This window comes from Paraburkholderia xenovorans LB400, assembly GCF_000013645.1.
Classification (GTDB): domain Bacteria; phylum Pseudomonadota; class Gammaproteobacteria; order Burkholderiales; family Burkholderiaceae; genus Paraburkholderia; species Paraburkholderia xenovorans.
In genome coordinates this window covers 1035959-1093629 of sequence record NC_007952.1, presented here as the reverse complement: position 1 = coordinate 1093629, position 57671 = coordinate 1035959, and the positions used below count along the sequence as shown (strand labels likewise).

50 protein-coding genes (2 of these 50 running past the window's edge) are annotated in these 57671 nt (G+C 63.0%); 20 read left to right on the top strand and 30 right to left on the bottom strand.

What is annotated here, in order from left to right; all coding sequences use genetic code 11:
- From BXE_RS26850 to dinB, 3 genes are all read left to right on the top strand, one after another.
- A protein-coding gene (locus tag BXE_RS26850; RefSeq protein WP_011491274.1) for a YceI family protein crosses the window boundary here: on the top strand, positions 1-307 show its 3' portion. 269 nt of this gene lie to the left of the window's left edge; 307 of the gene's 576 nt are visible here — the last part of the coding sequence; its start codon lies off the left edge, out of view; the stop codon is at positions 305-307.
- Between the two features lie 45 nt (positions 308-352).
- Positions 353-931, top strand: coding sequence for a YceI family protein (locus tag BXE_RS26845; protein ID WP_011491273.1), 579 nt, complete (start codon positions 353-355; stop codon positions 929-931).
- A gap of 116 nt (positions 932-1047) precedes the next feature.
- Positions 1048-2214 (top strand): DNA polymerase IV, encoded by a 1167-nt coding sequence (gene dinB / locus BXE_RS26840; protein ID WP_011491272.1) that lies wholly within the window; start codon positions 1048-1050, stop codon positions 2212-2214.
- On the opposite strand, the gene BXE_RS26835 is transcribed toward dinB, so the two are convergent.
- The 6 genes from BXE_RS26835 to BXE_RS26810 form a co-directional block, all read right to left on the bottom strand.
- Positions 2181-3635 carry a heavy metal sensor histidine kinase gene (locus BXE_RS26835; protein ID WP_011491271.1) on the bottom strand — a complete coding sequence of 485 codons (1455 nt, stop codon included), beginning with the start codon at positions 3633-3635 and terminating at the stop codon, positions 2181-2183. The genes dinB and BXE_RS26835 overlap by 34 nt on opposite strands.
- The gene (locus BXE_RS26830) at positions 3632-4318 is read right to left on the bottom strand and encodes a heavy metal response regulator transcription factor (protein WP_007176723.1); all 687 of its coding nucleotides are present in this window, start codon (positions 4316-4318) and stop codon (positions 3632-3634) included. The genes BXE_RS26835 and BXE_RS26830 overlap by 4 nt, the downstream gene beginning before the upstream one ends.
- Before the next feature lie 77 nt (positions 4319-4395).
- A complete protein-coding gene (locus BXE_RS26825; RefSeq protein ID WP_011491270.1) occupies positions 4396-5892 on the bottom strand; it encodes an efflux transporter outer membrane subunit in 1497 nt (498 codons plus the stop codon).
- A complete protein-coding gene (locus BXE_RS26820) occupies positions 5889-7112 on the bottom strand; it encodes an efflux RND transporter periplasmic adaptor subunit (protein ID WP_011491269.1) in 1224 nt (407 codons plus the stop codon). Before BXE_RS26820 ends, BXE_RS26825 begins: the two co-directional genes overlap by 4 nt.
- Positions 7113-7147: 35 nt before the next feature.
- The gene (locus tag BXE_RS26815) at positions 7148-10396 is read right to left on the bottom strand and encodes an efflux RND transporter permease subunit (RefSeq protein ID WP_011491268.1); all 3249 of its coding nucleotides are present in this window, start codon (positions 10394-10396) and stop codon (positions 7148-7150) included.
- A gap of 376 nt (positions 10397-10772) precedes the next feature.
- Positions 10773-11207: a VOC family protein gene (locus tag BXE_RS26810; protein WP_011491267.1), complete on the bottom strand. Its 435-nt coding sequence runs from the start codon at positions 11205-11207 to the stop codon at positions 10773-10775.
- A 146-nt stretch (positions 11208-11353) separates the two neighbouring features.
- Here BXE_RS26810 and BXE_RS26805 point away from each other — a divergent pair, with 146 nt between their 5' ends.
- The 3 genes from BXE_RS26805 (at position 11354) to BXE_RS26795 (ending at position 13465) form a co-directional block, all read left to right on the top strand.
- A complete protein-coding gene (locus BXE_RS26805) occupies positions 11354-12238 on the top strand; it encodes a LysR family transcriptional regulator (protein ID WP_040125440.1) in 885 nt (294 codons plus the stop codon).
- 160 nt (positions 12239-12398) lie between these two features.
- Positions 12399-13037 carry a LysE family translocator gene (locus tag BXE_RS26800; protein WP_011491265.1) on the top strand — a complete coding sequence of 213 codons (639 nt, stop codon included), beginning with the start codon at positions 12399-12401 and terminating at the stop codon, positions 13035-13037.
- A gap of 68 nt (positions 13038-13105) precedes the next feature.
- Positions 13106-13465 (top strand): hypothetical protein, encoded by a 360-nt coding sequence (locus tag BXE_RS26795; protein WP_011491264.1) that lies wholly within the window; start codon positions 13106-13108, stop codon positions 13463-13465.
- 54 nt (positions 13466-13519) lie between these two features.
- Here the strand turns inward: BXE_RS26795 and BXE_RS26790 are convergent, their stop codons facing one another.
- A complete protein-coding gene (locus BXE_RS26790; RefSeq protein ID WP_011491263.1) occupies positions 13520-15217 on the bottom strand; it encodes a SulP family inorganic anion transporter in 1698 nt (565 codons plus the stop codon).
- A 709-nt stretch (positions 15218-15926) separates the two neighbouring features.
- On the opposite strand from BXE_RS26790, the gene BXE_RS26785 reads away from it, so the two are divergent.
- Positions 15927-16784: a PA4780 family RIO1-like protein kinase gene (locus BXE_RS26785; protein WP_011491262.1), complete on the top strand. Its 858-nt coding sequence runs from the start codon at positions 15927-15929 to the stop codon at positions 16782-16784.
- A gap of 130 nt (positions 16785-16914) precedes the next feature.
- On the opposite strand, the gene BXE_RS26780 is transcribed toward BXE_RS26785, so the two are convergent.
- The 11 genes from BXE_RS26780 to BXE_RS26730 all read right to left on the bottom strand — a co-directional run bounded on the left by BXE_RS26780 (position 16915) and on the right by BXE_RS26730 (position 30661).
- Positions 16915-17970 (bottom strand): LacI family DNA-binding transcriptional regulator, encoded by a 1056-nt coding sequence (locus BXE_RS26780; RefSeq protein WP_011491261.1) that lies wholly within the window; start codon positions 17968-17970, stop codon positions 16915-16917.
- A gap of 50 nt (positions 17971-18020) precedes the next feature.
- On the bottom strand, positions 18021-19217 hold the full coding sequence (locus BXE_RS26775) for an ABC transporter ATP-binding protein (RefSeq protein ID WP_040124892.1): 1197 nt from the start codon (positions 19215-19217) through the stop codon (positions 18021-18023).
- A 4-nt stretch (positions 19218-19221) separates the two neighbouring features.
- Positions 19222-20139 (bottom strand): carbohydrate ABC transporter permease, encoded by a 918-nt coding sequence (locus BXE_RS26770; protein ID WP_011491259.1) that lies wholly within the window; start codon positions 20137-20139, stop codon positions 19222-19224.
- Entirely contained in the window at positions 20139-21080 is a 942-nt protein-coding gene (locus tag BXE_RS26765; protein ID WP_011491258.1) for a carbohydrate ABC transporter permease, read from the bottom strand. Before BXE_RS26765 ends, BXE_RS26770 begins: the two co-directional genes overlap by 1 nt.
- Positions 21081-21089: 9 nt before the next feature.
- Positions 21090-22328 carry an ABC transporter substrate-binding protein gene (locus tag BXE_RS26760; RefSeq protein ID WP_011491257.1) on the bottom strand — a complete coding sequence of 413 codons (1239 nt, stop codon included), beginning with the start codon at positions 22326-22328 and terminating at the stop codon, positions 21090-21092.
- Between the two features lie 89 nt (positions 22329-22417).
- Positions 22418-23830, bottom strand: a complete 1413-nt coding sequence (locus BXE_RS26755) for a GH1 family beta-glucosidase (RefSeq protein WP_040124894.1) — start codon at positions 23828-23830, stop codon at positions 22418-22420.
- 254 nt (positions 23831-24084) lie between these two features.
- The gene (locus BXE_RS26750) at positions 24085-25308 is read right to left on the bottom strand and encodes a DUF2252 domain-containing protein (RefSeq protein ID WP_011491255.1); all 1224 of its coding nucleotides are present in this window, start codon (positions 25306-25308) and stop codon (positions 24085-24087) included.
- A gap of 43 nt (positions 25309-25351) precedes the next feature.
- Positions 25352-26119 (bottom strand): hypothetical protein, encoded by a 768-nt coding sequence (locus tag BXE_RS26745; protein ID WP_011491254.1) that lies wholly within the window; start codon positions 26117-26119, stop codon positions 25352-25354.
- Positions 26120-26297: 178 nt separating this feature from the next.
- Entirely contained in the window at positions 26298-27263 is a 966-nt protein-coding gene (gene ftrA / locus BXE_RS26740; protein WP_011491253.1) for a transcriptional regulator FtrA, read from the bottom strand.
- Between the two features lie 169 nt (positions 27264-27432).
- Complete coding sequence (locus BXE_RS26735; protein ID WP_040124897.1) at positions 27433-27864, bottom strand: rhodanese-like domain-containing protein; 432 nt, start codon at positions 27862-27864, stop codon at positions 27433-27435.
- A gap of 244 nt (positions 27865-28108) precedes the next feature.
- Positions 28109-30661, bottom strand: coding sequence for a beta-propeller fold lactonase family protein (locus BXE_RS26730; protein ID WP_011491251.1), 2553 nt, complete (start codon positions 30659-30661; stop codon positions 28109-28111).
- Between the two features lie 557 nt (positions 30662-31218).
- Here BXE_RS26730 and BXE_RS26725 point away from each other — a divergent pair.
- The 3 genes from BXE_RS26725 (at position 31219) to BXE_RS26715 (ending at position 32826) form a co-directional block, all read left to right on the top strand.
- Positions 31219-31662, top strand: coding sequence for a thioesterase family protein (locus BXE_RS26725; RefSeq protein ID WP_011491249.1), 444 nt, complete (start codon positions 31219-31221; stop codon positions 31660-31662).
- Positions 31663-31858: 196 nt separating this feature from the next.
- A complete protein-coding gene (locus tag BXE_RS26720; protein ID WP_011491248.1) occupies positions 31859-32242 on the top strand; it encodes a nuclear transport factor 2 family protein in 384 nt (127 codons plus the stop codon).
- Between the two features lie 254 nt (positions 32243-32496).
- Positions 32497-32826: a hypothetical protein gene (locus BXE_RS26715; protein ID WP_040124899.1), complete on the top strand. Its 330-nt coding sequence runs from the start codon at positions 32497-32499 to the stop codon at positions 32824-32826.
- A 184-nt stretch (positions 32827-33010) separates the two neighbouring features.
- On the opposite strand, the gene nhaR is transcribed toward BXE_RS26715, so the two are convergent.
- Positions 33011-33907, bottom strand: coding sequence for a transcriptional activator NhaR (gene nhaR / locus BXE_RS26710; protein WP_011491246.1), 897 nt, complete (start codon positions 33905-33907; stop codon positions 33011-33013).
- Between the two features lie 155 nt (positions 33908-34062).
- Between nhaR and BXE_RS26705 the strand changes: the two genes are divergently transcribed.
- The 4 genes from BXE_RS26705 to BXE_RS26690 all read left to right on the top strand — a co-directional run bounded on the left by BXE_RS26705 (position 34063) and on the right by BXE_RS26690 (position 39777).
- Complete coding sequence (locus tag BXE_RS26705) at positions 34063-34557, top strand: CBS domain-containing protein (RefSeq protein WP_011491245.1); 495 nt, start codon at positions 34063-34065, stop codon at positions 34555-34557.
- An 81-nt stretch (positions 34558-34638) separates the two neighbouring features.
- A complete protein-coding gene (locus BXE_RS26700; RefSeq protein WP_011491244.1) occupies positions 34639-35595 on the top strand; it encodes a Tim44 domain-containing protein in 957 nt (318 codons plus the stop codon).
- A gap of 397 nt (positions 35596-35992) precedes the next feature.
- Complete coding sequence (locus BXE_RS26695; protein ID WP_011491243.1) at positions 35993-38674, top strand: cation-translocating P-type ATPase; 2682 nt, start codon at positions 35993-35995, stop codon at positions 38672-38674.
- A complete protein-coding gene (locus tag BXE_RS26690; RefSeq protein ID WP_011491242.1) occupies positions 38671-39777 on the top strand; it encodes an AI-2E family transporter in 1107 nt (368 codons plus the stop codon). Before BXE_RS26695 ends, BXE_RS26690 begins: the two co-directional genes overlap by 4 nt.
- 13 nt (positions 39778-39790) lie before the next feature.
- On the opposite strand, the gene BXE_RS26685 is transcribed toward BXE_RS26690, so the two are convergent.
- From BXE_RS26685 to BXE_RS26675, 3 genes are all read right to left on the bottom strand, one after another.
- Positions 39791-41257 carry an EAL domain-containing protein gene (locus BXE_RS26685; protein WP_233518971.1) on the bottom strand — a complete coding sequence of 489 codons (1467 nt, stop codon included), beginning with the start codon at positions 41255-41257 and terminating at the stop codon, positions 39791-39793.
- Between the two features lie 497 nt (positions 41258-41754).
- Positions 41755-41988, bottom strand: coding sequence for a hypothetical protein (locus tag BXE_RS26680; protein WP_040124908.1), 234 nt, complete (start codon positions 41986-41988; stop codon positions 41755-41757).
- A 112-nt stretch (positions 41989-42100) separates the two neighbouring features.
- Positions 42101-42418, bottom strand: coding sequence for a hypothetical protein (locus BXE_RS26675; protein ID WP_011491239.1), 318 nt, complete (start codon positions 42416-42418; stop codon positions 42101-42103).
- Positions 42419-42990: 572 nt separating this feature from the next.
- Between BXE_RS26675 and BXE_RS26670 the strand changes: the two genes are divergently transcribed.
- Complete coding sequence (locus tag BXE_RS26670; protein ID WP_407668638.1) at positions 42991-45078, top strand: putative bifunctional diguanylate cyclase/phosphodiesterase; 2088 nt, start codon at positions 42991-42993, stop codon at positions 45076-45078.
- Between the two features lie 122 nt (positions 45079-45200).
- Entirely contained in the window at positions 45201-46007 is an 807-nt protein-coding gene (locus BXE_RS26665; RefSeq protein ID WP_011491236.1) for a hypothetical protein, read from the top strand.
- Positions 46008-46023: 16 nt separating this feature from the next.
- Here the strand turns inward: BXE_RS26665 and BXE_RS26660 are convergent, their stop codons facing one another.
- The 4 genes from BXE_RS26660 to dapA form a co-directional block, all read right to left on the bottom strand.
- On the bottom strand, positions 46024-46470 hold the full coding sequence (locus BXE_RS26660) for a bactofilin family protein (RefSeq protein WP_011491235.1): 447 nt from the start codon (positions 46468-46470) through the stop codon (positions 46024-46026).
- A gap of 127 nt (positions 46471-46597) precedes the next feature.
- Positions 46598-46996 (bottom strand): hypothetical protein, encoded by a 399-nt coding sequence (locus tag BXE_RS26655; RefSeq protein WP_011491234.1) that lies wholly within the window; start codon positions 46994-46996, stop codon positions 46598-46600.
- A complete protein-coding gene (locus BXE_RS26650) occupies positions 46989-47975 on the bottom strand; it encodes a M23 family metallopeptidase (protein WP_011491233.1) in 987 nt (328 codons plus the stop codon). Before BXE_RS26650 ends, BXE_RS26655 begins: the two co-directional genes overlap by 8 nt.
- Before the next feature lie 352 nt (positions 47976-48327).
- Complete coding sequence (gene dapA, locus BXE_RS26645; protein WP_011491232.1) at positions 48328-49251, bottom strand: 4-hydroxy-tetrahydrodipicolinate synthase; 924 nt, start codon at positions 49249-49251, stop codon at positions 48328-48330.
- Positions 49252-49636: 385 nt separating this feature from the next.
- Between dapA and BXE_RS26640 the strand changes: the two genes are divergently transcribed.
- Positions 49637-50929 carry an aspartate carbamoyltransferase gene (locus tag BXE_RS26640; RefSeq protein ID WP_011491231.1) on the top strand — a complete coding sequence of 431 codons (1293 nt, stop codon included), beginning with the start codon at positions 49637-49639 and terminating at the stop codon, positions 50927-50929.
- Positions 50930-51013: 84 nt separating this feature from the next.
- Here the strand turns inward: BXE_RS26640 and BXE_RS26635 are convergent, their stop codons facing one another.
- Together BXE_RS26635 and BXE_RS26630 are read right to left on the bottom strand one after the other, a co-directional pair.
- A complete protein-coding gene (locus tag BXE_RS26635) occupies positions 51014-51856 on the bottom strand; it encodes an alpha/beta hydrolase (protein ID WP_011491230.1) in 843 nt (280 codons plus the stop codon).
- 133 nt (positions 51857-51989) lie between these two features.
- The gene (locus BXE_RS26630) at positions 51990-52868 is read right to left on the bottom strand and encodes an NAD(P)H-dependent oxidoreductase (RefSeq protein ID WP_011491229.1); all 879 of its coding nucleotides are present in this window, start codon (positions 52866-52868) and stop codon (positions 51990-51992) included.
- A gap of 71 nt (positions 52869-52939) precedes the next feature.
- On the opposite strand from BXE_RS26630, the gene BXE_RS26625 reads away from it, so the two are divergent.
- On the top strand, positions 52940-53848 hold the full coding sequence (locus BXE_RS26625; RefSeq protein WP_040124914.1) for a LysR family transcriptional regulator: 909 nt from the start codon (positions 52940-52942) through the stop codon (positions 53846-53848).
- A 115-nt stretch (positions 53849-53963) separates the two neighbouring features.
- On the opposite strand, the gene BXE_RS26620 is transcribed toward BXE_RS26625, so the two are convergent.
- A complete protein-coding gene (locus BXE_RS26620; RefSeq protein WP_011491228.1) occupies positions 53964-54830 on the bottom strand; it encodes an aldo/keto reductase family oxidoreductase in 867 nt (288 codons plus the stop codon).
- 103 nt (positions 54831-54933) lie between these two features.
- Between BXE_RS26620 and BXE_RS26615 the strand changes: the two genes are divergently transcribed.
- Together BXE_RS26615 and BXE_RS26610 are read left to right on the top strand one after the other, a co-directional pair.
- On the top strand, positions 54934-55836 hold the full coding sequence (locus BXE_RS26615) for a LysR family transcriptional regulator (protein ID WP_007176668.1): 903 nt from the start codon (positions 54934-54936) through the stop codon (positions 55834-55836).
- 152 nt (positions 55837-55988) lie between these two features.
- Complete coding sequence (locus BXE_RS26610; RefSeq protein ID WP_011491227.1) at positions 55989-57206, top strand: sensor histidine kinase; 1218 nt, start codon at positions 55989-55991, stop codon at positions 57204-57206.
- A gap of 133 nt (positions 57207-57339) precedes the next feature.
- Here BXE_RS26610 and BXE_RS26605 read toward each other — a convergent pair whose 3' ends face one another.
- Positions 57340-57671, bottom strand: partial view of a hypothetical protein gene (locus BXE_RS26605; RefSeq protein WP_148223005.1) — the 3' portion only. 40 nt of this gene lie beyond the right edge of the window; only the last 332 of its 372 coding nucleotides appear in the window; its start codon lies beyond the right edge, outside the window — the gene reads right to left on this strand; it ends in the stop codon at positions 57340-57342.

Genomic DNA, 57671 nt, shown 5'->3' with positions numbered 1-57671 from the left:
CAAGCAGGCCCAAGGCAAGGAATGGTTCGACAGCGCCGCCTACCCGGCCGCGACCTTCGTTTCCAGCGCGATCGCACCGGCGGGCGGCAACCAGTACAGGATCACCGGCAAGCTCACCATCAAGGGCAAGTCGCAAACCGTCGTGGTGCCCGTCACCATTGCCAGCCAGGGCGCCACGCAAACCTTCGACGGCTCGTTGCCGATCAAACGCTCGCAATTCGACGTCGGCACCGGCGAATGGAAAGACACCTCGGTGGTCGCCGACGAAGTCGTCATCAAATTTCACCTCGTCGCTTCGAAGAAATAATCCGCACCGAAGCGTCGCAGCACTTTCTGAAACCTGGAGAACACCTTGAAGAAAAACATTCTGCTCGCCGCGGGCGCGCTGGCCGCTGTATTGTCGTTCAACGCCTCGGCAGCCGACACGTACCAGCTCGACCCGACGCACACCTACCCGAGCTTCGAAACCGACCACTTCGGCGGCATTTCGATCTGGCGCGGCAAGTTCAAGAAGAGCAGCGGCACCGTGGTGCTGGATCGCGCGGCGAAGACCGGCACGGTCGACGTGACGATCGACATGAGCTCGGTGGATATCGGCAACGACAAGCTCGACGCGGAACTGGTCACGGACAAGTTCTTCGACGCCGCCAAGTACCCGAGCGCGACCTACAAGGGCACGCAGATCCGCTTCGACGGCGACAAGCCGGTGGAAGTGATCGGCACGCTGACGATGCACGGCATCACCAAGCCGGTCAATCTGAAGATCGAGTCGTTCAAGTGCTTTGTGAACCCGATGCTCAAGCGTGAAGTGTGCGGCACGGAATCCACCGCGACGTTCAATCGCGACGACTTCGGCATCGACTTCGGCAAGACTTACGGTTTCAAGATGCAGACCACGTTGCATATTCAGGCGGAAGGCATCAAGCAGTAAGCGCCAGCCTTTTCGGGTTTGCGTGAGGCGGGCTGCCGTTTCCGGGCGGCCCTTGCCGGGGCGGAGCAAGGTACTATGACGGTTTGGCCGTTGCCGTCATCCGTTTTTGCCCTCCCATGAGTTCTGCAAGCCGCCGCATCGCGCACCTCGACATGGACGCGTTCTACGCGTCCGTCGAGCTGCTGCGTTATCCGGAACTGCGCGGCCAGGCGGTGGTGATCGGCGGCGGCCGCAACGGCGTGCCGCAAACACTCGAAGACGGCACCCGCCGCTTCGCGAAGCTGCGCGATTACGCGGGCCGCGGCGTGGTGACCACCTCCACTTACGAAGCCCGCGCGCTCGGCGTGTTCTCGGCCATGGGCATGATGAAGGCCGCCGTGCTCGCGCCGGACGCCATCCTGCTGCCCACCGACTTCGACTCGTATCGCCACTACTCGCGTCTGTTCAAGGCCGCCGTCGCCACGTTCACGGACCGGATCGAAGACCGCGGCATCGACGAAATCTATATCGATCTGACCGAGTTGCCGGGCGAGCCGCGCGAGATCGCCGCGCGCATCAAACAGGCGGTCAATCAGGCCACCGGACTCACCTGCTCCATTTGCGTGGCGCCGAACAAGCTGCTCGCGAAGATCGGCTCCGAACTCGACAAACCCGACGGCCTCACGATCCTCACCCCGGCCGACGTGCCGCTGCGGGTCTGGCCGCTGCCAGTGCGCAAGGTCAACGGCATCGGGCCGAAGGCCGCGGAAAAGCTGACCGCGCTCGGACTCGCCACGGTCGGCGATCTGGCGGCGGCAGACGCCGGGCTGTTGCAGGATCACTTCGGGCGCAGTTATTCCGCGTGGCTCATGCAGATCGCGCAAGGCCACGACGAGCGGCCGGTGGTGGTCGAATCGGAGCCCAAGTCGATGAGCCGCGAGACGACCTTCGAACGCGATCTGCATCCGCGTCACGACCGGCCGGCGCTATCCAGTTCGTTTACCGGCCTGTGCGTGCGGGTCGCGGAAGATCTGGTGCGCAAGGGTTATGTGGGGCGCACCGTGGGTATCAAACTGCGCTACGACGATTTCCGCACCGTCACGCGCGATCTGACGCTGGACGCGCCAACCGCGGACGCCGCCGAGATCCGGCGCGCGGCAACCGAATGCCTGCGCAGAGTGGAATTGAACCGCAAGCTGCGGCTTCTCGGCGTGCGCGTCAGCGCGTTGACGCCGGCCAATGCGCTGACGCCGCCACGGCGGCTGCCGGTTCAGGCCGACTTGCCCTTCGCCAGCGACGAATAATCCACCACCTCAGCCGCGGCGCCTGCGTTCGGACGCGCCGGTCGCAGGCCGGCTTCCATCGGCAACGCCGCGACCGAGAACGCGAAGGTGTTGATGCCGTGCGCGCTTTGCGCCGACACCGTACCGCGATGCATCTCCGCAATCGCTTTCACGATCGCCAGACCCAGCCCGTGGTTTTCGCGGCTATTCGTGCGTGAGACCTCCGCGCGATAGAACCGGTCGAACAGATGTTCGAGCACCTCCGGCGAGATCGGCGCACCGGGGTTCGCCACCGCGACGCGCACCTGATCCTCTTCGCACACGATCGTCACGTTGATTTCCGCGCCCGGCTCGCAATGCTGGATCGCGTTCATCAGCAGATTCGTGCAGGCACGGCCGAACAGCGAGCGGTTCACGCGCGCCACGGCGTCGCCGCGCAATTGCGCGCGCACCCGCGCTTCTTCGAGCGGAATCTCCAGAAACTCCAGCGTATGCTCGACCTCCGCGGCCAGCGACACTTCGACGAGGCCGGTTGCCCGCTCGCCCTGATCGGCACGGGCGAGGAACAGCATGTCGTTGATGATGGCCCGCATGCGCTCGAATTCTTCGAGGTTCGATTGCAACGTATGGCGCAGATCGTCGACCGAACGATTGCGCGTCAAGGCCACTTCGGTCTGCCCGATCAGAATCGTCACCGGCGTGCGCAGTTCATGCGCCACGTCCGCATTGAACGATTCGAGGCGGCCATAGGCGCCGTCCAGCCGCTCAAGCGCACCGTTGAAGGAATTCGCCAGGTCGTTCAGTTCGAGCGGCAGCGAGGCCGTGTTCAGACGCTGCGAGCGGTTGTTCGGGCTCACGGCGGAAGCGTCGCGTGTGAGACGCGTGAGCGGCGCGAGGCCGAGCCGCGTCACCGAATAGCTGAGCAACAGCACGGCGAGACTGCCCAGCGCCGACAACGCGGCAAGCGCCGAACCGAACACGCGCATGGTGCGCACATTGGGTGAGTAGCTCGCGGCCACCTGCAATCGCACCGGCGGACGCGCCGCGTACGCCGGAATCACCACCGTCGAGGTCAGCATGTCCTGGCCGCCGTCGGCCGGCGTCACGCGCGTGTAACCGCCCGGCCAGCTCGTCACCACCGAACCTTCCACAGGCGTGCCGTAATGGAAATACGGATCGGTGCTCGACACCGCATAGACCGTGCTGCCGTCGTGCGGTGTCATGTCCGTGAGCTTTTCACGCGCCATGCGCCACTTTTCCGGCGTCACGGCGTGATAGACGATGATGCGCGCGATCTGCGTGCGATCGTCGAGCGACTCGCGCAGATGGTGTTCGAGCTGCGTGCGCAGCACCAGAAAGAGTCCCGTGCCGACCAGCGTGAAGACGAACAGCGCGACGAACGCGAACATCAACGCGAGGCGCCGGGCGATCGAGCGGTTCATGACTGCTCCGCCTCCTCGCGCACTTCGAGCACGTAACCCATGCCGCGCACGGTATGCAGCAGCTTGGAGGGAAACGGGCCGTCGAGCTTGGCGCGCAGCCGCTTGATCGCGGTCTCGACCACGTTGGTGTGACTGTCGAAATTGACGTCCCACACGAGTTCGGTAATCGCGGTCTTCGACAGAATGTCGCCTTGCCGGCGCGCCAGCACGCTGAGCAGCTGGAATTCCTTGGCGGTCAGGTCGAGGCGCACGCCGTCGCGCGTCGCGCGCCGGCCAATCAGATCGACGAACAGATCGCCGACGGAAATCAGCGTCGATTCCTGTGAACGGGTGCGCCGCGCCAGCGCGTGCAGGCGTTCGACCAGTTCGAGGAACGAAAAGGGTTTGGTGAGGTAGTCGTCCGCGCCTTCGCGCAGACCGCGCACGCGGTCGTTCACGTGATCGCGCGCGGTGAGCATGATGACCGGTGTGGATTTGCGCATGCGCAGCGCCTTCAGCACGCTGAAGCCGTCGCGTTTGGGCAGCATCACGTCGAGGACGATCACGTCGTAATCGAATTCGGTGGCCAGGTGCATGCCTTCCTCGCCGTCGAGCGCGACGTCGACGACCCAGCCCTGCTCTGTCAAACCGGAGCGCAGGTAGTCCACCACCTTGTGCTCGTCTTCAACAATCAGCAATTTCATGCGCGTCCCCTTGTCTCTACATTATACGAAACGCCTGGTTTTCACCTTGCGTCCCGGCTGCTGCACGATCCACCGGCTCACCGCGCGGGAGCCATTGCCTCCTTCGCGTCGCCGGGCTGCGCGTTCTTCGACATGTCCGGCATGTCCGTGCCGACGTCCCAGCCGCCGCCGAGCGCTTTCACGAGCGACACGGAGAGCGTCATCTGCTGGCCGTGAATCTGCACGTCCTGGCGCTCGCTGGTCAGCAGCGACTGCTGCGCGGTGATGACGTCGAGGTAAGCGACGAGGCCGCCCGAATAGCGGTCGTTGGCAAGCGCGAGCAGATGCTGCGCGTCCGTGACGGCTTCGCGCGACTGCTTCGCCGCACCGTCCAGCACGGAGAGTCCGGTGATGCCGTCCTGCACCTGCTGGAACGCGGTGAGCACGGTCTGGCGGTAATTTGCCTCGGTGACCTTGTAGCCTTCGCTCGCGAACTGCACGTTCGCGGCGCGGCGGCCGCCGTCGAACAGCACCTGGCCGACCGCCGCGCCGAGCGTCCACATCAGCGTGGGCGCGCTCAGCAGGCTGGCGAACTGCGTGCTTTCCCAGCCGATGCTCGGCGTGAGCGTCAGACTCGGGAAAAACGCCGCCTTGGCGACGCCGATCTGCGCATTCGCCGCGGCCATCGCGCGCTCCGCCGAAGCGATATCCGGCCGCCGTTGCAGCACGTCGCTGGGCACGCCGAGCGGAATCGACGGCACCTGGACATCGACCACCTTGGGTGCGATCGAAAACTGCGGTGCCGGCACGCCGACGAGCGCGGCGATCGCATGCTCGAACTGCGCGCGCTGATTCAGAAGCAGTTGCGCCTGCACGCGGGTCGAGTCGAGCAGCGATTTCTGCTGCAGCACGTCCAGTCCCGACACCGAGCCGAGATCATGTTCCGTCGTGACGTAATCGAGCGCCTTCTGTTGCAATATCACCGACTGGTTCAGCACGTCGATCTCGGCGTCGAGTTCGCGCAGCGAAAAGTAGTCAGTGGCGAGATCCGTGGTGAGAACGAGCCGCGCGTTGGCGAGGTCATCCGCCGATTGCTGCGCGGAGGCCACCGAGCCTTCCACCTCCCGACGTATCCGGCCGAATAGATCGGTGTCGTAGTTGATGGTGGGGCCGAGCTGCACGTTGCTCTGCACCGTCGAGGTCGTCGGCGTGCCGTAGTTGGTTTGCGGACGGTTCTGCGAAATCCGGAAGCGCGATCCCTGCGCGCCCAGATCGACTTCGGGAATCTGCTGCGCGCGAGTGTTGGCGAGCGTCGCCCTGGCCTGCTCATAGTGCGCGCTGGCCGCCGCCAGCGTCTGATTCTGCGCGAGCGCCTCGCTTTCCAGCGTGCCGAGCGTCGGATCGCCGAACGCGCTCCACCAGTCCGGCGAGATCGGCGCATGGGACGGCACGGCCACGCGCCAGTACGAATCGGTCTGCCACGTGGGCGGCACCTCGGCCTGCGGCCGCTGATAGTTGGGCCCGACCGTGCACGCGGCCAGCAGCGCCGTGCTCGCGAGCGTCGTTATCGCACGGCAGGTGGCCACGCGCTTCACGACGCCCCCTTGCCGTTGGCCTGCGGTTGCTGGACCTGCACGTGATCCCCGTCCGCGATCGAATCGCTCGGGTTGATGATGATCCTGTCGCTCGGCTCGATCCCGCTTTCGATTTCGAGCTGCTGTCCGAGATCCTGCGCGATGACGATCTTGCGCAACTGCACGTTGCCATTCGCATCGACCACTGCAACGCGCGGGCCTTCGGCGCGGAACAGCAGCACGTTGCCCGGCACCATCAATTGCGCATGCGCGACTGCCGGCACCGCGACCTGCACGTATGCACCCGGGCGCAGCTTGTCGTCCGGATTAGGCAGCGTCACTTCGATCTGCAGCGAACGGGTGGGCACGTCGATCGCGCCGGAAATATGCGTGATCGTGCCGTGGAATTGCTGGCCCGGCAGTTCCGCCTGCGTGACCACTACCTTCTGTCCGACCGACACGTTCTGCGCATACGCCTGCGGCAGTTGCACATAAACGCGCAGCGGGTCCGACTGCGCGAGCGCGAAGAGCGCGCGGCTCGTGCCGCTGCCCGCGTCGATCAGGTCGCCGACATCCACATTGCGCTGCGTGACCACGCCCGCGAACGGCGCGACGATGCGCTTGAACGATTCGAGCTGCTGCAGGCGCTTCACGTTGGCGTCCGCGGCGGCGAGATTGGCGACGTCCTGCGCATACGTGCTCTGGCGTTCGTCGAGTTCCTGTTGCGAGACCGCATCGCGCTGACGCAGTTGCTGCCAGCGTTCCAGCGAGCTTTTGGCAAGGCCGAGGCTCGAACTGGTTTGCTGGCGCTGCGCCAGGGCCTGCGCGAGTTCCTGATCGATTTCCGGCGTGTCCAGATCGGCGAGCAGTTGCCCCTGTTTGACACGCGTGCCGATATCGGCGTACCAGTGCAGCAGATAACCCGTTGAGCGCGCATAGATCGGCGACTCGACATAGCCGCGCAGCGTACCCGGCAGCAACGTATTGCCGCCGCTTTCGGCCTGTGTCGGGCTCACCACGTTCACGTACTGGGTGGCGTTCTGCCTGGTGGTTTCCGCCACCGAACGGTTTTGCATTACGTTCGCGATCACCGTGCGCAACGCGCCGACGGCGAGCAGCGCCAGCACGATCCAGACGGCAATTTTGGCGCGCTTCCATTCGCGATGGCGCGGCGGCAAGGCGTGGCCGCCTTCGGTCTCTCGCGAGGGAATCGCTAGCGATGCGTGAGTTTTTTCGGTCATCTCAGTCAGCTATCTCGGTCAGCCGTCAATTAACTTTACGCGGGCCTGGGGGCGCCGCCGTGGTCCGGCGCGGGGCCGTCGTGGCCGTTGCCGTCGGAACCCGTGTGATTCGCGCCGCCATCGTCACCGCCGTCACCATCGCCGCGGTGGCGGCGTGCGAGGCGGGTATGAATCGCCGCGAACACGAGGGGCACGAAAAACAGCGTGGACACCGTGGCAAACAGCAATCCGCCGATCACCGCGCGGCCGAGCGGCGCATTCTGCTCGGCGCCTTCGCCGAGACCGAGCGCCATCGGAATCATGCCGATGATCATCGCGAAGGCGGTCATCAGCACCGGCCTGATCCGGCTTGCACCGGCTTCGAGCGCGGCGGTCAACGGCGGTGCGCCGGCGGAAAGCCGCTGGCGCGCGAACGCTACCATCAGAATACTGTTGGCGGTAGCCACGCCCATCGTCATGATCGCGCCGGTCAAGGCCGGCACGCTCAGATGCGTGCCGGTCAGGAACAGCATCCACACAATGCCCGCGAGTGCCGCGGGCAACGCGCTGACGATAATCAGCGGATCGACCCACGACTGGAAATTCACCACGATCAACAGGTACACCAGCACGATCGCCATCGCCACGCCGACTCCCAGACCGAAGAACGAGCTGCGCATGGTCTGCACCTGGCCGCGCACGGTGATCTGGCTGCCGCGCGGCAGCGACGCGCGCATGTTGTCCACGAGCTTGTCGACCTGGTTCGCCACGCTGCCCAGGTCGCGCTTCTCGACGCTCACGTACAGGTCGATCACCGGCCTGATGTTGTAGTGCGTGACTTCCGCGAACTGGGTTTGCGGCGAGACCCGCACGAGGTTGCCGAGCAGTTGCGTCGGCCCGTTGGCCGAACCCGATACCGGCGTGCGCAACAGTTCATCGATCGACGACACCTGATATTGCGGCGTCTGCACGGCCACGCTGTATTCCACGCCGTTCCTGTTGTTGAACCAGAAGCCCGGCGACGTCTGCGAACTGCCCGACAACGAAATGAGCACGTTTTGCGCCACGTTGCTCGCGCTCAGATTGAGTTGCTGCAAACGCGTGCGATCCATCTGCAGATTGATCGCCGGTTCGTCCAGTTTCTGCTGGATGTGCGTATCCACCGTGCCGGGAATCTGGCGCACCTGTTTCAGCAGTTTGCGCGCGATGTCGAAGTTGCCCTCCTGATTCGCCCCGGAAATCTGCACGTCCACGGCGGCGGGCAAGCCGAAGTTGAGAATCTGCGTGACGATGTCGGCCGGCTGAAAGAAGAACTCGACGCCCGGAAACCGCTGCGGCAAGATGGCGCGCAGTTTGTCCATGTAGATCTGCGACGGCTTGTGGTCTTCTTTGAGCGCCACCTGAATCTCGCCGTCGAGCGTACCGATCGTGCCCGCATTGCTATACGAGAGGTTGATGCCGCTATAAGGCAAACCTAGGTTGTCGAGAATCGTGACGAGCTCGTTCGCGGGCACGACCTCGCGGATCACGTTTTCGACTTGGTCGGCCAGACGCGCGGTTTCCTCGATACGGGTGCCGGTAGGCGCGCGCATGTGCAGGCGAATGTCGCCGGCATCCACGCTCGGAAAGAAGTCTTCGCCGAGCACGAAAATCAGGCCCATCGACACCACGCAGAAGCCGAGGAACACGCTGCCGAACATGCCGCGGCGCACCAGCACGCTGCTGAGAATCATGATGTAGGCGGCGCGCATGTTCTCGAACCCGCGATCGAAACGGTGATAGAGGCGCATGAACAGATTCGGCTTCGCGCCCGGCTTCGGCTTGTGGGCGTGTCCCATCAGCAGCATCGCGAGGGTCGGCACCAGCGTGCGCGACAGAACGTACGAAGCCAGCATCGCGAACACCACCGCTTCGGCAAGCGGCACGAACAGATAGCGCGCCACGCCGGTCAGGAAGAACATCGGCACGAACACGATACAGATACAGAGGGTGGACACCAGCGCGGGAATCGCGATTTCGCCCGCGCCGTCGAGAATCGCATCGTGCAGATTCGTGCCCATGTGCAGATGCCGTTCGATGTTCTCGATCGTGACCGTGGCATCGTCCACCAGAATCCCGACCGCGAGGGCGAGACCGCCGAGCGTCATGATGTTGATCGTCTGCCCGAGCGCGTGCAGCGCGATTAGCGACGACAGGATCGACAACGGAATCGAGATCGCGATGATGCAGGTGCTGCGCCAGTTGCCGAGAAACAGCAGAATCATCGCGGCGGTCAGCGCGGCGGCCACCAGCGCCTCGCGCACCACGCCCTGCACCGCCGCTTTCACGAACACCGACTGATCGAATAGCGGCGTGATCTTCAGGTCCGGCGGCAGCGCCGCTTGCGCGCCCGGCAGCAGGCCGCGCAGCGAATTGACGATCGAGAGCGTCGATGCGCTGCCGTTCTTGAGCACCGACATCAGCACGCCGCGGTGGCCGTCCTGCCGCACGATATTGGTCTGCGGCGAATAACCGTCGCGCACGTGCGCGACTTCGCGCAGATACGTCGTGGCGCCGTTGAGCGTGCGGACCGGAATATCGTTGAGCCCTTCCACCGTGGCGGGCGAGCCGTTCATGTTGATCGTGTATTCCTTCGGCCCGATCTTCGCCGTGCCGGTCGGCAAGATCAGGTTTTGCGCGTTGAACGCGCTCACCACGTCGGATGGCGTCAGGCCTTTTGCGAGCAGCGCGCGCGTGTCCAGATCGACGGAGATCAGCCGCGATTTGCCGCCGTAAGGGTATGGCACGGCCGCGCCCGGAATCGTCACGAGTTGCGGGCGCAGAAAGTTCAGCGCCGTGTCGTTGAGTGCCTGCTCGGAGAGCTTCGGACTCGACAGACCGAGCTGGATCACCGGAATGCTGGAGGCAGAATAGCTGATCACCAAGGGCGGCGTGGCACCGGGCGGCATCTGTTTGAGCTGCGCCTGTTCGACGGCCACCGTTTGCGCAATGGCGCTCTGGATGTTCGCCGTCGGCTGCAAAAACACCTTCAGGATCGTAATGCCCGCGAGCGATTGTGATTCGATGTGCTCGATGTCGTTGACCGTGGTGGTCAGACTGCGCTCGTTCACCGACGTGATGCGGTTGGCCATGTCCTGAGCGGACAGGCCGGTATAGGTCCAGATGATACTGACCACCGGAATGTTGATTTCCGGCAGCACGTCGACCGGCGTGGTCAACAGTACGAATGGCGTCGCCAGCAAAATCAGAATGGCCATCACGATGAACGTGTATGGCCGTTTAAGCGCAACGTTGACGATCCACATGAAACGTGCCCGAGAGAATGCAGGTAAGGGATGGGTGAATCAGCGCCTATGCTAGATCGATAGCACCAACGTCTGCATGGCGCGAAAATGGCGGAATTGTCAGGAAGGCTAATGTAAGGAAAGTGGGCGTCTGAATTGCGCCGCTGTTTGCCGAAAAGCAAACGTTTGATGGCGGAAGATAGCCGAGGTTGAGGCGCTGCCTCGATGCGATGTCCCGCGAAGGCAGCGCGGAACCTCGCACAGATTGATTTGCGCAAAGCAAATACTTCGCGCCTGTCAAAAGCTTAGTCGATCACCGCGTAATTGCCATATTGCTGACACGTTCGGCAGCGGCGGTTCCGGTGTTTTATTCCGGCGCGACGGCGAGCGGCCGGCGTCACCTGGCAAATAGCGACGACATATCCGCAAACGCCTTGAATTCCAGCGCATTGCCCGACGGATCCAGGAAGAACATGGTGGCCTGCTCGCCGACTTCGCCCTTGAAACGCACATGCGGCTCGATGATGAAATCGATGCCCGCTTTCTGCAGCTTGTCGGCGGCGGCCTGCCATTGCGGCATGGAAAGCACCGCGCCGAAATGACGGACCGGCACGGCGTCGCCGTCGACCTTGCTGGTTTGACGGTGGCCGGCTTCTTCGGGCGCGAGATGGGCGACGATCTGGTGGCCGTAGAAATTGAAATCGACCCACGCGTCCGAACTGCGCCCTTCCGGACAGCCCAGCAGTTCGCCGTAGAACTCGCGCGCGGCGGCAAGGCTATGAACAGGAAATGCCAGATGGAACGGCGGCAAGACGGTATCGGCAACGCTCATGATGGGAAACTCGCTGATTGGAATTAGGTAGGTTGAACGCGCAGGCACTCCGGGCCACACGCGTGAGGCCAAGTTTAACCATGACTAAAATTGGTGAAAAACGATATATATTTTATCTGACCAACACCAAAATCGATCAATCGATCATGCTGAGCGAACTCAAGACTTTCATTGCTGTGAGCCAGTACGGCACGTTTTCCGGTGCCGGGGCGCGTATCGGCCTCACGCAATCCGCCGTGAGCGCGCAGATGCAACGGCTCGAAGAAGAACTCGGCTTTGCGCTGTTCGACCGTACCGGCCGCTCAGCCACGCTCAACGACGCCGGCCGCGAAACGCTCGCGCTCGCCGAAGAAATGATGACGCTATACGCCCGGCTCTCCGAACGCGGCGCGGTCGCGGCGGAAAGCGGCATGCTGCGGGTCGGCGCCATTGCGTCCGCGCAGGTGTCGTTTCTCGCCGATGCGCTGGCGCGCTTTCGCGACGACCGCCCCGGCTGGCGAATTCGCGTCGTGCCCGGCGTGTCGCTGGGCTTGCTGGGGCAAGTGGATTCCGGCGAACTGGATCTGGCCGTCATCATCAAGCCGCCCTTCGCGCTGCCGTCCGAACTCGAATGGCGCACGCTCGTCACCGAACCGTTCGTGCTGCTCGTGCCCAAAGCGCTCGTGCGCGGCAAGGGCAACGCGCGGTCATGGCGCGAACTGCTGCGCAGCGAGCCGTTTATCCGCTACGACCGTACCTCGTTCGGCGGCAGGCTGGTCGACCGTTTTCTGCGGCGCTCGCGGCTGAACGTGCACGACGTGATCGAACTGGACGAATTGCAGGGCATCGTGCAACTGGTCGCGCGCGGCATCGGCGTGGCGCTGATTCCGGATAGCGCGGGGCTCGGCAAGTGGCCCGCCGGCGTCGCCGCGCTCGAACTCGGCGAGGCGACTTTTCAGCGGGAGATCGGGCTCGTGCAGCGTCCGCGGCATAGCCGGCAGGCGGTGGCGGGCGTGCTCGCCGATTGCATCGGCACGGCGGCGGGTGTGTGAACCGCGGCGCGCGCATGATTGTGCTGTCGCGGGAACGGGCAACTGTATCTGTGAGGCCCGTCCGGCCGCGGGCAGAATCGTCGTTCGCATGACACTTTCCGCTCCCCGTCCGTGCGCGCGGCACGCGCCGCACAGTTTGCCCGCCGCCGAGGTTCAGCCCATGATCGCCAGCCCCTTCCTCACCGCCGATGTCCTGATCGCCTACAGTGCGTATTTCGTCGGTACGGCGAGCCCTGGTCCAAGCAATCTTGCCATCATGTCGCTCGCCATGAGCGCGGGTCGCCGATCCGCGTTGACCTTCGCGCTCGGCGTGGTGTCGGGTTCGTTCTTCTGGGCGCTGCTGGCGTCGCTGGGGTTGTCCGCGATGCTCGCCACTTACTCGGAATGCCTGGTGGCAATCAAGGTCGCAGGCGGGCTGTATCTGCTGTGGCTCGGTTTCAAATCCGCGCGTTCCGCCTTTCGTGCCGAGCCGCTGCGCGCCGGCAGCGCGCGGCAGGATGAACCGCTCGAGCGCCTGTATCTGCGCGGTCTGCTGCTGCATCTCACCAATCCGAAAGCGATTCTGGTCTGGTTGTCGATCGTGTCGCTAGCCATGTCGCCGGCAGGCGGCACTTCGCACACCGCGCCGGTGGTGCTCGGCTGCATGTGCATCGGCGTCTCGGTGTTCAGCGGCTATGCGGTGCTGTTTTCGACCGCTTCCGCACGGCGCGTCTATGTGGCGATCCGGCGCTGGCTCGACGGCTCGCTCGCGCTCATGTTCGGAATTGCCGGCATCAAGATGCTGACTTCGAAAAGCTGAGCGCGCTTCGAAGCGCGCCCGCTCTGCGATACTGTCGCCGTGACGACTGAAGCGGATAAGCGAACACGATGAGCGGTGGCAATGAAGTGAACCCGGCAGCACAGCACTCGCCCCGGCAGAAGCGGTTCTATCTGGCGGGCGTGGTGGCGCTCGTGGCCGGCGTGATCGCGGCGGTGATCATCTATGCGATGGCGCCGCCGCCGGATAGCGCGGTCTCCCTGTACAGTGTGGCCGATCCGCGCTATCAGATCGAATTGCAGCGCATCGGCGGTAATGCGGCGGTGCTGATGGCGCAGTTGCACCAGTGGTTCGACGGGCTCTGGCACGGCACGGCGCTCGCTTATACGGTGGCCGCGCTGGGCGCCGCCGTCGCGGGTGCGTGCTTCTTTATCGGTTATTTCTTCGCTCACGAAGAACCGCAACGCTAAAACGCGCCACAGGTCCGCGCAATGCGTGCGTTCGCTTGCGCTAGCGCGGCCTCGTCAGGTGCCGGTCGGACTCACCACGCCGGCCGCGCGCAGCGCCTCGTGCAAGGTGTTGAAAATACAACTCGCGTCGATGATCGGTGTGATGCCGTGCCGGTCCATATCCGAGCGCAAATACTGGTTCACGCGTGCGAAGAACACCTCGATGCCGGCGTGCTTCAACGTCGCGCACAACTCGCCCACCGAGCGTGCCGCCGAATAGTCGATATCGGTGATCGCGCTCGCGTCGATCACGAAACAGCGCACCTTGCTGGGCGCCTGGTCGATCAGGCGGCGGGCGTCGTCGACGAAAAAGTGGTCGTTCGCGTAAAACAGATCGGCGCCGAAGCGATAGACGATCAGTCCCGGCCGGGTCTGCATGCCGGGCACGGCGGGCTCCGGCACCCACACACCGTTGTCGCCGGGAACGAGAATCATGGTGTGCGGACGGTAGCTGTGCCGCACGTGACGCAGCAGCGATAGCGCCACCGCCACCAGGATGCCGTGCTCCACGCCGATCAGCACCACCGCCGCCGCGGTGAACACGGCCAGCGCGAATTCGCCGGGGCTTTCGCGGCGAATCGCAAACAAGGTCCTCAGATTGATCAGGCCAATGGCGATCGTAAATACGATGCTGGCGAGAATGCAGTGCGGCAGATACTGCAGGAATCGGCTGAAGAACAGCAGCACCGCGACCGCCACCGCCGCGAACACCAGTTGCGCGAACTGGCTGCGCGTGCCGGCGATATCCCCCATCGCGGTTTGCGTCGGGCTGCCGTTCACCACGAACGCGCCTGAAAACGCGGCCGCCGCATTGGCCACGGCGATACCCAGCAGATCGGCATTGGTGTCGACCGATTCGTGATAACGCTCGGCGAACACGCGACTCGCAGCGGCGCTTTGCGCGACGATCATCACGAAGCACGAAGCCGCGACGGGCAGCAGATCGAGCACCTGCTGCCACGTCACCTGCGGCATGCGCAGCGGCGGCAATCCGCCCGCCACCGGGCCGAGCACGGCAATGCCGTGGGCCGAGAAATGATAGAGATCACTCGCGGCGATACCCGCCACCACCGCGATCAACGGCACGGGCAGGCGCGGCCTGATGCGTTTGAAAGCGAGCGTGGTGCCGACCACCAGCAGTGAAATGGCGAGCGTCGGCCAATGTATCTGCGCCGTTTCGCGCACCACCAGCATGAGTTGATCGATGCTGCGCGAGGCGCGGCCGGGCACGCCGGACATGTCGCCCAGCATGCTGATGCCCACCTGCACGCCAACCCCGGCGAGAAAACCCACCAGCACGGTACGCGACAGGAAGTCGGCCAGAAAACCCAGTTTGAAAATCCGTGCGATGAACAGCAACACGCCGGTCAGCAACGCCACCGTTGCGGCGAGCGCCGCATATTCGGCGCTGGACGCCGGCGCCATCGTGGAAAGCCGGCTCGCGAAAATGGTGGCGGTCGCGGAATCGGCGGCCACGACGAGGTGCCGCGACGCACCGAAGAATGCAAACGCGATCAGCGGCAGAAAGACGGTGTACAGGCCCGTCACGGCCGGCATGCCGGCAATGCGCGCGTAGCCCAGCACTTGCGGAATGTCCATCGACGCAAGCTGCACGCCGGCCAGCGCATCGCGCGCCGCCGCTGCACGGTTCAGAGGAAGGATGCCCTTCAGCACGCCCGCGCGCGCCGTGATACTCGTCAGAAAATCTCGCATACGCGATACTGCCCTAATCTCAGGTTATCGCGCATCGTGCCGCGACTCGGCACTCAAAGGCAAGACTTATAGCCAGAACGGATCGGGAAAACAGCACACCGCAGCGCACGGCGGGCGGCGCTGCGGAAAACATCCGACTGGCGGATTCAACGCTTGAATTGTCCCGTCACCGGATCGACGTGCCGCGCGAAACCAATCAACGCGGCGATGCAGATCGGGCAGGCAATGAAGAACATGGCCAGCATCTCGCACCCCGTAACATATTGTTACCAGCAAGTTTAAGCGATCGGCATGCGAATTGAATGAGGGAAAACGGCAAATCAGTGTGTCGACAACTACAACAATCTGGCGGGCGGCAGTGGTCCTATAGCGCGAAATCCCAGCAGGAAATGCAGCATAAAGCGCAAGGAACCGTATGTTCCACTACGCGCTCCACTACGCAAACGCTTGCGAGCCCTGTGCCTCCAGCCAATTGCATGCCGACCTTGCGTAGCGCCGCCGCGCAATTAGACGGACGCTTCTACTCGCGCGAGCACGCATTGCAGTCATTCAGAGGTTATGCGGGTGCAGTTGCGCCCCACGCAGGGGCTGTTTTCCATGCTTGCCGCGCTCTCCCCGTATAATCCGGCATGACCCGAATCCCGCACCACCCGCCCTCGCAGCCGGCCGCTTGTCGCTGCCGCGTTGCCCATCGCCGTTCGGCGGTCGCATGAAAACGCCGAAACGTCTGCTCCCGCTGGTCGAAGAAGGCCTGATCGACGAAGTCATCTCCCAGTTGATGAGCGGCAAGGAAGCCACCGTCTACGTGGTGCGCAGCGGCGAAGCCACACGCTGCGCGAAAGTCTACAAGGACGCCAAACAGCGCAGCTTTCGCCAGGCCGCGTCCTATCGCGAAGGCCGCAAGGTCAAGAACAGCCGCCAGCAGCGCGCCATGGAAAAAGGCAGCCGCTACGGCCGCGAAGTGCAGGAACAGGCCTGGCAGAACGCCGAGGTCGACGCCCTGTTCCAGCTCGCCAACGCGGGCGTCCGTGTGCCGCAGCCTTTCATCTGCACCGACGGCGTGTTGCTGATGGAACTGGTGACCGACGCTCAGGGCGACGTCGCGCCGCGTCTGAACGACGTCGAAATGACCGAGGCACGCGCGCTCGAATTGCATGCGCTGCTGTTGAACCAGGTGGTGCGCATGCTGTGCGCCGGCATGATTCACGGCGACCTGTCCGAGTACAACATTCTGCTTGCCGCCGACGGCCCGGTCATCATCGACCTGCCGCAAGCGGTGAACGCCGCAGGCAATCTCGAAGCGCCCGCCATGCTCGAGCGCGACGTCAACAACCTCGCCACGTATTTCGGCCGTTTCGCACCGGAGCTGCTTGACACCCGCTACGGCAAGGAAATCTGGGCGCTCTACGAAGCGGGCGCGTTGCATGTCGACGCCGTGTTGACCGGCCACGTGGAAGCGGACACCACCCCCATCGATCTCGAAGCCGTGCTCCAGGAACTGGAAGACACGCGACTCGACGAAGAAGCGCGCCTGCGCTACGAGCAGTCGCTGCACAGCGGCACCTGAGCCGTTGCCGCTCGCGGCGAGGGCAAGGGCAACAGCAACGGCAACGGCAACCGCGCGCAGCGGTTTGCCCACCGCGTGACATCCCGCCAGGGCGTGGGGTTCAAGGTTCAAGCCATCTCGCCAGATCCCGCTAAGGCGTGGGACTCAAACGTGCCGCTTCGATCGCGGTCGCCGCCACGCCCGGCGCCGGCCCCACCGACTCGCGCATCGTCACGCTGACCGGAAACTCGCGGAAAATCTCCCACGTGGTCCGGTAGCACTGGTTGAGCAGCCAGCGCACGGCGTTCTGCGTCAGCTCGGCGGTGGGAATATGCACCGACGTGAGTCCGGGCGCGGCGTACGCAGCGGAGTAATCGTCGTCGTAACCGATCACCGACACCTCGTCGGGAATCGCAATGCCCGCCTGGTGAAAACGCGCCAGCGCGCTCACGGCCATCGTATCGTTCGCGCAGAACACGCCGGTGAAGCGGCGTTTCGTATCGAGCAGTTTCTGTGCGGCGGCATAGCCGCCTTCCGGCGAGAAGTCCGATTCGATCAGCGTGACCTCGCCGCGCGCAATGCCCTCGCGGGCGAGTTCGGCAAAGAAGCCTTGCAGACGCGTCTGGTTGTCCGATGCGGTGAATGGGCCGGAAATCACCGCGATCTCGCGGTGGCCGTGATCGAGCAGCGTGCGCGCCGCCAGTTCGCCGCCACGGTGATGGTCGGCGCAGAACGACGCCTCCGGCAACTGATCGAACGCGCGGTTCAGGAACACCATTTTCGGGTGCATACGGTGCAGCATGATCAGATCCTCGTCATGCAGATCGTGGCTGATCACCACCACGCCGTCGCAATCGCGGCCGATCAGAAAGCGCACCGCCTCGATAGCCTGTTCGCGCGGCGACACTTCTCCGCAACCGGTCGCCACCACCACATGACGGCGCACCGCGCGCAGTTCGGTGTCGGTCTGCTTGAGAATCGTGCCGTAGTAGGAGCCGAAGAACGTCGGCACGAAAATGCCGACCATGCCGAGCGACTGCGTCGCCATTGCCCGGCCGATGGAAGACGGCCGGAAGTTCAACTGCTCGACGGCCGCTTTCACGCGGGCGGCCGCATCCGCTGAGACGGGTCCCTTGCCGGAAATGGCGCGCGAGGCAGTCGACATGCCCACGCCGGCCAGTGCCGCGACATCCTTGAGTGTTGCCACGCGGTTCTCCGTCTGGCATGTTGTATTGTGAGCGACGCCGCGTGGCGGCGCTACAAACGCTGGCCGTTCGCTTCGTCGAACAGGGAGACATGTGTGCTATCGAATGAGAACGCCACGGTATCTTCCACCGCCAACGGCGTTTTCGTCTGGTCGATCGACGCGACCTGCTCTCCATGATAGTCGAGCCAGATAACGCGGTGGTTGCCCATTGGCTCCACCAGCGAAACTTTTGCACGCTCGCTCGCGCCCTCGCCCACCCGCACGTCTTCGGCACGCACGCCGAGCACGCACGGCGATGCATTGGCCGGCGTGGTCCTGAACGGGTAATCCGACACGTCGAGCCGCCAATGTCCGGTGCAGAAATGCAGCGCGCCGTCGCGCGCTTCGAGCGTGCCCTTGAGCAGGTTCATCGCGGGCGTGCCCAGAAAAGTCGCGACGAACAGGTTGTCGGGGCGCGCGTAGACTTCGGCGGGCGTGCCGAACTGCTGGATCACGCCGCCGCGCATCACCGCCATGCGGGTGGCGAGCGTCATTGCCTCGACCTGATCGTGTGTGACGTAAATCATCGTCGCGCCCAGACGTTGATGCAGTTGCTTGAGTTCGCGGCGCAGCTCGGTGCGCAATTTGGCGTCGAGGTTCGACAGCGGTTCGTCGAACAGGAACACATCGGCTTCACGCACGATCGCCCGGCCGATCGCCACGCGCTGCCGTTGACCACCCGAAAGTTGCGCCGGTTTGCGCTTGAGCAGCGGCCCGAGTTGCAACATTTCGGAGGCCCGCGCCACACGCCGCGCAATCTCCGCTTTCGGTGTGCCGTTGATGCGCAACGCGAACGACAGATTGCGCTCCACGCTCATGGTCGGATAGAGCGCATAGGACTGGAACACCAGCGCAATGCGGCGGTCTTTCGGGTCGGCCCAGGTCATGTCTTCGCCGGCGATCTCGATGCTGCCGCCGGTTACGTCGATCAATCCGGCAATGCTGTGCAGCAAGGTGGATTTGCCGCAGCCCGAGGGGCCGAGCAGCACGACGAATTCACCTGCCCGCACGTCGAGATCGAGGTTGTCGATCACCGTGTTCGCGCCCAGCCGGATGGTCAGATTGCGCACGGCGACGTTGGCCGGATTCGTGAGGGCCGCTGCGTGCGTCACCTCGGGACTGCTCACCGCGTCTGCCGCGTTCGCCATGTCTGCCGTGTTTGCGACCGGAGTTGCCATCGCGTTTGCCGGATTAGCCACGTTTGCCATTGCCTTATCCCTTGACGGCGCCGGATGCAATGCCGCGCACGAACCAGCGGCCCGAAACGAAGTAGACCGCGAGCGGCACCATCGAAGTCAGAATGGTCGCCGCCATGTTGACGTTATAGAGGCGTTCGCCGGTCGTCGTGTTGATGATGTTGTTCAGCTGCACTGTCATCGGCAGGTTCCTGGTGCCGGCGAACACGAGGCCGAGAATGAAGTCGTTCCAGATGCCCGTCACCTGCATGATGACCGCCACCACGATGATCGGTGTGGACATGGGCAGCATCAGTTGCAGAAAGATACGCCAGAAGCCGCCGCCGTCGATGCGCGCCGCGTTGAACAGTTCCTGCGGAATCGACACGTAGTAGTTGCGGAACAGCAGCGTCATGACCGGCATGCCGAAGATGGTGTGGATCACCACGATACCCGGCAACGAACTGAACAGATGCACGCTCGCCAGCACGCGCACGAGCGGATAGACCATCACCTGCACGGGGATGAACGCGCCCATCAGCAGCACGCCGAACAGCAGGCCGGCGCCGCGTGGCCGCCAGAACGACAGCGCATAGCCGTTCACCGCGCCGAGCACGATCGACAGGACCGTGCTCGGCACGACAATGCGCACCGAGTTCCAGAAACCGACCTGAATGCCGTTGCAATCGAGCCCGGTGCAGGCTGACTGCCACGCGGCGCTCCACGCGCCGAGCGTGAAATGCGTGGGGAATGCCAGCAGATTGCCCAGACGGATCTCGCTCATCGGTTTGACCGAGGTCACGAGCATCACATACAGCGGCAACAGGAAAAACAGCGCCGCCGTCAGCAGAAATGCGTAGACGCCGAGACGCGCCGGCGTGAACGCCGCGCGGCGGCGGCGCTGGTGTGCGCGGCCAGGTGTGCCGCCTTTCAGCGGCGAACTGAATGTGTTCATCACACCTCCCGGCGAGTCGCCGCGCGGCTGCGGGCATAGAAGAACGGCGCGAGAATCGCCAGCACGGTGGCCAGCAACACGATCGACGCCGCCGACGCGAGCCCGATATTGGCGCGGCCGAACAGATAGTCCATGATGAACTTCGCGGGCACTTCGCTCGCCGTGCCGGGGCCGCCTTGCGTCATCGCGACCACGGCGTCGTAGAGCTTCACCACCATCACGAACAGCAGCACGAAAGCGGTGGAGATGGACGGTCCGAGCATCGGCACGACGATGCTCACGTAGACCCGCCAGCGCGGAATGCCGTCGATACGCGCGGCCTTCCACAGTTCGTCGTCGATGCCGCGCAGGCCCGCGAGCAATAACGCCATTACCAGACCCGAGGCCTGCCATACGGTTGCAATCACGATCGTATAGATCACCCAGTCCTGATCGACGATCCAGTCGAAGCGCGCATGCGCAAACCCGAGCTTGCGCAGCACGGCCTGCGCGCCCAGTTCCGGGTTCAGGATCCACTGCCACACGAGCCCGGTTGCCACGAACGACATGGCGTACGGATAGAGAAACACCGTGCGCAATGCGCCTTCCGCGACCACCCGCTGGTCGATGAAAATCGCCAGCAGCAGACCGATCACCATGCACGCCACGATGAAGCACACGCCGTAGATCACGATGTTCTGCAGCGACAGCAGCCACCGGGCGTTATTGAAAAGCCGCGCGTATTGCGTGAAGCCCGCGAAGTCGCCCGAAGGAAAGGTGCGCGAATTGCTGAGCGACACGCGCGCGGTCCACAGCATCGTGCCGAGATAGGCGAACACGACTGTCAGGACCATCGGCAGCAGCGCCAGCCACACCGCGAAAGGAAAGCGCTTTTTGAGCGGCTTCTTCAGCCTTGCTCTCGTTGCCTTCGATCCGGCGGCCGGCAGCTTGAGCGCGTGCATGGGGCGCACCTAGCTCTTCAACGCACTGGCAAACGCCTTCTGCGCGTCGTCGACCGACTGGTTCCTGTTCCAGAAGTTGGTGATGACGTCGATCAACGCGCCCTGCGTGTCAGGCGAAAGCAGCATCTCCGGATTCGGCAACTGACGCGACTTGTCTTTCATGATCGCAATACCCTCCTTCGCGCAGATGTCGAGACTGCTGGCGTCCACGTCGGGACGAATCGGAATCGAGCCTTTCTTCGCGCTGAATGCGACTTGCGCGGCCGGCGAGGTCATTACCGTGGCAAGCAGATTCTGCGCCTTGATCGTAGTGGGGTTGTCCGTTTTCGGGAACACGAACACGTCGCCCGCGACCAGATACGGCGAATGCGCGCCAAAACCCGGGAAGCAGCCGAAGTCTTTACCCGCGCTCTGGCTGGCCGCCGAGAATTCGCCCTTGGCCCAGTCGCCCATGATCTGCACGCCCGCTTTACCGGAGATCACGAGCGCGGTGGCGTCGTTCCAGTTGCGGCCAGGCGAGCCTGCATCCACGAAATCGTGCAGACGCTTGAACGACGCCAGCACTTTCCTGAACGCATCCGACTTCACCGCATTCATGTCGTGATCGCGATACACCTTCAGATACAGATCAGCACCGCCCACGTCCGCCAGCACCGCGTCGAACGTGATTTTCTCCTGCCAGGGCTGGCCGCCGAGCGCGAGCGGAATCACGCCCGCGGCTTTGAGCTTGCCGAGATCGGCGATGAACTCGTCGTAGCTCTTCGGTTCGGCGGCAATGCCCGCTTTCTGGAACACCGGCTTCGAGTAGAAAAACCAGGCGGGCATGTGGATATCGACGGGTGCGGCGTAGTAATGCCCCTTCACCTTGATGCTGTCGATAATCGACTGCGGGAACACGCTGTTCCAGTTCTCTTTCGCGGCGACTTCGTCGACGTTGTTCAGCAGCCCCTGATCGATCAGGTCGTGAAATTGCCTCGACGTGTTGAACTGCGCGGCCGTGGGCGGATCGCCGCCGACGATCCGGTTGATCGCCGTGGAGCGCGCCTGATCGGCGCCCGCCACCGCGTTGTCGACCCACTGGCCGCCGGCCTTGTTATACGCATCGGCAAACTGGCGAATCGCGGCCGACTCGCCGCCCGAGGTCCACCAGTGAATCACGTTGGCCTTCAAAGGCTCCGCATGCGCGACGACGCCATACAACGCCAGTGCCGCAACCATGCCTCGCAAGACCGTTTTTCTACGATTCATTCTGTCTCCCATCCCATGCAAAGCATATCGATAGTCGCACCAGGCCCAGCACCCATGTTTCAACCCGACATCCCAACCCTCCTTCTCTGCTACTCCCTTCGCGCCTTGCGCTCCTTCAGGAATTTCGACACCAGTTCGGCACTGCGTTTAACCGTGCGTTTCTGCGTAGCGTAATCCACGTGCACGACACCAAAGCGCCGCTCGTACCCGAACGCCCACTCGAAGTTATCCATCAGCGACCACAGAAAATAGCCGCGAATCTCCACGCCTGCCTTGATCGCTTCATCCACCGCGGCAAGATGGCGCTTCAGAAACGAAATGCGTTGCATGTCATCCACCCGGCCGTCGATCACCTTGTCGTCCGATGCCATGCCGTTTTCGGTGATGTAGATCGGCGGCAGATTCCGGTAGGTGGCCTTGAAGCCGATCAGCAGATCGCGCAAGCCGTCCGGATACACTTCCCAACCCATCTGCGTGCGCTCCACGCCTTGGAGCGGCACTTCCCTGAAACCATGCGCACCGTCGCTCGCAACATTGGTGCGGAAATAGTAGTTGATGCCGAGGAAGTCCAGCGGCGCGGCAACGGTTTGCATATCGCCGTCCAGCACCAGCGGCTCGGTACCCGGCCACAGTTCGAATAGATCCCGCGGGTAGCGGCCTTCCAGCAGCGGATCGAGAATCCACGCGTTGTGCTGCACCTCGAACAGATGCGCCGCGCGCTGATCGGCGGCGCTCCCGCTGTTGGCCGTGCCGCGTCCAATGTTGGCGACAACGCCCTTCTGCGAAGCCGGATCGTTGGCGCGCAGCACCGGCATGGCGAGACCGTGCGCCAGCAGCAAATGATGCATGGCCTGCGTGGCATAGCGCGCGTCGGCAAGCCCAGGCGCGTGATGGCCGTTGCCGTAGCCGAGATACGCCGAGCACCAGGGTTCGTTCAGCGTCATCCAACCGTCCACGCTGCCGGCCAGTTCGCGGCTCATGAGGTCGGCGTAGTCGGCGAAACGGTATGCGGTATCGCGGTTCAGCCAGCCGCCGCGATCTTCCAGATGCTGCGGCAAGTCCCAGTGATACAGCGTGACGAAGGTCGCGATGCCCTTCTCCTTGAGCCGTGCCAGCAGGCGCTTGTAGAACTCGAGCCCTTTGCGGTTCGGCACGCCGGCCGTATCCATCACGCGCGGCCAGGCAATAGAGAGCCGGTAGCCTTCGAAGCCAAGCCCGGCCAGCATGTCCACGTCCGCTTCCCAGCGATGATAGTGATCGCAGGCCACGGCACCGGTGTCGCCGGCCAGCACCTTGCCGGGTATTGCCGAGAAGGTGTCCCAGATGGACGGCAGGCGGCCGTCTTCGTTCACCGCGCCTTCGATCTGATACGAAGCCGTGGCCGCGCCGAGCAGAAAGTTCTTGCGCCACAACGACGAGTCCGCGGGCGGCGCGAAAGGATCAGCGAGCGATTGAGAATGGGGAGATGGAGCGTCGGATACAGCGGGTGCGTCGTTTGCCACGGATTCTCCTGGGTGGTTGAACCGGGTACGGCGAAAGTCCTGCACAGCCAGACTGAAGGCTGAAGTGGAAGCGCTTCCACACGACCAGCGAACGATAGCAGCGGCGGATTCAACGCAGCAATCAGGGTTTGTCTGGAGCGATGCTGGCATGCGCGGCATCACGATGCGCCGCGCATGGTGGGCCTCTTGCGGGCGGCGCTGCGAACGCGCCGGAGGCACGCCGGGCGCGATGTCATGCGCCCGCGTGACGAAGCTCAAGACCCCGTGGAGGTGGTGGTCATGTCGAACTCGCCGTTGTCGTACGCGTCGCAATACGCTTTCCAGTCTGCCGCCACCTGGGCCTCGCATTGCATTGCGATGTCGACCAACGGCAACTGCCAGTCGCGGCGATTGCCGAACGCGATCAACTCGTCGGCGATCGACGATTTCTGCCGGCCGCCGCTGCGCAGATGCGCCCATGCGCTCAACTCGGCCATGTTGTCGACCACCTCTTCGAGACGCGGCAGCTTGCCGTCCCAGTCGCTCAGCGCCACGCGGTCTTCGGAAGGCTGCAGACTGCGCAACACATAGGATCGCTGATTGAATTCGACAGCATGTAGGAATGCCTGCGAGACCGCCTGATTACGCCGTTGAATTTCCACCACGCGCTGCGCTTCCGTCTGCCAGGCGGGCTGCGGCGTACTCAGGTGCGGCGTGACGGACGAAGGCAGTGCCTCTTTCAGATCGATCAGATAGTTGCCGTCCGGCGAGCCTTTACCCTCGACGAGAATCACATAGCGGTCCACGCCGAGACTCCCCGTGCCGGCAATCCGCCGTGCGACGTCGAGGATACGGAAGAAGTCGGGATTGGGCTCGGCCGCGGCGAACTTCTGCATGAATTGCGTGACCGCCGCCCGCTGGGTGTCGCTGACCGCCAGCGCTTTCTTGCCGTCCACTTTCAGCGTGCGGGTCTTGCCTTTGAGCGTGGTGCGCCGGTCCAGATGCGCGACCCGCGTGCGGCTCGCAAGCGCGACGAACAGATCGCGCACCATTCCCGTCGCGGTTTCTTCCTCGATCCAGCGCGATTTGCCGTCCGCGAGCGCGGCGCCATACGCTTCCAGGGCGGTATGGCATAGCGCCAGCGCCTGCGCGCGGCTCAGCTTGAGGTCGCTCGCGCCGACCAGCACACTCGTCAGCAGACGCACCAGTTCGTAGAGATTCGGCGCGAGGCACGCTTCGTCGAAGTCGTTGTTGTCGAAGTAGATCAGGCGATTGTCGGCCTTGTAGCTGCCGAAATTTTCCAGATGCATGTCACCGCAGATCCATACCGGCGGCGCGTCGTCGAGCACCGTGTTGCTCGGCAGGCGTTCGTAAAACAGGTGGCAGGTGCCGCGCAAAAACACGAACGGTGAAGTGCGCATGGCCTTGTATTTCATCGCCAGCCGCTCGGGATCGCGCCCTGCGTTGAAACCGGCGATGGTCTTTGCGACATCGAGCATGAGTTTCCCCTGAATATGCGGCCTGGTGCGGCTCAACCATCGTTCAATGCGGGCGTATGGAATCCGCGAGCGCATGCAGATTGAGCGGCTTCACGCGAATCACGCCGCCGCGCGGACTGTCGATATCCGCAATCAGCGTGAACGACAGCGACACCACCAGCGGTACGATCAGCAGCAATCCCGCGCCCGCCTTCAGTGCGCGCGCGCCGTAGCCGACCAGCAGATTGGCGCCCATTGCAATCAGCGTCATGAGCGCCCAGGCCGCATACGGAATGCGATTCCACCACGCGGCCTGGGTATAGCCTTGCGTATTGAGCACATCGTTCATTCCTGACACGGCGAGCGCGACAACCGGCGTGGGCTGCGCGGCGGCAGCCTGCTTCACAGTAGACCACATTGCGCCCTGCAGGCGCTCGGTCTCGGCGTTGACCCTCGCCAGTTCGTGCGCGTCGCGCGTGGTATAGAACAGCACGCGCTCGTCCAGATACGCTTTCAGCAGGCCACGCACCGCCGCTGCGTCGGCGGCCGGCAACAGGTCCGCGCGAACGTATTCGGTGCCGATCGCGTTGGCCTCTTCTTCCTCGTAATTCTTGCGCTGGTCGTAGCGCCCCACCGCCATCGAAAAAGTGAAACCGATGATCAGCGCAAGCAGCGTCAACGTAGCAGCCTGTATCACGCTGAAGTCTTCGCGAGCCTCGTCCTCGATTTTTCTGAAGCGCCGCAGGAGCGCCGCGCCGAGACGCGCCGACAGCCACATCAGCACAAAGGACACAATGAACACGAGTGCCGGGTAGTCGAGGATATTTTGCATGGCGAGCGTTTTTGTTGGAGCGATTGGGCGGGAAACGCTTTGCGACGAGGAATCAACCTGCACGATTGCTGCATGATAAGCGTCGTAGCATGAGTACGGATAGAGACCCGGCGCCTGTTTGCGATCATGGCCTGAAGACACCGAACCTGCGAACCCACTCACCCGGTCCGATGCAATACTAAGCCGTTTCCCGCGCGCCGAACTTCTTGCGATACGCAGCCGGACTCGTCAACGCAATGCGCCGGAAATGCCGACGCAACGATTCCTCGGAACCGAATCCCGCCAGCTCCGCCACGCGCGCCATAGGCAGCAGCGCCCGCGCTTCGAGCAGCTCGCGCGCAATGGCCACGCGCTCGCGCACAAGCCACTCATAGGGCGCCATGCCGGTGGCGTCGTGAAACTGCCGCTGCAATGTGCGTGGACTCATCGCCGCGCGCTCGGCGAGTGAACGCAAGGTGTGCGGCAAGGCGGGATGACCGCGCACCCAGTCCATCAGTCTGGACAGGCGGCCGCTTTCGCCGTGCGGCATGGGACGCGGCACGAACTGCGCCTGCCCGCCCTCGCGATGCGGCGGCACCACGAGCCGCTGCGCGACCCGGTTCGCGACCGCGCTGCCGTGATCGCGCCTCACCAGATGCAACAGCATGTCGAGCCCCGCTGCCGAGCCCGCCGACGTGATGATCTGCCCTTCGTCGACATAGAGCGCGTCCGGCTGCACGCGCAACTGCGGATAGCGCTGCTGCAATGTGTCGGCATAGCGCCAGTGGGTCGTGACGGTCTTGCCGTCGAGCACCCCCGCGGCCGCGAGCACAAACACACCGGAGCAGATCGAACAGAGGCGCGCGCCGCGTTCATAAGCCGCGCGAATCTTCTTTAGCAGCGGTTTGGGTGGCACTTCGCCGGCATCACGCCAGCCGGGAATCACGATCGTGTCCGCGCGCTCCAGCAACTTGAGCGTGTAAGGCGCGGCGAGAGTCACGCCGCCTGCCGCGCGAATCGGGCCCGGCTCGCTTGCGCAGACCGCAAAGCGATACCAGTCCACGTCGAGTTCGGGACGTTCGAGCGCGAACAGCTCGGTCACACAGCCGAATTCGAAGGTGCAGAGCCGGTCGTAAGCGAGCGCGACGACGAGATGATTGTGCATGGCGTGATGTTACCGGAGATTGATGATTCCGCCACCTACTCCGTGTGGAGCATAACGCCACAGCGAAAGACTCCTGATGTCCATGCGCGATAACAAGTGAGAGAAATGCGAAAGACCGGAAAGTGATCTGTCGTCGCGCCGTGTTTCGCATTTGCTGATTCAGGCTGCCTTACCTGGCCGGGTTACAGATCATTTTTTCGCTGCCGGTAGCTAGCTGGAAACCCTCGTCGAGCCAGCCGGTAATGCCCCCGATCATTACCTTGACAGGGCGTCCTAATTCGGCAAGTTTGATCGCGGCACGAGTCGCACCGTTGCAATGCGGGCCCGCGCAGTAAGTGACGAAGAGCGTATCGGGCGGATATCCAGCGAGCTTCGACGCCACGATCTTGCCATGCAGGAGGTTCACTGCGCCTCGCACATGGCCGCGTGCGAAAAGTGCGGGACCACGCACGTCGAGCAGCACGAAATCGACGGAGTGCGGGTCGTCGCTTTCGAGTGCCGCATGCACATCGGCGCAATCGGTTTCGAACGACAACAAGCTACTGAAGTGAGCAAGTGCGGCAGCACTGTCAGCGGGTGGGACGGCTGAGACCGGGGACATGCGACTCTCCTTCTGCGTGTGGGGATGCAACGCATTGTCCGGGTCCTGTGCACGATCAGCTAGTGGCGTGAATGACATATTCCGGTAAGATCACGCCACGCCTGACGGCCGCGCTCGCGGTCGTTGCGCCTGGACATGTTAGTCGGCATCGAGCGTCTTCCAATCGCACCTGGTCCGCGCCGAACATCGTCGCAGCACGCCCGCCCCCGTGGGGCCGGAGATCGACGCGCCCCGCACGACATCGTCAAGGTTGCACGATCGCAATATCGTAAGGCCGCGCGCCGACCCCGAACGGGCTACCGGGAATATCGGTCAACGCCCCGGTGGTCTGATTGATCTGCTTGATACCCACGGTGATGTGGATGAAATTTGCCGCGAACAGCAACGTGCCTGTCGGATCGAGCGTGACGAAGACAGCACCGCCGCCGCCAACCGTATCAACGTCGCCGGTAATCTGCGTCAGTGCACCCGAGGTGGCGTCAACGTTGTAGGTCAGAACAGCGCCGTCCTGGCCGGTCGCCACGAAGGCGAGCGTGCCCGAGGCATTGAAGGCGGTGTTCATCGATGCGCCATCCTGATACGCGTAGCCCATCGCAAACGGACTTCCGGCAATGGCGGTCAGGACTCCCGTCGATTGATCGATGCTGAAGCCCGTCACGTTGCCTTGCGCATTGGTGGCGTACACGTGAGTCCCTGACGGATCGGTGGTGATGCCCATAGGCTGATTCCCGCCGTTGGAAAACGGGCTGCCGGCCACCGGTGTCAAAGCACCCGTGCCTGCGTCGATGCTATACACGGAAATCGTCGTTCCGTTCTGATCCGCCACGAAAGCGAAGGTGCCGGCCGGATTGATCGCCACCTTGGTCGGTACCGAGTCCGTTGCAAATGGGCTGCCGGGCACCGGGGTCAGCGCGCCCGTACTACGGTTGATGCTAAAAACGGAAACCGTATTGCTGTTTGCATTGGGGACAAAGACCAGTGTGCCGGCCGGATTCACGGTGACGGAATTCGGCGTGACGCCAACCGGATAAGGACTGCCCGGAAGCTGCGTCAATGCGCCCGTGCTGTGATTGATGCCATACACCGACAGCGTGTTCGTATTCTGACTCGGAACGAAAGCATACGTGCCGCTAGCGTCCACGGTGATCCAGCGGTTCTGCGCGCCGGCTGCAAATGGGCTGCCCGGAATGGTCGACTGCGCCCCTGTGACGGTGTCGATCGTGTAGCCCAGGATTTGCCCGTTGTTGTAGTCGGGCACGTACATATAGACCGGCCGGCTCGTTACCACGCATTGGACCGCAACGTTGCTCACGTTAGCCGTGACGCCGCCGGCGCTGCCATTCGTGACCGTGCATGTCTGATTGGTGGGCTGGGTGCCGACCGTTACGTTGTAGCTCCCGCCGTACGCCACAGGCGTGGCAAAGGCGAAACTGCCGTTGCTGGCGATGGTGGTCGAGTCAGCACCGTTGTTCTGCAGCACGAGCGTACCGCTGAGGCCCGTCACGCTGCCGCTGACGGTGTAAGTGTCGATGGCGCAAACGACGCTCACATTGGTGACGTTGGCGGACACACCGCCGGCGCTGCCATTCGAAACCGTACATGTCTGCCCGGTGGGCTGCGTCGCGACGCTCACGTTGTAGCTGCCGTTGTAGGCGATTCGTCCGGCGAAGGTGACGTTGCCGTTGCCGCTGACGGTGGTGGCGTCGACGCCGTTGTTCTGGAGCACCACCTGCGCTCCGCCCGCCAGACCAGAGACGTTGGCGCTCACGGTGTAACTGTTGGCCGAGCAACTCACGACCAAATTGGTTATGTTGGCGGTGGCGGCCACGCCGGTGCCCTGACCCACGCTACAGGTCAGGCCGGCGGGCTGATTGCCCACGCTGACCGTGTAGGCGCTCGCGATCGGCGTCGAGAACCTGAAGGCGCCGTTGGCCGGAACGACCAGCGCATTGGCTCCGTTGAGCAGCAGCGTCAGCGGGCCACCCGATAGCCCGGAGACCTGACCGCCCACCGTGAAGCTCACGTTGGAGGTTACCGTCGAACCCGTGGTCGGGGTGGTCGGCAACGAAACCCGAACCGATAACCCCGCGCCTGAGGCCGGCGCAATCTGCACGCTCGCGGAGGTCGGTGCCGTCAACGGATAGGCGTCGAAGAAGGCATCCATGCCTTGACCATCGGCAGCGAATGACGTGGCGCCTGCCGAGAATCCGCTCGTCGGCACACCGTAAGTGTTTTGCAGAAGCAGCAGCAAGGATGCCGTCATCACATCCGACTGCGCCCGCTGGTATTGCGCGCCCGTCACTTTGGGCAGCAAGGCCAGCGCTTGCGCAGCGGTAGCCGGAGCCGGATTGCTTGTCACCATCCCGGCGGCGGCGTAGGCAATCAGGGTGGTCAGCGGATCGATGTTGACCACGCCGTTGATCACGGGCGTCCCCTGCACAGGAACGGCAACGGACATCAGCGAAACACCGGAGGGGGTGGTGTATCCCTCGACCGAGAAGGCGGCCGCGCCCGCTGCGCAACGGCTCGTATCCATCGTATAGGAGCCGTTGCTCGCCGTCGTCGCCTGCGCGCACAGTCGACCTGTTGAATCCACCGCCTGAACGGTCCGACTGACAACCGGGCGGCCATAGGCCACCGTACCCGTGACGCGGTAGGTTGCCGGTGGAGTCGTTGCAGGCTTCGCTGTGCTCGAATCGACCGAGCCGCTGCATGCAGTGAGCACACCACTGACCAGGACGGCAGTCAGGAAACCGAAGAAAGTGCGGGAAAGTGGTGGGTGACCTTGCATGTTCATTGTTTTCTACTTATGTCGGTGTCGTGGAGGTGTGCCGGATTATGTGATCGAAATGCCAGGCAAAACGAAATCGATGATAAGACAACGTTTCAGCGTTGCTTGCGGGACACTAACGTCCATTGACGGCTTGCTTCGAAGGTGCTACGTCCGTAGCGTTTCGAGAATGAGGGGCTGAAGCCAGAGCCGGTAATTACAATTACCTGCTGGGCGATGTCTCGCGCGCGGCTGATTACCGGCAGCCAGCGCGCCGCCATAACCTGACATACCGTGTAGGGCAGAATTCGCTTTGGCCGCCCCGCAGCGAGCACTCTATGCGAATGCCGGGCGGTCCAATGTAGACACTTGTGAGAATTCAATTGATTCCAATGAGACAACCAGAAGATGCGCCCCACGCGTTTCAGACCGCACGGTGCCCACCACGTACGGTCCCTTTCACGACCAGAACGGATGCCCTCAGAAATCGCGATGACGGCTTTCCGCCCCCCGCACATTGAACAGCTAGAATCGCACGTCAGCGCCTAGCACGCCCCCCTCTTCCAACCCACAATTTTCACGTCATGGCCCGCATTCAACTGCAGTTTCCCGAGGACCAGTTTTATTATTCGACGCATCTCACAGTGCGCGTCACCGACATCAATGGCGCGAACCACCTCGCAAACGATTCGATGATCTCGATGATTTCCGAGGCCCGCGCACGCTTCCTGTTCGACGCCGGTATCGAAGACATGAAAGACGCGCACACGAGCATCATCGTGACCGATCTCGCCACGACCTATCGCGCCGAAGCTTACGCGCGGGACCAGTTGTGCTTCGAAGTCGGCATCATGGATTTCAACAAATACGGCGGCGACATCATCTTCCGCATCACGCGGCCGGCAGATGGCGCGCTTGTGGCGATGGCGAAGTCCGGTTTCGTGTTCTTCAACTACGAGACGAAAAAAGTCGTGCCGATGCCGCAGGCGTTCCGCAACAAGTTTCCGAACGTCAACGCGGTCGACTGACGTCTCAGTTGCTGACCGTAGGCAATTCGCGAAGTCGCCCCCTTGCTGGCAACTACCTGCCGCGATGAAGATTAGACTGCTACCTGGTGCGGTAAAAGCGCTCATTGAGCGCATGCTTCGTGGAGTTCCGAAATCGTCGGTGTTCATTCCATGACGCACGCGATAAACGAACGTAAACGGTATGCGGAGGCACGTCATGCGGGAAGAAAAGATACGTGAGGCCCTGAATGCGCACTGGCAAGCGTCGGCGGCCGGCGACTTCGACGCGGAACACGATATTTACGATGATGATGCCATCTGTGACTATCCCCAGTCGGGTGAACGCATTCTCGGGCGAATGAATTTGCAGGCGCTGCGGAGTCATCATCCAGGCAAGCCAGCAGGATTCGAGGTCAGGCGAATTCAAGGAGAAGGAAATCTCTGGATCACGGAATATTCCATCAGCTATAACGGGAGACCTGCTTACACGGTAAGCATTATGGAGTTCCGCAACGGCAAGGTCGTTCACGAGACCCAGTATTTTTCGGATCCCTTTGAAGCGCCGGGCTGGCGGAGTCAATGGGTTCAGCAGATCGGGTGACAACCCGTTGCGGCACACATGCAAGTCGGCTGGACGCGACCAGCTTTCCGAAAGCAGGATCTGTGCGGTGGCAACTGCGCACGCAGCGGCCAGTCGAACGGCGTGGCGCATCTGCCAGGCGCAGATGAAAACCATTTGCTGCAATGCACATCGTTTCGTCTAAGAGCCCGCGGCACGGTCATTGCTGCACTCGTGATCAAGCAGGCGGCGACCGTCTGCGTCTCTATTCCAGTCAGATCAAGGAGGGAAGGATCATGAGCAAGGCAACCAGCACATTAATCGCGGCCCTCGCCGCACTCACGCTGTCGGGCGGCGCTTATGCGCAAACCGCCGGAGGTTCGAGCGGCAGTGGTTCGGCAGGCAGCACGGCTAGTCCCGCCAATCAGGTGAACCAGGTAAATGGCGCAACTGGCGGCTACGGTGCGCCAGGCGCTACCAACTCGGACAGCGGCACCGCCAACAGGGCGCCGAACTCGGGCCTGCCGAGTGGCACGAACAGCAGTTCGACGTCCGGCACCAGCGCGCCCAAGAGCAACAACACGCTGGCGACTCCGAGCGTAGTGTCGCCGGCGGCCGGCCAATAACAGCTGTTAAAAATGGCAACCAGCCGCGAATAAAGCGCAAAGCGAACACGCTTCCATTGCACGGGGCGCGAGCACAATCGCCGCCCCGGTTTCGCGGCTGGCAAGCGCCAGTTAGCATGCGCCGCGGCACTGGGCTTTCCCGTCATCGCGCCCCACGGCTGCGGATCCGAGCCAACGCCCACATCTATCCGTTGAACAATTCACTACGTGCGGCGTCCATGATCATCGCGACAGCCGGGTGGCTGATTCGGCGCTCGATCGAGATCGCAAAGAACTCTTCCACAATGGAATTGATCTGGCCAACCATCGTCAGATCGTGCTCTGCCTGTAACTGGTTCTCCAGCACCGTCGGGGCAAACAGCACGCCGCGGCCTTCTCTGCCGAATGCCATAGTCATGGCCCCGTCGTCGAACTCACCGACGATGCGCGGCGAAATGGCATGCGACGCGAGCCAGTGATCCAGCTTGCGCCGCACGGCGGATTCCGTGCCGGGCAGCAGCACAGGCAATTGACCGAGCGACAGCGGGAAGCGTTTTTTCCCGCTTTGAATCAGCGCCTGCGCACCGAAACAGCTAAGCGTAGAACGGCCGAGCCGGTGATTGAACGCCTTGATGTTGACGTCGGCGGGAATGGGGGCATCCGCGATGATCAGATCGAGCCGGTGTACGGCCAGTTGCGCGAGCAGCGCATGCAGCTTGCCTTCGTGACAGATCATACGCAGCGACACGGAGCCGCTCAGCGCCGGTTCCAGTAGCCGGTACGCGATCGCCTTGGGCACCGAATCCGCGATCCCGACGCGGAACCGCGTTTGCGCGCCGGCTTCGCTCTCGCGCCGCACGGCGCTTTCCAGCTCCGAGCCTAGCGAAAATATTTCATCGGCGTAATCGAGCGCCAGGCGGCCCGCATCGGTGAGCTCGATCGTTCGTCCGTTTTTCCTGAACAGCTTTTTATCCAGCGCTTCTTCGAGCAGTTTGATCTGCCCGCTGAGCGTTTGCGGCGAGATGTGCAACTGCTCGCCCGCCTTCACGATGCCTCCCGCGTGCGCCGCGACCCAGAAGTAATGCAGATGCTTGAAGTTCACGCCTTCTCCCTTTCTCCGTCAAACCATCAACACTACGGTTTTTCCGAAGTATTAGCAGCAAAAATACGCATTTTACGCTTCGTCGTGTTCAGTTACATTGAAGCCTCGTACTTAGGCGCCAGCGGGCGGCTAACGACCACTGACAGAGGTGACATATGGCATCGGTTGCGCAACTCCTTCGTTCAAAAACGTCCCAGAGGGTGTGGTCGACTCAGGCCTCCGCTTCGGTGTACGACGCGATAGCGGTCATGGCTCACCGGCAGGTGGGCGCATTGATCGTCGCACATGAGGGACGTATCGCCGGCATCGTGACGGAGCGCGACTACGCACGAAAAATCGTCCTGATGGACCGCTCTTCGCGGCATACGCCTGTGCGCGACATCATGTCGACGGCCGTGCGCTACATCGGCCCGGACCAGACAACCGAAGAATGCATGGCGCTCATGACGGAGCACCGGATCCGCTATCTGCCTGTCATCACCGCAGGACAGGTGATCGGAATGGTGTCGATCGGCGACCTGGTTCAGAACCTGATTGTCGAGCACGAACAGACCATCCAGCAGCTCGAGCACTATATCCACGGTAACGGTTTTCAGGCCGCGCAGAGCGGATCGCAGGCGCGGCGAGCAGCAAGTCTGACCAGACAATAATATTACTGTTCGTAATGTTTTTTGCGCGACTGGAATCGTGCAACGCGGGCAGTCCCCCTTGCTTACCGAAAGAGGCTTCATATGTACACGCAGATCATCAATCGACTTCGAAGTGCTGCCGGCGCGATAACGCGCGGGACAGCGGCGCTCGGTCTGGCCGGACTTCTTGCCCTCGGCGCCGTGGCCTCGAACGACGCCGAAGCGAAGCGCGTCGGCGGCAGCCAGAGCATCGGACGGCAGTCGCAAGCGACGTCGCCGGCCGGGCAAGGACAACGAAGCCAGCAGGCACAACCGGCACAGCAGACAGCGCAGACGCCCGCGGCCTCCGGTGCCAGCCGTTGGATGGGCCCGCTCGCCGGGCTCGCCGCCGGACTCGGCATCGCGGCGTTGCTCTCGTCGTTCGGTCTGGCCGAAGGGCTGGCGCAAATGCTGTCCAATGCGTTGCTGATCGGCCTCGTGGTTGTCGCCGGGGTGATGCTGTTCCGCTTCATCGCCAACCGTCGTCGGCCGGATCTGGCTTATGGACACGGTCCGGCGAACCGGCAGCAAACGAACGGCGCGCCGTTTCTCAATCAGGTCCGCGAAGCGCGGCCTGACACGAATCTCCGCGACTGGCCGCGCACAACGATGGACGCGACCGGAGCGGCGAGCAGCGTGAAAGCACCGGAGCTCGCGGATCAGGCTGCATTTCTCGTCTCGGCGAAGGCCATGTTCATGCGTCTTCAAGGCGCGTGGGACCGTAATGAACAAGGCGATCTGTTCGAGCTGACAACGCCGGAAATGTTCGCGAGACTCAAGCAGGATCTGGAAATCCGGGGCCACGAGCCGAGCCGTACGGACGTGACGCAACTCGAAGCCGAAGTGCTGAACACGGAAAGCAGCGCAGATGAAACACTGGTCAGCGTGCGCTTTTACGGCCAGATGCGTGAGGACGACGCGCAGATCGTCCAGCCGTTCCAGGAAATCTGGAACATGGTCAGGCGCGCACATGGCGACGAAGGCTGGCGACTGGCGGGCATCCAGCAGATCGACCATTAAAGGAACACTATTGGGAACCGGCGGCAAACTGCTGCCGGTTCCCATGTCCAGTATTGCTCTGATCTCACACCCTGTCCTCGCACCTGAATTTTCAGAACGGCGCAAAACAGCCAGCAGTACTTGCTAACGAGCACCGTGGGTACGGCGAGGATGTCCCCATACGGCCACAGTCGCCTGACGGCGTGGCTCTGCCTCACAGCGCGCAGTAGCACATGGTTCGACATTGACACCAGAAGCACGCTCAGCGCGCCCCTTCCCTTCCTGATTGACCTGTGTCAAGCCAGCGCAAGCTCACGAGGACGATGCTGATTCCAGACTCACCGCCGCACACTGCGATTTGCAATGCCGGCGGTCGAAACCAGGAAAAGCATCGTTCGATCAGCGCACAGGTTACGGCATGAATCCTCGAGACATGCAGCATCCCGCACCACCTGAGCAGCGCGCCTGGCATGCGGAGACGGCAGAGTCTACGATTGAACGCTTCGGCACCGACGCGACAAGGGGACTCGATACCGCCGAGGCGGCGCGTCGGCGCGCGGTCTACGGACGTAACGAAATCATCGAAACGGAACGGCGTCGGATCATCACGATGCTGATCGAGCAATTCAAGGATTTCATGATCCTCGTTCTGCTCGCTGCCGCAATCGTGTCGGGACTCGTCGGCGACCTTGAAGACGCGCTCGTGATCGTCACGATCGTCGTATTGAACGGAACGATTGGCTTCTTTCAGGACTTTCGCGCCGAGCACGCCATGGCGGAACTCAAGCGGCTGGCCGCGTTTCACGCGTCGGTAGTCCGTGACGGACACCCGTTGACGATTGCCGCCGCCGAAGTCGTTCCCGGAGATATCGTCCTTCTCGAAGCAGGCGGCGCCGTTCCAGCCGACCTGAGAGTGATCGAAGCACCCCAGTTAAGGGTCAGTGAAGCCACGTTGACGGGCGAGGCCGCCCCCGTTGACAAGCATCCGCAGCCGCTAACAGGCGATGCGACGCTCCCCATCGCCGATCGCACCAACATGGTCTACAAGGGCACTGTCGTGACCTATGGGCGGGCGCGCGGCGTCGCAGTCGCAACGGGGATGAACACGGAACTCGGCAAGATCGCGGCGCTGCTGGAGTCGGCTCCCGCATTGCAGACCCCGCTGCAGCAGCGCCTGAGTCGATTCGGCAAGCAACTCGCCATTGCCATTCTCGCAATCTGCGCGCTGATATTCGTGTTCGGCGTATCGAGTGGAGAGCCGCCAATACTCATGTTGCTGACCGCACTGAGCCTTGCCGTCGCCGCCATTCCAGAAGCATTGCCCGCCGTCGTCACGATGATGCTCGCCCTCGGTGCGCGCAGCATGGCGCAGCGCGCTGCGCTGGTCCGGCGCCTTCCCGCGGTGGAAACGCTTGGCTCCGTAAGCTTCATCTGCACAGACAAGACGGGCACGCTGACACTCAACGCAATGCGCGTGGTCGAAGTATGTCCGGCGGGAACGCAGCGGCTGCAAACCGCGAACATGGGCGTCGACGATATTACCGGGCAGCTGCTGCGGGCCGTTTCGCTGTGCAACGACGCGACGTACGATGCATCCGGCAAGCTAGCCGGCGATCCCACTGAAGTGGCACTGTGGGAGGTCGCCGCGGACGCCGGCATCGATCGCTCCGCTCTCGACAGATCGATGCCGCGCTGCACGGAAATGCCGTTTGATTCCGTACGGAAACGCATGACCACCGTGCATCGCGCTGAAGACTCATTTATCGCGTATACCAAGGGCGCGCCTGAAACCGTGATTGAACGGTGTACGTCGGTTGTCGGACAGGACGGCACGCCGTTCGACACGACAACCTTGACGTCGATGGCGGGTGCGATGGCGGCGGATGGACTGCGTGTGCTTGCCGTGGCAATGCGCCGCTGGCCGCAAAAGCCACCGGCCGACACCGACGAACTCGAATGCGACCTGACGCTACTCGGCTTTATCGGCATGCTCGATCCACCTCGCCCGGAGGCCGCGGGTGCCGTCGCATTGTGCAGGCAGGCCGGCATCACTGTGGTGATGATTACGGGAGACCACCCGATCACCGCGTTGGCGATTGCCAGGTCAGTGGGCATTGCCAGCGATGAAGCACAGGTGATGACCGGGTACACGCTGGGCAAGCTGTCGGACGAGGCACTGCTCGAAGCGACACAGCGCATCCGCGTCTACGCAAGGGTGGATCCCTCGCAGAAGATCCGCATCGTAAAGGCAATGCAGTCGACGGGGCACTACGTGGCGATGACCGGCGACGGCGTCAACGATGCACCTGCCCTTGCGGCGGCAAACATCGGCGTGGCGATGGGCAAAGTCGGCACTGACGTCGCGCGCGAAGCGGCCAGCGTGGTCCTGCTCGACGACAATTTCGCAACGATAGTCGCGGCAGTCCGTGAAGGCCGACGGGTTTATGACAACGTTCGCAAATTCATCCGTTACGTATTGACCGGCAATCTGGCGGAACTCTGCGCCATCGCGCTGGCACCGCTTTTTGGCCTTCCGATCCCCCTGCTGCCAATCCAGATCCTGTGGATCAACCTGCTGACCGATGGCTTGCCGGGGCTTGCACTGGCCGCCGAGCCTGCCGAACCGACCATCATGCAACGCCCGCCAAGGCCGCCCGACGACAGTCTGTTCGCACATGGACTATGGCAGTACATCGTGCGGATCGGCATCGCGATAGCAGCCGTAACGATGGGCACCCAATGGTTCGCGATGGGACTCGACGACGCACACTGGCGCACCATGACCTTCACCGTGCTGGCCTTGTCCCAGATGGGGCATGTGCTCGCGATCCGTTCCGGGCAGACCTCGATCTTCACCCAGGGTTTGCTGTCGAACCGCCCGCTCGCTGCCGCGGTTGCACTGACTGTCGTGTTGCAGCTCGCCGCGATCTACGTTCCCGTGCTCAACAACATCCTCGATACCGCGCCGCTGAGCGCGCCGGAACTGGGTTTTTGCATCCTCGTGTCCGCGCTGATCTTCGTTCTGGTGGAAACAGAAAAGTGGATCATCCGTCGCCGGTTAGCCAGCGTATCCGCAACTGCAAGTTTTCCTAACCAATGAAGCCCACCCCGATCATGCTGGACCGCAAGCGTGTCATTCAGGCCATGTTGCTCGCCGCAATCCTGGTGCTTGGTTACGTCGTTCTTTGGCCATTCGTGATACCTGTGGCGTGGGCGCTAATCATTGCGTATGTAACGTGGCCGCTGTACTGCCGGCTCCACGCGCTGATAAGAGGCCGCGCATGGATAAGCGCTCTGTTGATGACACTGCTGGTCGGAGTGGTTGCATTTATCCCGATTGCGTCGCTGATTTCACCCGTCTTTCGCGAGTTTCTGGCGCTCTACCGCAACGTTGCCGAATACGCCGCGTCCGGCCCGCTTCGCGTTCCGGATTTCATCGCGCGCATTCCATGGCTAGGACATTCGCTGCAGCAGCTCGTCAGCGAATTCGCGGATGACCCTCAAAGGCTGCATGCCTACATTACGCAGTCGGGCGACCGCTGGGTCGGCGAGCTCGCGTCAATGGTCGGCAGCGTTGGGCGCAATGCGGTCAAACTGGGTTTCGCCACCCTGACGCTGTTCTTCGCGTATCGCGACGGACGCGCCCTGCTCCTGCAGGTTCAAGGTGTGATGCGGCCGGTTCTGGGCGATCGGCTCGATGGCTATCTGAGTGCGATCGGCGGTGTCACGCGCTCGGTCGTCTATGGACTCGCCCTCACTGCAGTCGTGCAAGGCGCGCTTGCCGGATTGGGTTATTGGGCCGCGGGTGTCAAGGCGCCGCTGCTCCTGACGATCATCACAACGCTGGCGGCGTTGATTCCGTTCGGTACACCGTTCGTCTGGATACCTGTAGGCGTCGGACTTATTGCAAACGGCAACATGTTCGCCGGCGTGGGACTTCTTTTATGGGGCGCGCTGGTGGTGAGCTGGGTCGACAACCTGATCCGGCCTATGGTCATCAGCAATGCCGTGCGCGTGCCGTTTCTGCTCATTCTGTTCGGCGTACTGGGCGGCATTGGCGCATTCGGGTTTATCGGACTTTTCGTCGGGCCGGTCGTGGTTGCCATCCTGCTCGCGTTATGGAGGGAATGGTGCACGAGTGAGACCGGGACAGGCTCGGTCGATAGTACAGGTCAGCCGTCGTCGTTCACACGCCGAACGTGAGTCCGGGTTGCAGCTATTGCCACGGGCGGACTCTTTTCCCACGCAACGAGTTTCCGCCTGCGTTGAGGAACGTCACGAGAAGGCTCAGAATCATTGTGCGGCCGTAGAAAAAACCCTGACCGATTTCAGCTCCCGACCGGCTGACCACCCTATGGTGGCTGGCACTCTCGACGCCCTCCGCAACCACGATCGAGCCCAGCTCCCGGGCCGTATCGACAAAAGCCTCCAGCCGTTGCCGGCGCTCGCGGTCATCGAGCGCCAGGATCCCCCGGTCGATCTTTAACAGATCGAACTGGAATGCTTCGTGAAGGGCGCTGTATGTGTCGACGCTGGTTACGCTTGACATCGCCAACCTCACGCCTCTGGCTCTCAATACCGTGACTGCATCGAGCACGCTCTTTGTCGGTCTGGCGCAGTGTTCTTCCGGCATATGCAGCACCAGGCGTGGGAGGATCGATTCAGCCGAGCCGATCACGTCCGATACGAACGTCGGACTCTCGACATGCCTCGCGGCAACCTTGATTCCAATGTACAGGGATCGGGAAGCCACCAACGGCCCGAGTTCGCGGACCGCCGTGGAAAGAATGAAACGCGTGACGGGCCCGATAAACGACCTCTTCTCGATACGGCTCATGTAATGATGGGGGCCCAACTGCCCGTACTCGACATTGTCCCAGCGGATCAACGCATCCACGCCGACGCACCGCCCCTCGCGCAGGCTGACCAGCGGCTGGTATTCCACACGGAACTCTCCCCGCTTTATCCCTGCCTTGGCGGCACGAACGAGCCTGGCGTCAGGTGTCAGGTGCCGCCTGTAGAACATCCACGCACAGTGGATGAGCAGGCAGATAATCAGCCATAACGCCAGCCACGCGGCTAGCCCCACCAACAGGCGGCGGCTCACACGGGTTCGGGCGCCTGCAACCGGACGCACGTCTGGCCTGGGCCGCGGCTGCGCCAATTCGGCCGGCTGGCCTGGAGCGGCTCCGCCTTCGCACGCCTCGCCACCTTTGCATCCGGTCAGCCCGGCCGCGTCCAGGGCTCGTTCGGGCGGCGAAGAACGGGAAGACTCCGGCGCAAGGCCAGTGAAGACAGGACCCGAGGCTACCAGCGGCATGCCGCTCATATATGCCCACTCTGCGTTGCCGGAAGCTGCCACCGGACCGGTGAGGGGCGGCTGAACATCGGCCGGCATCCGGTCTGATGACGAACGTGGAGCGTCGGCCTGCGGCTTTGGCACGCCAGCGGAAACGCTGCATGCCAGGCGCGCGCCATCAACGGGCTTCAGTGGCGTTGCAGTTGCCCCGCCGAGCGCTGCCGGGATCAGAATCAGTGGCGGACTCGTGCAATCGGTGTCGGATATAAGCGCTTGATGCTCCTGCGCATGAGCGCCCGTCATCATTAGGACTACCGCTAAAACGACGGCCGGCAGCCACTGCATTCGCATCCATTGAAGCTCCGGCACGGCGAGATCGGCCAACTCCGCCGAACATGATTCTGATTCCCCTTTCATAGTACAACGTAGCCCTTTTTATCGGTTGTCGTGTATTGCGGCCCTGCGGATTCGGGTCTTCCAGGCAATGCATTGTCACGGTGCGCAGCGCAATCGTTTGCGCGACAGTGCCGAGAATCTGGCGGCTCGATGGACCGGCGCAATGTCCTATGCCGTGTCACTCGAGCGTCCATTGGAAGAGATGCGATAGCCGCGACTCGGGAAGCGCAGCGCGTGAACAGCCAGCTTCCAACGGATCACGGGCCGCGAGCGGGATCGACCGTTGCGGTCTTAAGCTTCGCGTTTCGGCCACGGCAGAAAGCGCGGCCGAAGCACATTGATCCTGACCCGCCCGGCAGTAAAGGCGCTTTCGTCGCCGCCGGGACTGCGCCAGGGATGAACGCGCTACAACGATCGCAGCCCGGCGCCAGGCTAACGCGTGAGATAGCGCGGAAATATTTCATCGGACGACTGGGCACGTTCGCTTACTCTTGCTGTGCGATTCGCGAGACCCGATCACAATCGGCGACCATGTTCGCGGCACTTTCAGCGAGCGCAGTAATGACGTCGCGGCCAAATTCCTCCATTACGGCTTGCCACTCAGCGGTGCCGACCGGGAAATCGCCCGCATCGTTCTTTTGCTGCATTCTGCGCATCGTTTTCACGGACAATGCAAGAGCGCGAGCCGTCGTGTGAAGAGATTTATCGTAAATAAACATCCAAATTTCTCCACAATCAAGTCATGCTTTCTTGCCGATTTTCACGAAAATATCGAGAAATAGTTCGATCAATTTAGACGATTGCCGGTGAGATCGATATGGCTCAATTTCTTTACGATTTGTCATTGCAGTCACAACAATTGTTTGTGTCACATAGCGATTGGTCGCTCTGCCGCCGCTTATGAACCGGTGTTTCACTGTAAAATTCCTCCTGCTCGACTTCGCTCAGGGAATTCAGCAGGCACACCGTCCGCTCATGAACCAGCATGCCGATCATCCCCGCCAACGTGCAGCTGTAATGGCTTGCGAGCCTTTCCAGCTGTCGCTTCGTAGCTATCGGAATTACCGCGGTCAACCGTTCGTAGCTGCCACCAGCCCCGAGATTGCGCGCCCTGAATCGGCGCTGCTTTTCAGCGTTCGATATTCCCATGCGAGGCGTCTCCGGCAGTGGATCCTGTTCCTGCTAACCCATGACGGTATTCAGGCGCGTTTCTGTGACAGGTCTATCGGCAGCAGAGAACGTTCCTGAAGATGACCGAATCGGTTACGCCGTAACCATCTGCAATCCATGCTATTAAAATTTTCCGGCCGGTACGCTTTAAATCAATGTCGATCTGAAACGCGGCATATGTAAAAATTACGGACCGGATACGAATCGGGCATTACGACACAAAGAATAAAACAAAAGGGTCCCACCGCCTGGAAGTGACTTTCAGCCTGAACACCACCCGGTAGACCAAATGGAGTGCCAACTATCCGGTCACCGGTTCCAAACGGTCGTTTTCGATCGATGCAGCACTACCGGACACGCACCTGGATTGATTTCGGGCAAGCAGACTCGCGTTGCAGAAAAACGTCTTTCGTCGAATTGACTGGCGGCGGCATAACCGGCTGCCTCGACAGCGGTTCACCCCGACACGAACGGCACGCGCCGCCGAATGACTTGAAAACGGATTAAATAAATCCCCCGAACGGTCGATAACCAGTTGAGCCGCTTCCCTTCTGGCGGTTGGACTAAACATGCAGAGCTCATACAACCTTTGGCTGGTGGTCATTTCATTCGTCGTCGCGACGCTCGCGTCGTACACCGCGCTCGACCTGACCGGCCGCATTTTCCTGCTGGCATCGCCGCGTCTGCGGCATGTCTGGCGCCTGGGCGGCGCCGCGGCACTCGGCGTCGGCATCTGGTCGATGCACTTCATTGCGATGCTCGCCTTTTCGCTGCCGATTCCGCTCGGTTACGACTTCGCGACAACCGCCGCTTCGCTCGGACTCGCGATCGCTGCTTCGTATCTGGCGCTGCACATCACGACTCGCGAAAAACTGACCGCGACCCGGCTGCTGGCCGGGGGCGCAGTGATGGGATGCGGCATTGCCGGCATGCACTACGTCGGCATGGCCGCGATGCAGATGACACCCGGCATCGTGTATCAGCCGGCATGGTTCGCCGGCTCGCTCGCGATCGCGATCGGCGCGTCGAGCGCCGCGCTGTGGCTCGCGCGCGCGCTCAGCGACGACGACGCACGCCACGTGGTGCGCAAGCGTCTGGCCGCGGCACTGGTAATGGGCGTCGCGATCAGCGGCATGCATTACGCCGGCATGGCCGCCGCCGGGTTTTCGCCCGGTGCCGTGTGCGGTGCGGCCAACGGCGTCAACACCACGTGGCTCGCAACTTCGGTGATCCTGTTCACCTTTGCCATTCTGATCGTCACGCTGATACTGTCGCGTTTCGATGCGCGCACCACCTTTCTGGTCGGCGCGGTGTCGAACCTGAACGGCCAGATCGTGCGGCTCGCCACGCTCGACAGTCTGACCGGTCTGCCGAACCGCGCCACGCTGACGGAGCGCATCGAACACGCGATCCATCGCGCGCAACGGCAGCGCTCGCTGTGCGCGGTCCTCTTCATGGACCTCGACGGCTTCAAGACGATCAATGATTCGCTCGGCCACTCGGCCGGCGACCAGGTGCTGACCGCGTTCGCGCAGCGCCTGCTGCTGTGCGTGCGCGCGAGCGACACCGTGGCGCGGCTGGGCGGCGACGAATTCGTGGTGCTGGCCGAAGACCTCGGTTCGCGCGAAGACGCCGGCGCGCTGGCGGAGGGTGTGCTCGAGCGGATGCGCATGGGCATGTGGACCGACTCCCAGCCGCTACAGGTCATGCCGAGCATCGGCATCGCACTCTTTCCGCACGACGGCGACACGGTCGACAGCCTGCTGAAAAACGCGGACGCGGCCATGTACGAAGCCAAACGCGCGGGCCGCAGCACCTATCGCTTCTTCGAGCGCAGCATGAACGAGGCGGCCATGCGCACGCTGCAGATTCAGAACGCGCTGCACGACGCGCTCGCCGCCGGCCAGTTTTCGCTGCACTTCCAGCCGAAGTTTCACGGCGGCGGCGAATCGCTGGCCGGCGCCGAAGCGCTGATCCGTCTGCATCATCCGCAACTCGGCGATCTGGCGCCGCTCGAATTCATTCCGATTGCCGAGCGCTCGGGACAGATCGTGCAGATCGGCTACTGGGTCGTGCGCGAAACGTGCCGGCAGATTCGCCGCTGGATCTCGCAAGGCCTGCCTTCGATGAAAGTAGCGGTCAACCTGTCGCCGCGCCAGATGCTGCAGCCGAACCTCGTCGCGAGCATGCTCGAGATCGTCCAGGCCGAAGGCGTGCAATGCGAGCAGATCATGTTCGAGATCACCGAAACCGTGGCGATGCAGGATGCCCCCAAAACCATCGAGATGATCCGCCAGTTCCAGGCGTGCGGCTTCGAGATCGCGATCGACGACTTCGGCACCGGCTATTCGAGCCTCGCCTATCTGCAACGCTTTCGCGTAAAGCAACTGAAGATCGACCGCTTCTTCACCAACGGTCTCGACGTGCATGGCCCGGAAGGCAGCGCGATCGTATCGGCGATCATCGCGCTCGCGCATTCGCTGGAAATGGACGTGGTGGCCGAGGGTGTCGAAACGGAATCGCAACTCGACATGCTCAGAACCATGATGTGCGATGAAATGCAGGGGTTCCTGCTCGGCAAGCCGCTCAGCGCCGACGACTTCGGCAATCTGCTGCGAGAGAGAATGGTAGCTGCGTGAGCGTCGCGATCTTCTGAAGCGTGCAGCGCGGCATTGCTGTCAGCCGCGCCGCGTGCCGCCCTCCACGGCGGATCGCGAATTACAAATGAACAATAACAGGCGGCTCCGGGGTTGGAGAGTTCATGAAATTCGACGTAGCGACGTTTATTTCGTTGTGGCTGATCACGTTTTTATGCTGTGCCCTTATTACAACGGCGCTGTCGCATATGTTCACGCGCGTCGTCGCGTTCCGCTTCTGGTCGGTCGGTTTCTATCTGCTGGCTGCGTCTTCGGCCTGCTTCGCCCTGCATTTCAGGTGGAATTACGACGTGCTGCTGATCGCCACCGCGACGCTTGCGCTGCAAAGCCGCATGCTGATCTGGGCCGGCACGCGCAAGCTGTTCGGCTTGACCGCGCCGTGGCGTGCCGGCCTTGCCGGCACAGCCGTATTCTGCGCGCTGTACACCTGCGCGCTGTTGCTCAAGGCGCCGCTCGTGTTGCGCGCCGGCCTGCTTGTGCTGTTTTTTCTGCCGCTTCGCGCCGCCACGCTGTATGAAGTGTGCCGCCGGCGCCGCCCGCAACTCGGGGCCGCTCGCCTGATCGCAATGATCGGCGGCACGATCGCCACGCTCAACGCGATCGTGCCGCTCCTGCTCGTGCTGCTCGATCGCACCAATGTGTCGCTGCTGCTCGGCAATCCGCGGCATACGTCGGCGCTTTATGCGGTCGTGTTCGCGGGCGACCTGCTGCTGGCGAGCGGCCTGATCGTGCTCGCTTTCAAGCTGCAGATGGTCGAAATGAACATGCTCGCCACGCTCGATCGCAATGCCGTGGAACGTCTCGCCACAACGCGGGCCCTGCGCGCGGAACGCGATGCGCGGCCCGCGCGCGGCGACGCGCTCGGCCATGACACGCCGACGCAGCGCCAGTCGCTGCCGGGCCCCGTCTGAGACGCCGCGAGGCCGCCTAGCCGGCCTTGCGCTCGTCGAACGCGCTGTCGAACGCGCTGTCCGCCACCGACACCAGATGCGGCGTCGCCGCCTGCGCGGCGTCCCGTTTGGTGAGCTTGCCGTCCACCGAGGCGCCGCAATCCATGCGCAACTGCTGATAGTAGATGTTGCCCGTCACATGCGCGTTGCTCTGCAACTCGACGAAGTGATCGGCAATCACGTCGCCGACGATCCTGCCGTTGACCACCACGTCGTAGCCGTGCACGTTGCCCTCGATCGAACCGCGATCGCTCAATACCAGCAGCGTCTGGCCGCCCGGCTCGCCGCTGACGTTGCCGGTGACGTGGCCGTCCATGCGCAGGCCGTTGCTGAACTGAAGGTCGCCGGTGATCCGCACGTCGTGGGCGACCAGGGTGGCGAGCTTGGTCTGCTGGATGCCGGCGGTTTTTTTCTTGTTGAACATAGCAATCTCTTGTGAATGGAAAGGGGCATCGCGCGATGCTGGGCGCGGCGTCGAACCGGGTGTGGCTGGTGCGTCTGGTGGTTGTCGTGACCCGGTGACGTGAGAGGTTCGCTTAGGCCGGGAACGATCAGCGGCCCTCGGCTTCGCTCTGTGCCGGCGGCCGGCCCTTGCTCTGGCCGTGCAGAAATTGCAACTCCGCGTTGAGCCGCGCAACCTCGGCTGCGGCGCCGTCCGCCGTTTTCTGCACCGCGGCGCGCGCCGCCGATTCTTCCGCCAGCGCAAGCCGCGCGCGCGTCAACTCGATCTGCTGGGCGCTCCTGTCGACGGGCGCGGCGTTGCACGGCGCGAGCGGCGTGCCTGCGCGCTTCGCGTACCAGGCCGCCAGGCCGGCCGCACCCGCGCAGGCGCACAGCACGCATGCCAGGACCCACACCGCCACGCGAAAGCCCAGCGAACGCACCGGCCGAAGCGTGTACGCGCGGTGACTCAGGCGGCCCGCATTGCGCGGAAAACGTCGGTCAGCCATGAGGCGCGGGCGAGAAAAGCGCGAGGTAGGCAACCGGATTGACCGGCGCACCGTTGACCAGCACTTCGAAATGCAGATGCGGACCCGTGGAGCGGCCTGTCGAGCCGACGTCGGCAATATACTGGCGCGGCAGCACCAGATCGCCGACATGCACGACGAGGCGCGACGCATGGCCATAGCGAGTCATGAGGCCATTGCCGTGATCGATTTCGACCGCATTGCCATAACCCGATTTTTCGCCCGCGAAGACCACGCGGCCACCGGCCGCCGCCAGAATCGGCGTGCCGGTTCTGGCGACCAGATCGAGCCCCGGATGAAAGCTCAAACGATGCGTGAACGGATCGATGCGATTGCCGAAGGGCGAGCCGAAGCGCGCGCCGTCGGCGGGCATGCGGCCGGGAAAGGCGGCGAACGCGACTGCGTGACTGGCGGTCTGCTGTTCGAGCGCCGACAGCGTCGCGGCAATGCAATCCAGTTGCTGGGCAGTGCGCCCGGCGTCGGCATGGCGGCTCAGCGCGGGCGCGAGTTCACTGCAGCGGAGCGGCGGCAGCGAAGGGCCACCCTCGCCTTCGTCTTCGCTGTCGGTGGCGGCCGCGTCGGATGCGGGCGCCGCAGCCGGCGTGGCAGAGACGACAGGCGCGCGCGGCGCCGACCGTGGCGTGTTCAGACGTGCTTCGAAATCGCGCAAGTCGCCGACCTGCGCGCTCAGGCGCGCGATGCGCGGCTCGATCTGCGCCACCGAGGCATTCAGCTTGCCGAGCTGATCGATCGCATAGTCGTGCTCGACGTGAGCCGTCGCTGGCTCACCGGACCGGGCGGCGTGCACCGGCCAGTGCGTGCCGAGCGCAAAGCCCGCGCCGAGTGCGAGCGCAGCCGCGCCGCCGGCCGCGCTCAAGGCCAGCGTCAACGCAGTGCGGCGCGTGACGAAGCCGACCGAGCCGCTGGCAAGCCGGTTACCGGCGCGAAATACGGAAGCCATTAGCGGCACCCCGCGCGCAACGGGCTCGCTGAACGCACTCGCCCGAACATGGCGGAGCGCGTGTTCGAAATGGGCAACGCGTTCAACGCGCTGAACGTGCGCCATGTGTGACATGTGCGACACGTACCACGCGATTGCGAGCGGAACAGAAGATCGGCCATCAGGACTGACTGCATATGGCATCGACCGGCTGTACACCGGCCGTGATAATGGGCAGAGGGCGCTGATTATCACCTGGCATCACGAAGCATCATCTCAAATACGAGGAGACCGGGTAATGTATATCTGCCACGCGCCGTGACCGGCACGCCGCGCCATCACCCGCATGCACCCTCCGCGATGCGCGCTCCGCTCAAACCGATGCTTCGGTCTCCCGCGCCTCGCTCCGTTCGCGTTCGGCCAAGGCGGCGAGCCGCTCGCGCAGCGCGTCGCCGGCACGCGTCATCGGCATGCGCAGTTCGTCGCGTATCAACCCTTGCGCGGCCAGCAGTGCCTTGACGGGCGCCGGATTCGGCTCGGCGAACAGCGTCTGGATCAGCGGCGCGAGCGCGTGAAAAATGCGCCGGCCTTCGTCGAGCCGCCCCGCCGCGAGCGCGCGATACAGCGCGACAAAGCGCTCGGGCCGCACATGCGCGGACGCCGCAATCGCCCCGCTGCCGCCCAGACACAAGGTGTTGAAAATATTGATGTCCTCGCCGGCAAGCACTTGCAGGCGACCATCGCGAATCAGCGCGAGGGTGGTGTCGAGCGAACCGGCGCAATCCTTCACCGCCTGAATCCGTGGATGCGCGGCGAGTGCGAGCAGCGTGTCGAGTTCGAGCCGCACGCCGGTTCGATAGGGAATGTCGTACAGCACGACCGGCTTCGCGCTCGCATCGGCAAGCGCCGTGAAGTGATCGACGATACCGGCCTGCGAAGGCCGGATGTAGTACGGCGCGGCCATCAGCACACCCGCTATCGGCAGCGGATTCAGTTGCCCGATACGCTCGCGCATGCTCGCCGTGTGATTGCCCGCCACGCCGACCAGCACCGGCAGCGCCCGCGCGTCATGCGAGTGGCGAGCGGCGGCCTGCGCTTCGTCGAGAATCGTCGCCAGCACGGCGTCCTGCTCGGCGGCATCGAGCGCGGCCGGTTCGCCGGTGGTGCCGAGCGCGACCAGTCCGGCCATGCCCGCGCCGGCATAGCGGCGCACCAGTGCGCGCAAGGCGGCGTGATCGACGGCGCCGTCGGCGAAAGGCGTGATGAGCGGAACCCAGATACCCGAAAAAATAGACATGTCTTTACCTCGATGACGACCGTATCGATTCCGTGCAGCGTGCGAGGGAGGAAAGACAGGAAAGTGCCCAGGCGGGCGTTGACCGGCTGCTCCGTCGCATCTGACGGAACAGCGTGCTCCGGTCAGATGAGCGGCTGTTTTTTGGCTTTGGCGCCGACGTTCGAATCACTCGCGCGCGCGATCGCGACGCTCGCATGAGCGAGACGCGTGAAGGTGGACGGGCAGAGTCTGAACGTTGGGCCGGAGTGCATGAGACGCAGTGTAACCGCGACCGGCGCGGCCTGGCAAAGCCTGTCGTGAAAATCGCTTGACTTCTGGCGCGGGGAAATTAATATACGCAAAGCGTACACCGCGACCACCCTCCCTCCTCCCGACAGGTGCCTCCATGAGCGTCCCGCAACAAGCCTTCCTACGCGACGCGATGCGCCGCCTGAACATGACGCGCGACACGTTCGCGAGCCGCATCGGCGTGTCGCGCCGGGCGCTCGATACCTGGCTCCTGCCGGACGACTCGCAGGAATCGCGGGCCATGCCGGAAATCGTGGAGCGCTTCGTGTCGGAGATCGTGGTGCACGGCGAGCCGGGCGAAAAACATACGCAGAGCGTAGACTCGCAGTCGCTCGCGAGCCAGATGCTTTTCGAGGGCAAGCCGCAGTTGCTCTCGGTGGATCAATTCTCGCGCGACTCGGTGGAGGCGCTGTTCCGCGTGGCCGACATCATGCAGCCGATCGCCCGGCGCCGCAAAATCTCCCGCGTGCTGGAAGGCGCGGTGCTCGGCAATCTGTTCTTCGAAGCCAGCACGCGTACCCGCGTGAGCTTCGGCGCGGCGTTCTGCCGGCTGGGCGGCTCAGTTTGCGACACTACCGGTTTCACGTTTTCGTCAATGGCCAAGGGCGAATCGATCTACGACACCAGCCGCGTGATGAGCGGTTATGTGGACGCCCTGGTAATCCGCCATCCGGAGCAAGGCTCGGTGGCCGAATTCGCGCGCGCGACCAATGTGCCCGTGATCAACGGCGGCGACGGGCCGGGCGAACACCCGAGCCAGGCGCTGCTCGATCTGTACACCATTCAGCGTGAGTTCTCGCGCCTCGGCAAGATCGTCGACGGCGCCCATATCGCGCTGGTCGGCGACCTGAAGTACGGGCGCACCGTGCACTCGCTGGTCAAATTGCTGGCGCTTTACCGCGGCATCAAGTTCACGCTGATCTCGCCGCCCATGCTCGAAATGCCCGGCTATATCATCGAGCAGATTTCGCGCAACGACCACGTGATCGAGCAGACTCACGATCTGTCCACCGGCCTGCGCGGCGCCGACGTGGTGTACGCCACGCGCATCCAGAAAGAGCGCTTCACCGACGAATCGTTCGAAGGCTATACGCCGGATTTCCAGATCAATCAGGCGCTGGTGGACAGCGTGTGCGGCGTCGATACGCTGATCATGCACCCGCTGCCGCGCGACAGCCGCCCCGGCGCGAACGATCTGAGCGTGGACCTGAACCACGATTCACGGCTGGCGATCTTCCGGCAGACCGACAACGGCATTCCGGTGCGCATGGCGATTTTCGCGGTGCTGCTGGGCGTGGAGAAACTGGTTCAGCATTCCATGCGCGATGCGGCGTGGCGCCCGCCGGTCTATCTCGGTCCGGACGACGCGGTTTTTCACGGAATCGATTGAGGATGGATCAACGGGCGGCCCGAGGCCGCCTCAGAACGCGCCTCGAAGCGCGGCCCACAACGCACCCCACTGCGCGGCACAGTCTCAAGCCGTGGCGCTGCTCCCGTTGCGCCTGAACGCGCCGGCGAAAAACAGCACCTGATACTGCACCGCATTGGCCCAGTACTTCCAGGTGTGGCCGCCGGGCCGTTCCGCGTAGTCGTGCGGCACGCCGAGTTCGACCAGACGCTCGTGCAGCGTGCGGTTCGACTGCACGAGCGAGTCGTTCACCCCGCAGTCGATCGTGAGCGCGATATGCGCGGCGCCGAAACTGCGCGCATTCTCGACGATCGCCTCGTTGTTCCAGAAGTCGGCATGCCGCGCGGGATCGCCGAATACCTGGTCGATGCCGGGCTCGTCCTCACAGCCTCGCGGATCCACCGCGCCGCTGATACTGCCCGCTGCGCCGAATTCGTCCGGCCGGTCCAGCGCGATATGCAAAGCGCCGAATCCGCCCATGCTCAAGCCGGTAATGGCGCGTGCGCGGCGCGCCGCGATCGTGCGGAAATGCGCGTCGACGTACGTCACCACTTCCGTACCCACATAGGTTTCGTAACGGCTGCGCGGATCGACCGGACTGTCGATATACCAGCTTTCGTGGCCGCCGTCGGGCATCACGAGTATCACGTGGTAGCGGTCGGCCAGCTTGCCGATCTGCGAATTCGCGGTCCAGTCGGTATAGTCGCCGCCCGAGCCATGCAACAGATAGACCACGGGAAAGCGGTCGGCCCCTTTGCCGCGCGCGTACTGGTCGGGCAGCACGACCGTCGCTTCGAGCGACTTGTGCATGGCGACGCTCGGAATCGTGACCACCCGGGACTGAAATGCCCAGACAGGCGCCGTAAAAAGCAGCGTCAAAATGAGCCAGAACGCACGAGCTTGGTTCATGGTTTGTCGCTCTTCCCTATCTAGGTGTCCGAAGAACACTGTCCGGTAGCCGGCGGCAAAATTCTTTCAGCGACTCTAGCAACGGCGACTTACAGCCAAATTTCAGTCAGGCATACGATCCCGTCAGCTTCGGTCAGCTTCGATCAGTGCGGGATGGCGACGTGTAATGCGCAACAGAGGCACGACGTCCTGCGCTTATGCTGTATGAAGAACCCGCTGCGTCTCCATCCCGCTGCGGCTCGACGTGCGCACCGAAGCCCACTTGATCCGGCGCAATATCGGCCCGCAAAGTCAGCTCCGGAATCGTGTACGCGCCGCCGTTCTGAGCCCGGAACGGAATCGGCGCCGTCGTCCAGAGGTTGTCCAGACGCTGACCAAGCGCGTCTTGCACAGCGGGATAATTCGTTTCGTCGATACGGCTCGTCCGGTAGATCACGAACGGCGGCAACACGTCGAAGCCGGGGTAATACAGAATGCCGTGCTGGATCGGGAACAGCACGTCGTCCATCGGACCATTGATGCCGCGCGGGCTATAGTGCGATTCCCAGCCGCCCGTCGTGACCACCAGCATTGCACGTTTTCCGGCGAGCCTGCCCTCGCCGTAGCGTTCGCCCCAACGCGCGTCGGAGTGCTCTCCGACGCCATACGCAAAGCCATAGGCGTACACGCGCTCCACCCATCCCTTGAGGATGGCCGGCATGGTGAACCACCAGAGCGGAAACTGCAGAATGACCGCATCCGCCCACATGAGTTTCTCCTGCTCGAGTTCGATGTCTTTGCTTTGCAGACCATTTTCGAACGCATGCTTCGAGTCGCGCGACGGATAAAAACGCTCGCCGGGTTCTTTCGCGAGGCTGTCGTCCGCATCGAGCACTGCTTTCCATTTCATCGCGTACAGGTCGGATACCTGAACGGTGTGTCCGGCATCCTGAAGACGTTTGACCGTAAAGTCCTTGAGGGACCCATTCAACGATTTGGGTTCCGGGTGCGCGTAAACAAGAAGAACGTTCATGACTGGGCCTTCGTGGCTGAAAGAAACCAAAGATAGACCCCGCTCCGGTATATTGGAAATGAATTCCCGATATGTCAGGTATAACCATGAATAATCTGAGAGGATTGGACCTCAACCTGCTGGTTACGCTCGACGTGCTGCTGTCCGAACACAACGTGACCCGCGCGGCGCAACGGCTGAACCTCTCCCAACCCTCGGTCAGCGTGCATCTGGCCAAACTGCGCGATGTTCTGGGCGACCCGTTGCTGTTGCCCGGACCGCGCGGCATGCGGCCCACCGCCCGCGCCGAGGCGTTGCGCGAACCGTTGCGGGAAGCCCTCCAGGCACTGGAGCGCGCGGTGGCGCCGGCGCGCCCGTTCAATCCCGCCGAAGCGAATCACACCTGGCGCGTTGCCGCGAGCGACTACGCCGAATCGACGATCATCCTGCCCGCTTTGGCCGGCTTGCGCACCGCGGCGCCGGGCACGCGCCTCGCCATTGTCGAAGCGGCTCCGCCACGCATTGCGCGGCAGGCGGAACAGGGCGAGATCGATCTCGCTTTTCATACGAGCGAAGGCGCGCCCGAGGGGTTGCGCCGCCGGCTGCTGTTTGCCGAGCGCTATGTGCTGGCCGGCCGCGCCGGTCATCCGCGCCTGAAACGCCGGCCAACGCTCGCGCAGTTCTGCAAGCTCGAACATGTGATCGTGTCGCCGGACGGCGGCGGCTTTATCGGCGTAACCGACAACGTGCTCGCGCAGGCCGGTCTGACACGCCGGGTCGTACTCTCCGTGCCGCACTTTCTGTTCATGTCATCGGTGCTGGAGAGTACAGATCTGGTGGGAATGCTGCCCGCGCGGCTCGCGCGCGCCAACAGCGCGCTGCGGATGGTCGAGCCGCCGGTGGAGGTGCCGGGCTACGAAATGGCGATGCTCTGGCATGAACGCTCGCATCGCGATCCGGCGCATCAGTGGCTCAGGGAGTACATCGCGAATTCGGTGTGAAACCGGCTCCGTGCAACGGGAGCCAGTACCGCCGATAGCACCGGCCGTCTCCGGCCGCCGTCAATTTTCGCGCGCGCCCGGCGTGCCGATCGGCGCATTGCGCTACCGGCGCTGGTCAACCGCCTATCGCATCCAGTTGCGCGCGCACCTCGCCGGTCAGGCTCAACTGCGACGCCTGCAGGTTTTCCCGCAGATGCCCGAGCGTCGACGTGCCGGGGATCAGCAGAATGTTAGGGGACCGATGCAATAGCCACGCAAGCGCCACCTGCATCGGCGTCGCGCCGAGGGTTTGCGCAATCTCCGACAGCGCGGACGACTGGATCGGCGTGAAGCCGCCAAGCGGAAAAAACGGCACATACGCAATGCCCTTCTCCGCGAGTTCGTCGATCAGCGTGTCATCTTCGCGATGAACGAGGTTGTAGTGGTTCTGCACGCAGACGATTTCCGCGATGCGCTGCGCCTCCGCTATCTGCGTCGCGGTTACGTTGCTCAAACCGATATGGCGCACGAGTCCGCGGCGTTGAAGTTCGGCGAGAGCCGTCACCTGCTTTTCAAGCGAACCCTCAGCCGGTTCATGCACGTTGCCCATCATCCGCATATTGACGACGTCCAGCACGTCGAGGCCGAGATTGCGCAAATTGTCATGCACGCCACGCTCGATATCCTCCGGTTCCAGCGCCGGCAACCACGCGCCATCGCCGCCGCGCACGGCGCCCACCTTGGTGACGATCACGAGGTCGCCGGGGTACGGATGCAGCGCCTCGCGAATCAGCTGGTTGGTGATGTGCGGCCCGTAGAAGTCGCTCGTATCGATGTGATCGACACCCGCGGCCACTGCCTCGCGCAGCACCGCGACAGCGGCGTGGCGATCCTTCGGCGGCCCGAATACGCCGGGGCCGGCCAGCTGCATGGCCCCGTAGCCCATGCGGCGCACAGGGCGGCCGGCCAGCGGAAAGGTGTCCGGGGTGGTGAGATTCGACATGGTGCTCTCCTTGATGAGTGATCGAGCAGAGTATGGCGGTGGTTGCGTTGTTAAATAAAGCCGTCTAACGTGTACGGGTTGTTTAATAATATGAACAGTAATCATGGAATTGAACGATCTGGCCGCCTTCGTCTCGGTCGCCCGCGCAGGCGGCTTTCGCGACGCCGCGCGCATCGGCAACGTCTCTGCGTCGAGTTTGAGCATCGCCGTGCGCCGTCTCGAAGCGAAGCTCGGTTTGCGCCTCCTCAACCGCACCACGCGCAGTGTGGCGCCGACTGAAGCCGGGTTGCGTCTGATCGAGAAGCTGACGCCGCTATTCAGCGAAATGGAAGCAGCGCTGGACGTGCTGAACGTCTTCAGGGACAAGCCGGCCGGCACGCTCAAACTGAACGTGCCGTCGAGCGCCGCGCGCATCGTCCTGCCGGGCATCGTCGCGGCGTTCCTGAAGGCGTATCCGGACATACGCGTGGAGGTCGTGGTCGAAGACGGTTTCGTCGACGTGCTGTCGATCGGCTGCGATGCGGGCATTCGCTACGACGAGCGACTCGAACAGGACATGATCGCGATTCCGATCGGGCCGCGTGTGCAACGCTTCGCCACCGCTGCGGCGCCGGGCTATCTCGACGTGCACGGACGTCCCGGCCATCCGGGCGAGCTGCTCTCGCACGCGTGCCTGCGCGGCCAGTTCGCCGGCGGCGCGATGCCGATCTGGTATTTCGAGCGCGACGGTGAAGTGTTGCAGTTGAATCCATCGGGACCGCTGCTGGTGCGCCCCGGCGCGGCAATCGACCTGGCGGTCAGCGCGGCCGTGGCGGGTGTGGGCGTGATTCATCTTTTCGAAGACATGCTGCGCCCGCATCTGGATAGCGGAGCGCTGGAGCCGATTCTGGAGCCGTGGTGGCAGCGCTTTTCAGGCCCGTTTCTCTATTATCCCGGGCGTCGCCATTTGCCGGCGCCGTTGCGCGCGTTCGTCGATTTTTTGAAGGCGCTCAATGCGGCTTCGTGAAGCGACTTAACAGGGAATCAATACCGGCAAAATTGACCGTATCGGAGCCCGTCGCATTGCAGGTCGTGTTCATTGTCTTCCAGTCATGCAAGAGGTGTTCCATAGCGCGCGATTGCGGTGATAATGTCGCGAACCGATCCTAATGCGACACCATGACCGATATACGTACTAGCCCCCTGCGCAATTTTGCCGATTTCATTCGCGCGGAACGCACCCGACTCACCCGGCAGTGGATGAATGCCGTATTCGGCGACGTCGATCTGATCGAAGCGGACAAACTTACCTATCAGCAACTCGCCGATCATCTGCCGGAAATTCTTGAAGGCCTGTGTCTGGCATTGGATGTCGAAGATCTCGAACGGGTCGAGCCGGGCATCGAGCTCGATGCGAGAAAACATGGCAAGGTGCGCTGGCGCCAGGGCTATCGTATCGAGGAACTGGTGCGTGAGCTCGATCTCTTTCATCAGACGCTCGCCGACGTGCTTGAAGAATTCGCCAGTCTCGATCAATCGTTCACGCGCCGCCACGAGAGTCGGGCACGGCGCCTGATTGCCGAAACGCTCAGTATGGTCACTCTCACGTCGGTCAAGGAAGTGGTGAGCGAACGCGACCGCAAGATCGACGAATACACCGGCCGGCTCGAACGCGCCAATCACGAACTCACGCTGAAACAGCGCCTGGTGAGCGACCTGTACGAGTCGCGCATGCAGATCACGCGCAGCGTGGTGCATGATCTGCGCAACTTTCTGAATGCATTTTCCATCGCGCTGCAATTGATCGCGCGCGCGCCCGGCAAAGCCGATACCGCGTTGACGCTGGCGAACCGCCAGGCCGCGGATATGAAACAGCTCGTCGATCAGATCGTCGAATACTCCGTCGTACTCGGCGACGGCGCTCCGCTCACACTCGAACAGGTCGAACTGCGGGAACTCTACGACGAACTGGTCGCCTCTTCGCGTCCGTCGATCGAGGCGAAAGGGCTCACGTTGCATGCAGCTTTTGATCCTGCATTGACGGCGGTCACGTCCAATCGTCTCAAACTCAAACAGATTGCTGTCAATCTGCTTTCCAACGCGACCAAGTACACCAGGTCCGGCGGCATCGAACTCAACTTCGCGATGGCCGACGAGTCGCACTGGTCGATTCGCGTCTCCGATACCGGCGTGGGTATTGCGCCTTCGGACGCGGACCGCGTGTTCGACGAATTCGAGCGCGCCGCGGGCGAGGATATTCCCGGCACGGGTCTCGGTCTCGCGATCGTCAAGGAACTGTGCCGCGTGTTGGGCGGGCAGATCGATTTTGCGTCGCGCGAAGGTGTGGGGACTACGTTCGAGATCCGCTTCCCGCTGGTACTCGCGGAACCGCAATAAGACCGTGGAGGACTGGCATTCGCGCGGCTGATTGTGAATTGGCCACACGTGATATAGCCGGTCCGGTCTCGACTCCGACGCGCGCGGCCTACGCTCTCTGGAGGCAACGCATACGCGAGTACTCAGCGCGTGCTCAGCGAGTGGGCCGCGCGGTCAGCTCGGCCGCCGGTCCACTGCCGCCCGCCGGCACGCACCCGCTCATCGCGCCGCCTCTGTCGCTCAGCCCGCGCACGACCACTTCGGATGACTTGCCATCACGTCTGGCCAGCTCCGCGAGATCGAGCAGCGCCGCGTACCGGGCGGAGCATTCCCGCGACGATCCCGTCACACCGCGCGTGCCTGCTGCTGTCCCGAAGCGGCTCATTGCAATCACCAATCCTGTCGCAACGACGATCGCCGCCAGCGCGCCCGGTTTGTAGAATCGCCGGGGCCCGGATCCGTCGAAGGCCGGTCCGAACGCAGTGC

Bases quoted from the DNA above. Each gene is read 5' to 3' on its own strand.
- BXE_RS26795 (WP_011491264.1), top strand. From the start codon at position 13,106: ATGAGCGGTGGCAATGAAGTGAACCCGGCAGCACAGCACTCGCCCCGG.
- BXE_RS26630 (WP_011491229.1), bottom strand. From the start codon at position 52,868: ATGAACGTTCTTCTTGTTTACGCGCACCCGGAACCCAAATCGTTGAAT.
- BXE_RS26665 (WP_011491236.1), top strand. From the start codon at position 45,201: ATGAAATTCGACGTAGCGACGTTTATTTCGTTGTGGCTGATCACGTTT.
- BXE_RS26835 (WP_011491271.1), bottom strand. From the start codon at position 3,635: ATGAACCGCTCGATCGCCCGGCGCCTCGCGTTGATGTTCGCGTTCGTC.
- BXE_RS26830 (WP_007176723.1), bottom strand. From the start codon at position 4,318: ATGAAATTGCTGATTGTTGAAGACGAGCACAAGGTGGTGGACTACCTG.
- BXE_RS26640 (WP_011491231.1), top strand. From the start codon at position 49,637: ATGAGCGTCCCGCAACAAGCCTTCCTACGCGACGCGATGCGCCGCCTG.
- BXE_RS26730 (WP_011491251.1), bottom strand. From the start codon at position 30,661: ATGAACATGCAAGGTCACCCACCACTTTCCCGCACTTTCTTCGGTTTC.
- BXE_RS26625 (WP_040124914.1), top strand. From the start codon at position 52,940: ATGTCAGGTATAACCATGAATAATCTGAGAGGATTGGACCTCAACCTG.
- BXE_RS26655 (WP_011491234.1), bottom strand. From the start codon at position 46,996: ATGGCTGACCGACGTTTTCCGCGCAATGCGGGCCGCCTGAGTCACCGC.
- BXE_RS26750 (WP_011491255.1), bottom strand. From the start codon at position 25,308: ATGCTCGATGTCGCAAAGACCATCGCCGGTTTCAACGCAGGGCGCGAT.
- BXE_RS26785 (WP_011491262.1), top strand. From the start codon at position 15,927: ATGAAAACGCCGAAACGTCTGCTCCCGCTGGTCGAAGAAGGCCTGATC.
- BXE_RS26820 (WP_011491269.1), bottom strand. From the start codon at position 7,112: ATGACCGAAAAAACTCACGCATCGCTAGCGATTCCCTCGCGAGAGACC.
- BXE_RS26635 (WP_011491230.1), bottom strand. From the start codon at position 51,856: ATGAACCAAGCTCGTGCGTTCTGGCTCATTTTGACGCTGCTTTTTACG.
- BXE_RS26720 (WP_011491248.1), top strand. From the start codon at position 31,859: ATGCGGGAAGAAAAGATACGTGAGGCCCTGAATGCGCACTGGCAAGCG.
- BXE_RS26690 (WP_011491242.1), top strand. From the start codon at position 38,671: ATGAAGCCCACCCCGATCATGCTGGACCGCAAGCGTGTCATTCAGGCC.
- BXE_RS26725 (WP_011491249.1), top strand. From the start codon at position 31,219: ATGGCCCGCATTCAACTGCAGTTTCCCGAGGACCAGTTTTATTATTCG.
- BXE_RS26700 (WP_011491244.1), top strand. From the start codon at position 34,639: ATGTACACGCAGATCATCAATCGACTTCGAAGTGCTGCCGGCGCGATA.
- BXE_RS26735 (WP_040124897.1), bottom strand. From the start codon at position 27,864: ATGTCCCCGGTCTCAGCCGTCCCACCCGCTGACAGTGCTGCCGCACTT.
- BXE_RS26675 (WP_011491239.1), bottom strand. From the start codon at position 42,418: ATGGGAATATCGAACGCTGAAAAGCAGCGCCGATTCAGGGCGCGCAAT.
- dapA (WP_011491232.1), bottom strand. From the start codon at position 49,251: ATGTCTATTTTTTCGGGTATCTGGGTTCCGCTCATCACGCCTTTCGCC.
- BXE_RS26790 (WP_011491263.1), bottom strand. From the start codon at position 15,217: ATGCGAGATTTTCTGACGAGTATCACGGCGCGCGCGGGCGTGCTGAAG.
- BXE_RS26650 (WP_011491233.1), bottom strand. From the start codon at position 47,975: ATGGCTTCCGTATTTCGCGCCGGTAACCGGCTTGCCAGCGGCTCGGTC.
- BXE_RS26800 (WP_011491265.1), top strand. From the start codon at position 12,399: ATGATCGCCAGCCCCTTCCTCACCGCCGATGTCCTGATCGCCTACAGT.
- BXE_RS26805 (WP_040125440.1), top strand. From the start codon at position 11,354: ATGCTGAGCGAACTCAAGACTTTCATTGCTGTGAGCCAGTACGGCACG.
- BXE_RS26610 (WP_011491227.1), top strand. From the start codon at position 55,989: ATGACCGATATACGTACTAGCCCCCTGCGCAATTTTGCCGATTTCATT.
- BXE_RS26695 (WP_011491243.1), top strand. From the start codon at position 35,993: ATGAATCCTCGAGACATGCAGCATCCCGCACCACCTGAGCAGCGCGCC.
- BXE_RS26815 (WP_011491268.1), bottom strand. From the start codon at position 10,396: ATGTGGATCGTCAACGTTGCGCTTAAACGGCCATACACGTTCATCGTG.
- BXE_RS26775 (WP_040124892.1), bottom strand. From the start codon at position 19,217: ATGGCAAACGTGGCTAATCCGGCAAACGCGATGGCAACTCCGGTCGCA.
- BXE_RS26660 (WP_011491235.1), bottom strand. From the start codon at position 46,470: ATGTTCAACAAGAAAAAAACCGCCGGCATCCAGCAGACCAAGCTCGCC.
- BXE_RS26620 (WP_011491228.1), bottom strand. From the start codon at position 54,830: ATGTCGAATCTCACCACCCCGGACACCTTTCCGCTGGCCGGCCGCCCT.
- BXE_RS26765 (WP_011491258.1), bottom strand. From the start codon at position 21,080: ATGCACGCGCTCAAGCTGCCGGCCGCCGGATCGAAGGCAACGAGAGCA.
- BXE_RS26615 (WP_007176668.1), top strand. From the start codon at position 54,934: ATGGAATTGAACGATCTGGCCGCCTTCGTCTCGGTCGCCCGCGCAGGC.
- BXE_RS26680 (WP_040124908.1), bottom strand. From the start codon at position 41,988: ATGTTTATTTACGATAAATCTCTTCACACGACGGCTCGCGCTCTTGCA.
- dinB (WP_011491272.1), top strand. From the start codon at position 1,048: ATGAGTTCTGCAAGCCGCCGCATCGCGCACCTCGACATGGACGCGTTC.
- BXE_RS26705 (WP_011491245.1), top strand. From the start codon at position 34,063: ATGGCATCGGTTGCGCAACTCCTTCGTTCAAAAACGTCCCAGAGGGTG.
- ftrA (WP_011491253.1), bottom strand. From the start codon at position 27,263: ATGCACAATCATCTCGTCGTCGCGCTCGCTTACGACCGGCTCTGCACC.
- BXE_RS26810 (WP_011491267.1), bottom strand. From the start codon at position 11,207: ATGAGCGTTGCCGATACCGTCTTGCCGCCGTTCCATCTGGCATTTCCT.
- BXE_RS26715 (WP_040124899.1), top strand. From the start codon at position 32,497: ATGAGCAAGGCAACCAGCACATTAATCGCGGCCCTCGCCGCACTCACG.
- BXE_RS26745 (WP_011491254.1), bottom strand. From the start codon at position 26,119: ATGCAAAATATCCTCGACTACCCGGCACTCGTGTTCATTGTGTCCTTT.
- BXE_RS26770 (WP_011491259.1), bottom strand. From the start codon at position 20,139: ATGAACACATTCAGTTCGCCGCTGAAAGGCGGCACACCTGGCCGCGCA.
- BXE_RS26760 (WP_011491257.1), bottom strand. From the start codon at position 22,328: ATGAATCGTAGAAAAACGGTCTTGCGAGGCATGGTTGCGGCACTGGCG.